The 52,817-nt window shown below is 67.0% G+C and carries 60 protein-coding genes and 1 pseudogene (1 of these 61 running past the window's edge); 23 read left to right on the forward strand and 38 right to left on the reverse strand.

What is annotated here, in order from left to right:
- Positions 1-81 precede the first annotated feature (81 nt).
- The 5 genes from pyrF (at position 82) to L1088_RS09200 (ending at position 3,992) form a co-directional block, all read left to right on the forward strand.
- Positions 82-855 carry an orotidine-5'-phosphate decarboxylase gene (pyrF, locus tag L1088_RS09180; RefSeq protein ID WP_234554687.1) on the forward strand — a complete coding sequence of 258 codons (774 nt, stop codon included), beginning with the start codon at positions 82-84 and terminating at the stop codon, positions 853-855.
- 5 nt (positions 856-860) lie between these two features.
- Positions 861-1,412 carry an orotate phosphoribosyltransferase gene (gene pyrE / locus L1088_RS09185; protein ID WP_234554688.1) on the forward strand — a complete coding sequence of 184 codons (552 nt, stop codon included), beginning with the start codon at positions 861-863 and terminating at the stop codon, positions 1,410-1,412.
- 3 nt (positions 1,413-1,415) lie between these two features.
- The gene (locus L1088_RS09190) at positions 1,416-2,429 is read left to right on the forward strand and encodes a hypothetical protein (RefSeq protein ID WP_234554689.1); all 1,014 of its coding nucleotides are present in this window, start codon (positions 1,416-1,418) and stop codon (positions 2,427-2,429) included.
- Complete coding sequence (locus L1088_RS09195) at positions 2,426-3,394, forward strand: NAD(P)H-dependent glycerol-3-phosphate dehydrogenase (protein WP_234554690.1); 969 nt, start codon at positions 2,426-2,428, stop codon at positions 3,392-3,394. The genes L1088_RS09190 and L1088_RS09195 overlap by 4 nt, the downstream gene beginning before the upstream one ends.
- A 67-nt stretch (positions 3,395-3,461) precedes the next feature.
- Positions 3,462-3,992 carry a Uma2 family endonuclease gene (locus tag L1088_RS09200; RefSeq protein ID WP_234554691.1) on the forward strand — a complete coding sequence of 177 codons (531 nt, stop codon included), beginning with the start codon at positions 3,462-3,464 and terminating at the stop codon, positions 3,990-3,992.
- On the opposite strand, the gene L1088_RS09205 is transcribed toward L1088_RS09200, so the two are convergent.
- The 9 genes and pseudogenes from L1088_RS09205 to L1088_RS09250 form a co-directional block, all read right to left on the reverse strand.
- Entirely contained in the window at positions 3,989-4,702 is a 714-nt protein-coding gene (locus L1088_RS09205) for an alpha/beta fold hydrolase (RefSeq protein ID WP_234554692.1), read from the reverse strand. The genes L1088_RS09200 and L1088_RS09205 overlap by 4 nt on opposite strands.
- Positions 4,699-4,902, reverse strand: coding sequence for a hypothetical protein (locus L1088_RS09210; RefSeq protein WP_038049159.1), 204 nt, complete (start codon positions 4,900-4,902; stop codon positions 4,699-4,701). The genes L1088_RS09205 and L1088_RS09210 overlap by 4 nt, the downstream gene beginning before the upstream one ends.
- Positions 4,899-5,315, reverse strand: coding sequence for a Fe-S cluster assembly sulfur transfer protein SufU (gene sufU / locus L1088_RS09215; RefSeq protein WP_234554694.1), 417 nt, complete (start codon positions 5,313-5,315; stop codon positions 4,899-4,901). Before sufU ends, L1088_RS09210 begins: the two co-directional genes overlap by 4 nt.
- Positions 5,316-5,326: 11 nt before the next feature.
- Positions 5,327-6,541, reverse strand: a complete 1,215-nt coding sequence (locus L1088_RS09220) for an aminotransferase class V-fold PLP-dependent enzyme (RefSeq protein ID WP_234554696.1) — start codon at positions 6,539-6,541, stop codon at positions 5,327-5,329.
- A 15-nt stretch (positions 6,542-6,556) separates the two neighbouring features.
- A complete protein-coding gene (locus L1088_RS09225) occupies positions 6,557-8,593 on the reverse strand; it encodes a heavy metal translocating P-type ATPase (RefSeq protein WP_234554697.1) in 2,037 nt (678 codons plus the stop codon).
- Positions 8,593-9,997: pseudogene (locus L1088_RS09235) on the reverse strand (multicopper oxidase family protein). The gene L1088_RS09225 and the pseudogene L1088_RS09235 overlap by 1 nt, the downstream one beginning before the upstream one ends.
- A 57-nt stretch (positions 9,998-10,054) precedes the next feature.
- Entirely contained in the window at positions 10,055-10,444 is a 390-nt protein-coding gene (locus tag L1088_RS09240) for a DUF302 domain-containing protein (protein ID WP_234554703.1), read from the reverse strand.
- Between the two features lie 141 nt (positions 10,445-10,585).
- On the reverse strand, positions 10,586-11,239 hold the full coding sequence (locus L1088_RS09245; RefSeq protein WP_234554706.1) for a peptidase M4: 654 nt from the start codon (positions 11,237-11,239) through the stop codon (positions 10,586-10,588).
- A complete protein-coding gene (locus tag L1088_RS09250; RefSeq protein WP_135257568.1) occupies positions 11,236-11,475 on the reverse strand; it encodes an SHOCT domain-containing protein in 240 nt (79 codons plus the stop codon). Before L1088_RS09250 ends, L1088_RS09245 begins: the two co-directional genes overlap by 4 nt.
- A 99-nt stretch (positions 11,476-11,574) precedes the next feature.
- Between L1088_RS09250 and L1088_RS09255 the strand changes: the two genes are divergently transcribed.
- Positions 11,575-12,399 (forward strand): urease accessory protein UreH domain-containing protein, encoded by an 825-nt coding sequence (locus tag L1088_RS09255; RefSeq protein ID WP_234554707.1) that lies wholly within the window; start codon positions 11,575-11,577, stop codon positions 12,397-12,399.
- A gap of 1 nt (position 12,400) precedes the next feature.
- Positions 12,401-13,036: a class I SAM-dependent methyltransferase gene (locus L1088_RS09260; RefSeq protein WP_234554708.1), complete on the forward strand. Its 636-nt coding sequence runs from the start codon at positions 12,401-12,403 to the stop codon at positions 13,034-13,036.
- Positions 13,037-13,039: 3 nt separating this feature from the next.
- Here L1088_RS09260 and L1088_RS09265 read toward each other — a convergent pair whose 3' ends face one another.
- The 17 genes from L1088_RS09265 to L1088_RS09345 all read right to left on the reverse strand — a co-directional run bounded on the left by L1088_RS09265 (position 13,040) and on the right by L1088_RS09345 (position 29,595).
- Positions 13,040-13,372 carry a hypothetical protein gene (locus L1088_RS09265; RefSeq protein WP_234554709.1) on the reverse strand — a complete coding sequence of 111 codons (333 nt, stop codon included), beginning with the start codon at positions 13,370-13,372 and terminating at the stop codon, positions 13,040-13,042.
- A 164-nt stretch (positions 13,373-13,536) separates the two neighbouring features.
- Entirely contained in the window at positions 13,537-13,776 is a 240-nt protein-coding gene (locus L1088_RS09270) for a hypothetical protein (protein ID WP_234554710.1), read from the reverse strand.
- A gap of 6 nt (positions 13,777-13,782) precedes the next feature.
- Entirely contained in the window at positions 13,783-14,298 is a 516-nt protein-coding gene (locus L1088_RS09275; protein WP_234554711.1) for a CueP family metal-binding protein, read from the reverse strand.
- A gap of 10 nt (positions 14,299-14,308) precedes the next feature.
- Positions 14,309-15,448, reverse strand: coding sequence for a sensor histidine kinase (locus L1088_RS09280; protein ID WP_234554712.1), 1,140 nt, complete (start codon positions 15,446-15,448; stop codon positions 14,309-14,311).
- Positions 15,414-16,109, reverse strand: coding sequence for a response regulator (locus L1088_RS09285; protein WP_234554713.1), 696 nt, complete (start codon positions 16,107-16,109; stop codon positions 15,414-15,416). Before L1088_RS09285 ends, L1088_RS09280 begins: the two co-directional genes overlap by 35 nt.
- Complete coding sequence (locus L1088_RS09290; RefSeq protein ID WP_234554714.1) at positions 16,106-16,318, reverse strand: SHOCT domain-containing protein; 213 nt, start codon at positions 16,316-16,318, stop codon at positions 16,106-16,108. The genes L1088_RS09285 and L1088_RS09290 overlap by 4 nt, the downstream gene beginning before the upstream one ends.
- Positions 16,319-16,354: 36 nt before the next feature.
- Positions 16,355-18,730 carry a heavy metal translocating P-type ATPase gene (locus L1088_RS09295; protein ID WP_234554716.1) on the reverse strand — a complete coding sequence of 792 codons (2,376 nt, stop codon included), beginning with the start codon at positions 18,728-18,730 and terminating at the stop codon, positions 16,355-16,357.
- Positions 18,709-19,215: a DUF305 domain-containing protein gene (locus L1088_RS09300; protein ID WP_038040327.1), complete on the reverse strand. Its 507-nt coding sequence runs from the start codon at positions 19,213-19,215 to the stop codon at positions 18,709-18,711. The genes L1088_RS09295 and L1088_RS09300 overlap by 22 nt, the downstream gene beginning before the upstream one ends.
- A 10-nt stretch (positions 19,216-19,225) precedes the next feature.
- Positions 19,226-19,510, reverse strand: a complete 285-nt coding sequence (csoR, locus tag L1088_RS09305; protein WP_038049169.1) for a metal-sensitive transcriptional regulator CsoR — start codon at positions 19,508-19,510, stop codon at positions 19,226-19,228.
- Positions 19,511-19,514: 4 nt separating this feature from the next.
- On the reverse strand, positions 19,515-19,715 hold the full coding sequence (locus L1088_RS09310) for a CopZ family metallochaperone (RefSeq protein ID WP_038040323.1): 201 nt from the start codon (positions 19,713-19,715) through the stop codon (positions 19,515-19,517).
- A gap of 255 nt (positions 19,716-19,970) precedes the next feature.
- A complete protein-coding gene (locus L1088_RS09315; RefSeq protein ID WP_234554717.1) occupies positions 19,971-20,273 on the reverse strand; it encodes a Rieske (2Fe-2S) protein in 303 nt (100 codons plus the stop codon).
- A gap of 3 nt (positions 20,274-20,276) precedes the next feature.
- Complete coding sequence (sufD, locus tag L1088_RS09320; protein ID WP_234554718.1) at positions 20,277-21,569, reverse strand: Fe-S cluster assembly protein SufD; 1,293 nt, start codon at positions 21,567-21,569, stop codon at positions 20,277-20,279.
- Between the two features lie 60 nt (positions 21,570-21,629).
- The gene (gene sufB / locus L1088_RS09325; RefSeq protein WP_234554720.1) at positions 21,630-23,036 is read right to left on the reverse strand and encodes a Fe-S cluster assembly protein SufB; all 1,407 of its coding nucleotides are present in this window, start codon (positions 23,034-23,036) and stop codon (positions 21,630-21,632) included.
- Complete coding sequence (sufC, locus tag L1088_RS09330) at positions 23,033-23,785, reverse strand: Fe-S cluster assembly ATPase SufC (RefSeq protein WP_234554722.1); 753 nt, start codon at positions 23,783-23,785, stop codon at positions 23,033-23,035. Before sufC ends, sufB begins: the two co-directional genes overlap by 4 nt.
- Before the next feature lie 85 nt (positions 23,786-23,870).
- Complete coding sequence (locus L1088_RS09335) at positions 23,871-26,633, reverse strand: hypothetical protein (protein WP_234554724.1); 2,763 nt, start codon at positions 26,631-26,633, stop codon at positions 23,871-23,873.
- A 102-nt stretch (positions 26,634-26,735) separates the two neighbouring features.
- A complete protein-coding gene (aceA, locus tag L1088_RS09340; protein WP_234554760.1) occupies positions 26,736-28,043 on the reverse strand; it encodes an isocitrate lyase in 1,308 nt (435 codons plus the stop codon).
- Between the two features lie 220 nt (positions 28,044-28,263).
- Positions 28,264-29,595 (reverse strand): FAD-dependent oxidoreductase, encoded by a 1,332-nt coding sequence (locus L1088_RS09345; protein WP_234554726.1) that lies wholly within the window; start codon positions 29,593-29,595, stop codon positions 28,264-28,266.
- 56 nt (positions 29,596-29,651) lie between these two features.
- On the opposite strand from L1088_RS09345, the gene L1088_RS09350 reads away from it, so the two are divergent.
- Both L1088_RS09350 and L1088_RS09355 read left to right on the forward strand, forming a co-directional pair.
- Positions 29,652-30,062, forward strand: a complete 411-nt coding sequence (locus L1088_RS09350) for a PD-(D/E)XK nuclease superfamily protein (protein WP_234554728.1) — start codon at positions 29,652-29,654, stop codon at positions 30,060-30,062.
- Entirely contained in the window at positions 30,059-30,892 is an 834-nt protein-coding gene (locus L1088_RS09355) for a DNA adenine methylase (protein WP_234554730.1), read from the forward strand. Before L1088_RS09350 ends, L1088_RS09355 begins: the two co-directional genes overlap by 4 nt.
- Here the strand turns inward: L1088_RS09355 and L1088_RS09360 are convergent.
- From L1088_RS09360 to L1088_RS09380, 5 genes are all read right to left on the reverse strand, one after another.
- A complete protein-coding gene (locus tag L1088_RS09360) occupies positions 30,878-31,555 on the reverse strand; it encodes an ABC transporter ATP-binding protein (RefSeq protein ID WP_234554731.1) in 678 nt (225 codons plus the stop codon). The genes L1088_RS09355 and L1088_RS09360 overlap by 15 nt on opposite strands.
- A gap of 9 nt (positions 31,556-31,564) precedes the next feature.
- Positions 31,565-32,707 carry an ABC transporter permease gene (locus tag L1088_RS09365; protein ID WP_234554732.1) on the reverse strand — a complete coding sequence of 381 codons (1,143 nt, stop codon included), beginning with the start codon at positions 32,705-32,707 and terminating at the stop codon, positions 31,565-31,567.
- Positions 32,708-32,863: 156 nt separating this feature from the next.
- Complete coding sequence (locus tag L1088_RS09370; RefSeq protein WP_038040303.1) at positions 32,864-33,139, reverse strand: NIPSNAP family protein; 276 nt, start codon at positions 33,137-33,139, stop codon at positions 32,864-32,866.
- A gap of 7 nt (positions 33,140-33,146) precedes the next feature.
- Positions 33,147-33,575: a putative toxin-antitoxin system toxin component, PIN family gene (locus L1088_RS09375; RefSeq protein ID WP_234554733.1), complete on the reverse strand. Its 429-nt coding sequence runs from the start codon at positions 33,573-33,575 to the stop codon at positions 33,147-33,149.
- Positions 33,572-33,790, reverse strand: a complete 219-nt coding sequence (locus L1088_RS09380) for a hypothetical protein (RefSeq protein ID WP_038040299.1) — start codon at positions 33,788-33,790, stop codon at positions 33,572-33,574. Before L1088_RS09380 ends, L1088_RS09375 begins: the two co-directional genes overlap by 4 nt.
- 76 nt (positions 33,791-33,866) lie before the next feature.
- Here L1088_RS09380 and alaS point away from each other — a divergent pair, with 76 nt between their 5' ends.
- From alaS to mltG, 4 genes are read left to right on the forward strand one after another with little or no spacing between them, the layout of a single operon-like run.
- The gene (alaS, locus tag L1088_RS09385) at positions 33,867-36,515 is read left to right on the forward strand and encodes an alanine--tRNA ligase (protein WP_234554734.1); all 2,649 of its coding nucleotides are present in this window, start codon (positions 33,867-33,869) and stop codon (positions 36,513-36,515) included.
- A gap of 47 nt (positions 36,516-36,562) precedes the next feature.
- Positions 36,563-37,246, forward strand: coding sequence for a hypothetical protein (locus L1088_RS09390; protein WP_234554762.1), 684 nt, complete (start codon positions 36,563-36,565; stop codon positions 37,244-37,246).
- A complete protein-coding gene (gene ruvX / locus L1088_RS09395) occupies positions 37,227-37,634 on the forward strand; it encodes a Holliday junction resolvase RuvX (RefSeq protein ID WP_234554735.1) in 408 nt (135 codons plus the stop codon). Before L1088_RS09390 ends, ruvX begins: the two co-directional genes overlap by 20 nt.
- A complete protein-coding gene (mltG, locus tag L1088_RS09400) occupies positions 37,618-38,631 on the forward strand; it encodes an endolytic transglycosylase MltG (RefSeq protein ID WP_234554736.1) in 1,014 nt (337 codons plus the stop codon). The genes ruvX and mltG overlap by 17 nt, the downstream gene beginning before the upstream one ends.
- Here mltG and L1088_RS09405 read toward each other — a convergent pair.
- The 3 genes from L1088_RS09405 to L1088_RS09415 form a co-directional block, all read right to left on the reverse strand.
- A complete protein-coding gene (locus tag L1088_RS09405) occupies positions 38,616-39,452 on the reverse strand; it encodes a carbohydrate ABC transporter permease (RefSeq protein ID WP_234554737.1) in 837 nt (278 codons plus the stop codon). The genes mltG and L1088_RS09405 overlap by 16 nt on opposite strands.
- 3 nt (positions 39,453-39,455) lie before the next feature.
- Positions 39,456-39,947 (reverse strand): bioflim formation protein, encoded by a 492-nt coding sequence (locus L1088_RS09410; protein ID WP_135260370.1) that lies wholly within the window; start codon positions 39,945-39,947, stop codon positions 39,456-39,458.
- A 61-nt stretch (positions 39,948-40,008) separates the two neighbouring features.
- A complete protein-coding gene (locus L1088_RS09415; protein WP_234554740.1) occupies positions 40,009-41,115 on the reverse strand; it encodes a hypothetical protein in 1,107 nt (368 codons plus the stop codon).
- Positions 41,116-41,222: 107 nt separating this feature from the next.
- Here L1088_RS09415 and L1088_RS09420 point away from each other — a divergent pair, with 107 nt between their 5' ends.
- Together L1088_RS09420 and L1088_RS09425 are read left to right on the forward strand one after the other, a co-directional pair.
- Positions 41,223-41,933, forward strand: coding sequence for a DEAD/DEAH box helicase family protein (locus L1088_RS09420; protein WP_234554741.1), 711 nt, complete (start codon positions 41,223-41,225; stop codon positions 41,931-41,933).
- A gap of 45 nt (positions 41,934-41,978) precedes the next feature.
- The gene (locus L1088_RS09425; protein WP_234554742.1) at positions 41,979-43,058 is read left to right on the forward strand and encodes an enolase C-terminal domain-like protein; all 1,080 of its coding nucleotides are present in this window, start codon (positions 41,979-41,981) and stop codon (positions 43,056-43,058) included.
- On the opposite strand, the gene L1088_RS09430 is transcribed toward L1088_RS09425, so the two are convergent.
- Together L1088_RS09430 and L1088_RS09435 are read right to left on the reverse strand one after the other, a co-directional pair.
- Positions 43,050-43,676 (reverse strand): HAD family hydrolase, encoded by a 627-nt coding sequence (locus L1088_RS09430; RefSeq protein WP_234554743.1) that lies wholly within the window; start codon positions 43,674-43,676, stop codon positions 43,050-43,052. The genes L1088_RS09425 and L1088_RS09430 overlap by 9 nt on opposite strands.
- Positions 43,654-44,718, reverse strand: coding sequence for an MFS transporter (locus L1088_RS09435; protein WP_234554744.1), 1,065 nt, complete (start codon positions 44,716-44,718; stop codon positions 43,654-43,656). Before L1088_RS09435 ends, L1088_RS09430 begins: the two co-directional genes overlap by 23 nt.
- Positions 44,719-44,756: 38 nt before the next feature.
- Between L1088_RS09435 and L1088_RS09440 the strand changes: the two genes are divergently transcribed.
- From L1088_RS09440 to fabZ, 7 genes are read left to right on the forward strand one after another with little or no spacing between them, the layout of a single operon-like run.
- Complete coding sequence (locus L1088_RS09440; protein WP_234554745.1) at positions 44,757-45,536, forward strand: YgfZ family protein; 780 nt, start codon at positions 44,757-44,759, stop codon at positions 45,534-45,536.
- Positions 45,509-46,693, forward strand: a complete 1,185-nt coding sequence (locus L1088_RS09445) for a CinA family nicotinamide mononucleotide deamidase-related protein (RefSeq protein WP_234554746.1) — start codon at positions 45,509-45,511, stop codon at positions 46,691-46,693. Before L1088_RS09440 ends, L1088_RS09445 begins: the two co-directional genes overlap by 28 nt.
- Positions 46,690-47,283 carry an RNA 2',3'-cyclic phosphodiesterase gene (gene thpR, locus L1088_RS09450; RefSeq protein ID WP_234554747.1) on the forward strand — a complete coding sequence of 198 codons (594 nt, stop codon included), beginning with the start codon at positions 46,690-46,692 and terminating at the stop codon, positions 47,281-47,283. The genes L1088_RS09445 and thpR overlap by 4 nt, the downstream gene beginning before the upstream one ends.
- Complete coding sequence (recA, locus tag L1088_RS09455; RefSeq protein ID WP_267961183.1) at positions 47,234-48,256, forward strand: recombinase RecA; 1,023 nt, start codon at positions 47,234-47,236, stop codon at positions 48,254-48,256. Before thpR ends, recA begins: the two co-directional genes overlap by 50 nt.
- A complete protein-coding gene (rny, locus tag L1088_RS09460) occupies positions 48,257-49,981 on the forward strand; it encodes a ribonuclease Y (RefSeq protein ID WP_234554750.1) in 1,725 nt (574 codons plus the stop codon).
- Between the two features lie 16 nt (positions 49,982-49,997).
- Positions 49,998-51,029 carry a rod shape-determining protein gene (locus L1088_RS09465; protein ID WP_038049238.1) on the forward strand — a complete coding sequence of 344 codons (1,032 nt, stop codon included), beginning with the start codon at positions 49,998-50,000 and terminating at the stop codon, positions 51,027-51,029.
- Between the two features lie 4 nt (positions 51,030-51,033).
- Positions 51,034-51,465, forward strand: a complete 432-nt coding sequence (fabZ, locus tag L1088_RS09470; protein WP_234554752.1) for a 3-hydroxyacyl-ACP dehydratase FabZ — start codon at positions 51,034-51,036, stop codon at positions 51,463-51,465.
- On the opposite strand, the gene hepT is transcribed toward fabZ, so the two are convergent.
- Complete coding sequence (gene hepT, locus L1088_RS09475; RefSeq protein ID WP_438948065.1) at positions 51,433-51,855, reverse strand: type VII toxin-antitoxin system HepT family RNase toxin; 423 nt, start codon at positions 51,853-51,855, stop codon at positions 51,433-51,435. The genes fabZ and hepT overlap by 33 nt on opposite strands.
- On the reverse strand, positions 51,848-52,240 hold the full coding sequence (gene mntA / locus L1088_RS09480; protein ID WP_234554756.1) for a type VII toxin-antitoxin system MntA family adenylyltransferase antitoxin: 393 nt from the start codon (positions 52,238-52,240) through the stop codon (positions 51,848-51,850). The genes hepT and mntA overlap by 8 nt, the downstream gene beginning before the upstream one ends.
- A 25-nt stretch (positions 52,241-52,265) precedes the next feature.
- Between mntA and L1088_RS09485 the strand changes: the two genes are divergently transcribed.
- Positions 52,266-52,817 carry the 5' portion of an RNA-binding protein gene (locus tag L1088_RS09485; RefSeq protein WP_234554758.1) on the forward strand. 87 nt of this gene lie beyond the right edge of the window, so only the first 552 of its 639 coding nucleotides appear in the window; its start codon is at positions 52,266-52,268; its stop codon lies off the right edge, out of view.

Genomic DNA, 52,817 nt, shown 5'->3' on the forward strand with positions numbered 1-52,817 from the left:
GTACCAGATACGGGCTGCGCCCGCAAGGGGAGATTTACCACGAAACGGAGATGTGGGTAAAGTCCTGCTATAGTGGAAGGCGTGGACTTTCTGGAGGCGCTTTCCCGACCCCCCCTTGTCCTGGGGGTGGACCCGAGGCCAAGCCTTCACGGCCGGGAGCCCGTCCCTCACCTCAGGCGCTACGCCCTCGAGGTTTTTGAGGCGTTGGCGCCCTCCCTGGCCGCGGTCAAGTTCCAGCTGGCGTTTTTTGAGGCCCTGGGCCTCGAGGGGATGGCCCTCCTCCTGGAGCTGGCCAGCGGGGCCCGGGTGATGGGCCTGCCGGTGATCTTTGACGGCAAGCGGGGGGATATCGGCTCCACCGCCGAGGCCTATGCGGAAGCGTACCTGCGGCGCTTTCCCGGAAGCGCCCTCACCGTGAACCCCTACCTGGGTTTGGAGGCTTTGCAGCCCTTCTTCCAGGCCGCCTGGGAAAGCCGGGGGGCGGTCTTCGTCCTGGCCAAAACCTCCAACCCGGGTTCAGGGTTCCTGCAGGACCTCCCCGTGGGGGGGAAGCCCCTTTACCTGCACCTGGCGGAGGCCTTGGCGGAAGCAGGGAAGGAGCTTATGGAAGGCCCCTGGAGCCGGGTAGGGCTGGTGGTAGGGGCCACCTATCCAGAGGCTGTCCAGGAAGTGCGGGAGGTGGCTCCCCAGGCGCCCCTCCTCCTCCCCGGGGTGGGGGCGCAAGGGGGGAAGCCCCTGAAGGGCTCTGGCCTCCTCAACGCCGCCAGCCGCGCCCTCTTCTACCCTGGGGGCAGGCCGGACCTGGAGGAGGCTAAGAAGGCAGCGGAGGACCTCCTAAGGGCTTTGGTAGAGTAGGAGGGATGGACGTTCTTGAGCTTTACCGCAGGACGGGGGCCCTCCTGGAGGGCCACTTCCTTCTGCGCTCGGGGTTGCACTCCCCCCTCTTTTTGCAATCTGCGGCCCTCCTCCAGCACCCCCTATACGCGGAGGCGGTGGGGGAGGCCCTGGGCAAGCTTTTTGAGGACGAAGGGGTGGACTTCGTCATCGGTCCGGCCCTGGGGGGGGTGGTGCTCTCCTTCGTGGTGGCCAAGGCCTTGGGGGCCCGGGCCCTCTTCGCCGAGAAGGACGGGCAAGGGGGCATGACCCTGCGCCGGGGCCTCACCGTGAACCCGGGGGAGCGCTTTTTGGCGGTGGAGGATGTGGTGACCACGGGGGAAAGCGTCAGGAAGGCCATCCGGGCGGCAGAGGCCCGCGGGGGCGTGCTGGTGGGGGTGGGGGCCATCGTGGACCGGAGCGGGGGCGAGGCGGCTTTTGGCGTCCCCTTCCGGGCCCTGGTCCGGCTGGAGGTACCCCAGTACCCCCAGGAAGCCTGCCCCCTCTGCCGGGAGGGCCTGCCCTTGGAGGAGGTCTGAGGGGTGGGGCGCTGGGCGGCGCTTTGGGGGTTTGGCCTCGTCCTCCTGGTCTGGGGACAGGGGGCTCCGGAGGAGGTGGCGCGGCGGGCGGTGGAGGGCTGGCTTAGGGGGGAGCTTTCCCCAAGGCTGGAGGAAGTCCTAAGGGCTTCCCCAGAGGAGGCTCCCAGGCTCCTGGAACGCTATGCTTTCTTCCCCCCGCCGCCCAAGGGACTTTCCCTGAACCTGGAAAGCCCTAGGGTGGAGGGCAACCGGGTCTTTTTCCCCGCGGCCAGGGGGGAGGAGGTGGGGGAAGTGGTGGTGGTCCTGCAGGAGGGAGAGGCCAGGCGGATCTACTTCCGGCCCGAGGGAATGGCCCTGCCCCCGTACCTCCTCAGCCCCGCGGCGGGCCTGGGGTTTCTCCTCCTTACCCTTTTTTGGCTTTTCCTCCTCTTTCAGCCCTCGCCCTTCAGGGCTTGGCTTCTGGAGGCCCTGGCCCTGATTAGGGCCCACCGGGGGCTTTACCTCTTCACCAACCTCCTCCTCTACGGCCTCTTCGCCTTGGGGGCCTTCCTGGCCTACGGGATGCCGGAGATGGCCCAGGCGCTGCAGGCCCTGTTTGGAGGGGCCCTCGAGGCCATCGGGCTTGAAGAGGCAGTGGGGAAGGGGATCCTGGTCCTCGCCGGGGTCATCTTCCAGTGGAACTTCACCCAGGGCCTCTTCCTCACCGGGCTTCTGCCCGCCCTGTTCTTTGGGGTGCCTGTGCTTCTCCTGAACGCCCTCCGCTACTTCGTCTTCGGCTTCGCCCTCTCCCCGGCCCTCCTGGGGCAGGCCTTCCTCGCCCACCTTCCCACCCTCCTCCTGGAGCTCCAGGCCTACATCCTGGTGACCTTTGGCGGCCTCGTGCTCCTGGCCAAGACCGCGGGGGGGGAGGGGTACCGCAAGGGGCTTAGGGGCCTCCTCCTCGCCTTCTACTTGGGGGCGCTCTTCCTGCTCCTGGCCGCCTGGTACGAGGCCTGGGAGGTGAGCTTCCTCCTATGAAGGTGGCCATCCTGGGGGCGGGGGCCTGGGGGACGGCCTTGGGGGTGCTCCTGGCGAGCCGGGGCGTGCCCACTGCCCTCCTCGTCCGGCGCAAGGAGCAGGCGGAGGCCCTTAGGGCCATGCGGGAGAACCGGGACTACCTGCCGGGGGTGGCCTTGCCCGCCTACCTCTACCCCACCGCCGACCCCGAGGAGGCCCTCATGGGAGCGGAGCTGGCCGTGGTAGCCCTGCCCTCCAAGGCCTTGGAGGAGACCCTGAAGGTTTTCCCCTTGGCCCCCTGGTACCTCTCGGCCACCAAGGGCCTTTTCTTCCGGGAGGGAGGGCTTTGGACGGCGAGCCAGGTCATCGCCGCCCTCACGGGCCGCCCCGTGGCCGCCCTTTCCGGGCCCAACCACGCGGAGGAGGTGGCCCGCTTTCTCCCCACCGCCAGCGTGGCGGCGGGGCCCTTGGAGCTGGCCAAAAGGGTGCAGGAGCTCTTTTCCGGCCCCACCTTCCGGGTGTACACCAGCTCCGACCTCCGGGGCGTGGAGCTGGGCGGGGCCCTCAAGAACGTCCTGGCCCTGGCGGCGGGGATGGTGGACGGGCTCCGCCTGGGGGATAACGCCAAGGCAGCCCTCCTCACTCGAGGCCTGAGGGAGATGGTGCGCTTCGGTACCGCCCTGGGGGGGGAGGAGGCCACCTTCTACGGGCTTTCCGGCCTGGGGGACCTCCTGGCCACCGCCTACAGCCTCCACTCCCGCAACCGGGGGGCGGGGGAGAGGCTGGTGCGGGGGGAGGCCCTGGAGCGCCTCGAGGACCGGGGGGTGGTGGAGGGGCTCTACGCGGTCAAGGCCCTCATGGCCTGGAAGGAGAAGGCCGGGGTGGAGCTCCCCATCGCCGAGGCGGTCTACCGGGTGGCCTACGAAGGGCTGGACCCCCTAAAGGCCCTCTCTGCCCTCATGGCCCGGGAGCCCAAGCCGGAGTGAGGGCCCTCGGGGGATGGGGTTTTTCCAGGGCTTGCTCGCAGGCCGAACCCTCGGCCATCATGGGGGTATGCTGGCCCGGAAGCTCCCCCTAAGCCTGGAGGCCTACCTGGAGGAGGAGGCCCGTTCCCCGGTGAAGCGGGAGTACCTGCGGGGCCGCCTCTACGCCATGGCCGGGGCCAGCGCCCTGCACAACCGGGTGGCCCTCAACATCGCCGCCCGCCTCCTGGAGGCGGCCAGGGCCAAGGGGTGCCGGGTGTACATGAGCGACATGAAGCTTAGGATCCGGGATGAGGCGGTCTACTACCCGGACGTGATGGTGGTCTGCGCCCCAGGGCCGCCCCACCCCTACTATGAGGAAGCCCCGTGCTTGGTGGTGGAGGTCCTTTCCACCGCCACCGAAGCCCAGGACCGCCGGGAGAAGCGGGCCCTTTACGAAACCCTGTCTAGCCTAGAGGTGTACCTCCTGGTGGACCTCGAGGCCCGCCGCTTCACCCTCTACCGCAGGACCCCCGAGGGCTTTGCGGAGGAGGAAGGGGAAGAGGCCTTAATCCCCTGTCTGGACCTCGTGTTGCGGGCCGAGGAGGCCTTCCGCCTTTAGAGCACCTCGGCCAAAAAGCCGAGAAGGGCCGTGCGGAAGGCCTTGGGGTTTTCCAGGTTGGCCAGGTGCCCGGCCTCAGGGAGGATGAGCAACCGGGCGTCGGGCAGGGCCCTGGCCATGCGCTTGGCCTCCTCGGGCGGGGTGAGGGTATCTTCCTCCCCCACCAGGACCAGGGCCGGACGGCGCATCCCGGGGAGCAGGGGGGTGGAGTCGGGCCGTTCCGCCAGGGCCAGGAGGCTACCGGCCACCGCCTCGGGGGTGGCCTCGAGGATGAGGGCCCTGGCCCTTGCCACCACCTCGGGCTTCTCCTCCTGTGTGGTCTTGCCCAGGTGGCTTGGGAGAAGGGCCTCGGGGAGGAAATCCACCCCTTCCTGCAGCACCCGCTCCCTAAGGGCCAAGCGGTTTTTTTTGCCCTCCTCCGTGTCCGCTCCTGCGCGGGTGTCCGCCAGGACGAGGCCCAAAAAGCGCTCGGGGGCCTTCCGCCAGAGCTCAAAGATGAGGTAGCCCCCCATGGAAAGCCCCACGAAGACCGCCTCCTCCATCCCCGCCTCGTCCATCTCCCCTAGGACTTTCTCCGCCGCCTCGGAGAGGGGAAGGCCCAGGTAGTGGGGGGCAAGGACCGGAAGCCTCCCCCGGAAGTAGGCCACCTCCTTCTCCCACATGCGGGGGTTGTAGGGAAAGGCGTGCAGGAAGACCAGGCCGCGGGTCATACCTCCTCCACGGGCTCGCCCTCCACGCCCAGGGCCTTGAGCCGGGCGATGAGGCTTGGGTCTTTCACCACCACGTAGTTTTTCCCATCCCGGGTTTCCGCCCGCAAGAGCTCCGCCTGGGCGGCTTCCTTCCAGACCTCCATCAGGTCCGGGTACTGCACCAGAAGGGGCGTGACCTTGTGGGCGGGGTAGCGCTTCACCTTAGGGCCTCCTCGAGGGCGTGCCAGGCCAGGGTGGCGCACTTCACCCGGGCGGGGAGCTTGGCCACCCCTTGGAGGGCCAAGAGGTCCCCCAGGGCGGGGTCCGGGGGGGCGCCCTCCACCACCATGGCCTGGAACTTCTTGGAAAGCTCCAGGGCCTCCGCCACCTTCTTCCCCTTCACCAGCTCGGTCATCATGGAGGCGCTGGCGGTGCTGATGGCGCACCCCTGGCCCTGGAAGCGGATGTCGGCGATGGTATCCCCTTCCAGCCGCACCATCACCTCCACCTGGTCCCCGCAGGAGGGGTTCATGCCTCCCGCCACCTTGGTGGCCTGGGGCAGGACCCCAAAGTTCTTGGGGCTTTGGTAGTGCTTAAGGATGATCTCCCGGTAGAGCTCGTCAAGGACGCTCATGGATTCCCCCATTATAGCCAGGCCCGGTACCGGGTATGGATGCGGAGGAGGGCTTCCACGAAGCGGTCCACCTCCTCGAAGGTGTTGTAGAGGTAGAAGCTCGCCCGGGCCGTGGCGGCCAGGCCCAGCTTGCGGTGCAGGGGCTGGGCGCAGTGGTGCCCGGCCCGCACTGCAATCCCCTCCCCGTCCAGGAGGGTGGCCAGGTCGTGGGCGTGAAGCCGCCCTAAGGTGAAGGGGATGACCCCGCCCCGGTCCGGCCCCATAGGTCCGTAGACCTTCAGGTCCGGCACCTCCGCAAGGCGCTTCAGGGCGTAGTCCAAAAGGGCCCGGTCGTGGGCGAACACCCGCTCCATGCCGATTTCCATCAGGTACTGGGCCGCTTCCCCCAGGGCGATGGCCTCGGCGATGGGTGGGGTGCCGGCTTCAAAGCGCTGGGGCGGGGGGGCGTAGGTGGAGCGGTCCACGTGGACCTCTCGGATCATCTCTCCCCCGCCCAGGAAAGGCATCATCCCCTCCAGCACCTCGTACCGCCCAAAGAGCACCCCGGCCCCCGTGGGCCCCAGCATCTTGTGCCCCGAGAGGGCAAAGAAGTCGGCCCCCAGGGCCTTCACGTCCACGGGGAGGTGGGGGGCGCTTTGGGCCCCATCCACCACCACCAGGGCCCCGGCCGCCTTGGCCCTCCTGGCGATCTCCGCCACGGGGTTGATGGTGCCGAGCACATTGGACATGTGCACCAGGGAAACCACCTTCACCCTATCCGTGAGGAGGGCGTCCAGGGCGCTTAGGTCCAGCCGCCCTTCCTCGGTGAGGGGGATGGCCTTGACCTTTGCCCCCGTAAGCCCCGCCACCAGGTGCCAGGGCACGAGCCCCGCATGGTGCTCCATCTCCGTGACCAGGATCTCGTCCCCTTCCTTCAGGTTCCTCAGCCCCCAGGCGTAGGCCACCAGGTTCATGGCCTCGGTGGTGTTGCGCACGAAGATGATCTCCCGCTCTTCGGCATTGAGGAAGCGGGCCAGGCGGCGCCGGGCCTCCTCGTAGGCCTCGGTGGCGGCCACGGAGAGGCGGTAGGCCCCGCGGTGGACGTTGGCGTTGAGTTCCTTGTAGTAGCGGTCCAGGGCTTCCAGGACCCGCTTGGGCTTTTGGCTGGTGGCGGCGGAGTCCAGGTAGACCAGATCCGGCCGCCCCGCAATCAAGGGGAAGTCCTCCCTTAAGGTGGTGAAGTCCATGCCTCCAGTCTAGCCCTAGGCATCCAGGTGTGCCCGCCTTAGGAGAAGGGCGTTGAAGGCCACCACCACGGTGGAGAGGCTCATGAAGAGGGCTCCGAGGGCCGGCGGGAAGAGGAGACCCAAGGGGTAGGCCACGCCCGCAGCCAGGGGCAGGGCGATGGCGTTGTACCCCGTGGCCCAGAAGAGGTTTTGGAGCATTTTCCTACGGGTGGCCTGGGCCAGATGGAGGAGGCGGACCACGTCCAGGGGGTCGCTTTTGACCAGCACCACATCGGCGGATTCCATGGCCACGTGGGTGCCCGCCCCGATGGCCACCCCGAGGTCCGCCTCCAGGAGGGCAGGGGCATCGTTGATGCCGTCTCCCACGAAGGCCGTGGGGCCTTGGGACTTTAGCTCCCGCACGATCCGGGCCTTGTCCTGGGGCAGGACCCGGGCGTGGTAGAGGGCGATACCCAGCTCTGCAGCCAGGGTTTCCGCCACCGCCTCGGCGTCCCCGGTGACCATCACAGGGGTGAGGCCCAGGGCCTTTAAGCGCTTTATCGCCTCCCGGGCCGAAGGGCGCGGGCGGTCGCGGAGAGCGAAAAGGGCGAGGAGGCGGGTTTCGTTCATGAGTGCTACCGCGCTTTCCCCCCGGGCCTCTATTTCCCCCAGGGCCTGGGCAAGATAGGGGGAGGGGGAAAGGCCCAGCTCCTTGGCCCACTCTGGCCGGCCCACCCGGTACAGCCGTCCATCCAGGTATCCCTCCACCCCTTTGCCCGGCACGGCCTGTACCCCGGTGGGGGAAGGAAGGGGGGTTTCAGGGCCCAGGTGGGCCTTGGCGTGCTCGCGGATGGCCTCGGCCAGGGGATGTTCGGAGAAGGCCTCGAGGGCCGCGGCCAAGGCCAGGGCCCTCTCCTCCTCGAGGCCCTCCGCGTACACCCCCCGCACCTCGAACCGCCCTTCGGTGAGGGTCCCGGTCTTGTCCAGGGCCACGTACTGCAGGCCCGTGGCCCTTTCAAAGGCCTCCCGGTTGCGGATGAGGATCCCTCTTTGGGCGGCCATGGCTGTGGCGTTAACCACCACCAAGGGTATGGCCAGGCCCAAGGCGTGGGGGCAGGCGATGACCACCACGGTCACCGCCCGCTCCAGGGCAAAGGACAAGGAAGCGTTGGCCGCAAGCCAAAGAAGGAGGGTGGCGCTTCCCCCCAGCACCGCCAGGTAGAAAAGCCACCCCGCTGCCCGGTCGCCCAGGTCCTGGAAGCGGCTTCGGGAGGCCTGGGCTTCCTCCACCAGGCGCATGATCTGGCCTAAGGTGGTGGAGGTTCCGGTGCGGGTTACCCGGACCTGGATGGCGCCCTCCCCGTTTAACGCCCCGGCCAGGACCTCGTCCCCTACCCCCTTGGCCACGGGCCGGGACTCCCCGGTGAGGAAGGCCTCGTTCATGCTGGTGGCCCCTTCCACCACCACCCCGTCTGCGGGCACCTGCTCCCCCGGGCGGATGAGGATGAGGTTCCCCTCCCGAAGGGCGCTGGTGGGTACATCCTCGATCCGGCCGTCCCGCAGGCGATGGGCCGTCTGGGGCATCAGTTTGGCCAAGGCTTTTAAAGCCTCCCCCGCTCCCAGGATGGCCTTCATCTCCAGGAAGTGGCCGAGGAGCATCACGTCCACCAGGGTGGCCAGTTCCCACCAGAAGGGCTTCCCCTCGGTCAGCAGAGCTACCTTGGGGCCCAGCTCCACGGACAGGCTGTAGACATAGGCCACGCTGATCCCCAGGGCCACCAGGGTCATCATCCCCGGCCGCCTGCCCCTAAGCTCCCGAATAGCTCCCTGGAGGAAGACGACCCCGCCATAGAGGTAGATCAGGGTTCCCAGGAGGAGGGGGATCCAGGAGGCTCCCTTCCAAGGGGGAAAGCCGAGGAGACCCCGCACCTCCTCGGAGGTGTAGAGGACCGGCAGGGTGAGGAGAAGCGAGACCAGGAAGCGGTCTCGGAACATCTCCGGGGTGTGGCCCGCATGCCGGTCCTGGGCCTGGGAGGAGGCAGGGGGAGGCTGGGGATGGGGGTGGGGATGCATTAGACCACCTCCAATACCCCCATCATGCCCCGGTCCTCGTGCTCCACGATGTGGCAGTGGAAGACGGTCTTCCCGGGCAGGTTCCTAAGGGGAACCAGAAGGCGCACCACTTCCTTGGCCTTGAGGTTGACCACGTCCTTGAGGGCGCGGTAAGGAAGAGCTTTGCCGTTCACCGAGAGGACCTGGAAGGGGTGGGTGTGCAGGTGGAAGGGGTGGTCCATGTCCCCTTGGTTTTCCACCTCCCACACCTCGAGGTCCCCCGCCCGTCCCTGGAAGTCCACGCGGAGGTGATCAAAGGTTTGGCCGTTGATGAAGAACTTCCCGGCCCTCATGTCCTCCGTGAGGGTGAGGCGCCGGGTCACCCTGGCCTGGTTGGGGTTGGGGGCGGGCAGTTTGGCCAAGGCCTTGGGCAGGGGGAGGGGTTTGGGGCGGGGCGGGGGCCCGCGGGGGAGGGGGGGGNGGGCCGCTGGGGCTTGCCCCCATGGACATCCCCCCGTGGCCCATGTGCTCCATCCCGCCCATCATGTGGGCCCCTCGGTCGTAGGGCAGGGCGAGGAGGCGGAAGGCCCCTTCCTTCTGGAAGCGCACCAGGACCTCTGCCCGTTCCCCGGGGGCCAAGAGAAGTTCGGGGACCTCATAGGGTTCCTCCAGGAAGCCTCCGTCGCTGGCGATGAGGTAAAGGGGATGCCCTTCCAACCCGAGGCGGTAGTAGCGGGCGTTGCTGGCGTTCAGGAGGCGGAGGCGCAAGGTGGCCTTGCCGGCCCGCAAGGTGGGGCGGGAAGCCCCGTTGACCAGGAGGAGGTTCCCTTCCTTGCCGTTGATCCAGTCCATGGGGGAATAGGGGGCGGGGCGGCCTCCCACAAGCTCCAGGTCCTTTAAAACCAAAAGGTGCTCCTCGGCTTCCCGGAGCTCAGGGATTCCGTCCAGCGGGCTTTCCACCACCATGGCCCCCGCCAGCCCAGCGAAGAGCTGGGGGGCTACCCGCCCGTGCAGGTGGGGATGGTACCAGAAGGTGCCCGCCAGGTCCTGAGGGACGGTGAAGGCGTAACTCCAGATCTCCTTGGGCGGGATTTCCAATAAGGGGTCGTCCACCCTAGGGGAGATGGGAAGCCCGTGCCAGTGTAGGTTCGTGGGCTCGGGAAGGAGGTTTTCCAGCTCGAGGCGAACCGTGTCCCCAGGGCGTACCCGAAGGGTAGGCCCCGGGAAGCTGCCCCCGTAGGTCCAAAGCTGGGCTTCCCGCCCGGCTACGGCAACGGAAGTGGGGGCCACCTTCAACCGCACCTGTAACACCCCTTCCCGGCTTTTGATAACCGGGGGCTCGGGAAAGGAGGCCTGGCCCCTGGCCAGGGGGGAGAGGAGGAGGCCTGCGGTGAGCTTTAAAAGGGTTCGGCGATCCGCATTCATACCTCCACAGGGTAGGGGAGGTTTGTAAAGGAAGTATAAAGGTCCCTTCGAAACCCTCTAGAGCCGAGTCAAGACTTTTTCCAGACGATTTCTGGCCTCTTCCACCACCGGTTTGAGCGCCGCCTGCTTTTCCTGAGAAAGGACCTGGAACATGTTCCTGGGGTCTTGGAGGAGGATTTCCACCCCTTCCTCGCCTTCCTTTAGCACCGCATTGCAGGGAAGGAGGAGGCCGATATCGGGTTCGGCCTCGAGGGCCTTGGCGGCGAGGCTCGGGTTGCAGGCTCCCAGGATCAGGTAAGGGGGCCTTTCCAGGCCCAACCGGGCCTTCAGGGTGGCGGAAACGTCGATCTCCGTGAGGATGCCGAACCCCTCTTCCTTCAAGGCGGCTTCCAGGCGGGCCCGGGCCTCGGCCAGGCTGGTCTTCAGGGTTTTCCTTAAGTCCGTCATGGTACCCTCCCTACCCAAAGTGTAGCCGAGCTTGAGAGAAAGGCATTTCGTGAAAGCGGCAGTGAACGGTTTAGAGGGGGTATAGGAAGGATTCCGAGCCCCTACCTGGGGTAGCTGCCCCAGGTAGGGGCCTTACTGGGGTCACTCCCCTAAGAAGAAGCCGTGCCAGGTGTGGAGCCAGACCTCCCCCGTGTAGGCGTTGACCGAGAGCATACCCTCCACCTCCTTGCGGCCGAAGTCAAAGGTATAGTAGCCGGGGAAGGTGCTCCCCTCCAGCACCCGGGCCCCCGGGAGGTAGCCGGCAAGGAACTCCTCGGCCAGCTTCCGGGCCGCCTCCAGATTGTAGCGCGGCGGGGCCGGGGTGAAATAGGTCATCATACCGAAACGGGCGTTCCACATCATGTTGGGGCCGGGCTCTAGGGAAACCACCCCAGTGTAGCGGTCGGCGATGAGTTCAAAGAGCCCCTGCCCCTTCTCGTCCACCACTTGGGCGTAGTAGTTTTGGCTGAAGGCCATGAAGTCCTGAAGGCGTGCCCCCGGGTAGATGCGCTTGGCGTAGGCTTCCACCCGCGCCTTGACCTCTTTCTGGGGAAGGGGCTGGGCTTCCGGGGGATAGACCGCCATCATGCCCATCATCCCGTGGCCGCCCATCATGCCGTAGCCCATCATCCCCGGACCGTACTGCGGGCCGTAACCCATCATCCCCGGACCAAAACCCCCCATCATGCCCTGGGTGAGGGCAAGGCCTAAAAGCATAAGGGCCAGAACTCCTAAAGTTAAACCGTAGCGTTTCATGCTCCACCTCCCTTTTCCAGTTCCTTGCGTAACCTTTTGTAGGTTTCCTCGTCCAGCTCGCCCCTGGCGTACCGGAGGCGCAGGGCTTCCAGAGCCGCATCCTTTCTCGGCTCCCCGCTTCCCCGTTCCCAGGCCCGAAGGCCCAGGTACAGGAGAAGCCCCAAGAGAGCCAGCACCAGGAGCATGTTGAGAAGCCCGAAGAACCACCCGAAACCCATGCTGCCCCAACCCATCATGCCCACGATCCACCTCCACCTGTACCCTAGGCCGGTATTGTTAAGCTGGCATAAAGGGGTTTTACCGGCGCTTAACGTTTGGCCCTTAAGCTGGTGGGCATGCGAAGAGGGCTGCTGGCGCTTGGTCTTGTTGTCCTAGGCCTGGTGGGATTGGCCCTGGGAAGCGGGCTGCTGGAGGAGGTTTCCCGAAGCCTTTACCGAACGGCCAACACCCTGTACGCTCTCTTGGCTCCCTGGGTGGATGGCCTGAGGCGGGAGGTGGGGGTTCCTTGGCTTTCCGCTTTTCTCCTGGGGGTCCTAGCAGCCTTCGTCCCCTGCCAGATCACCACCGGGGCCAGCGCCCTGACCTACTTGGTTTCAGCCGCCCTCGAGGGAAGGGTCTGGCTCAGGTTTCTGGCCTTTCTTCTGGGGAAGGCCTTCACCTACCTGGTGCTCGCCGGGGTGGTTCTCTTCGTTTTGGGCGGGACCCTGGACAACCCCGGGGCCATCTTCCGCCCGGTGCGGCTGGCCCTGGGGCCCTTTATGGTCCTGGTGGGCCTGGGCCTTTTGGGAGTGATGCGCTGGCCCCTGGCTTGGACGGGACCAGAGCGCTGGGCGGCCCGGGTGGGGGCGTGGGGTGGGCTTCTTGGGCCCCTGGCCCTGGGAGGGGTTTACGGCCTGGCCTTCTGCCCCACCCTCTTCTGGCTCTTCTTCGGGCTTCTCCTTCCCTTGGCCCTGGCCTCGCCCTTTGGGTTTCTCTTTCCCCTTCTTTTCGCTTTGGGGACGGGCTTTCCCCTGGGTTTGCTTCTCCTCCTCTTCGCCCGCATGGGCCGGGGCCAGGCCCTTAAGGGAATGCGGCGTGTGGGAAGCCGCCTTCTAAGGGGCGCAGGAGCCGTCTTTGTGGCTTTGGGGATTTTGGACACGGTTCTTTACTGGAACCTCTAGCATGGGAGTCATGGGGACTAAGAGGGGCTTAAGGGCTCGGTTATTCGCTGCCCTCCTTCCCGCCCTTTCCCGTGGGCACCTGGGCTTGAGCGAACCCTGGCGGAAGAAACTCCTGGGAGGCCTGGCGGGGAAGGTTTTGGAGATCGGCCCGGGGACGGGGGTTAACCTGGCCTATCTGCCGGACGGCGTTTACTGGATTGGCCTCGAGCCCAACCCCTACCTTCACCCCCACCTGGAGCGGGCCCTGAGGCTTAGGGGGCTTTCCGGGGAGGTCCTTTGGGGCCAGGCGGAGGCCCTTCCCCTGCCCGAGGAAAGCGTGGAGGCGGTGGTGGCCACCTTGGTCCTCTGCTCGGTGGCGGATCCCAGGGCGGCTTTGGCGGAGATCCTCAGGGTGTTGAAGCCCGGGGGGCGGTTTGTCTTCCTGGAGCACGTGGCCGCTCCCCGGGGCTCTTCCCTGCGCCGGGCCCAGGACCTCCTCTGCCCCTTATGGGGGTTTTTGGGGGACGGCTGCCACCCCAACCGGGAAACCTTGAGCCTCATCCGGGAAGCCGGCTTTGCCCAGGTGGAGGCAGAAGCCTTCGTCCTGCCCCTTCCCCTGGTGGCCCCCCACGTGGCCGGGGTGGCCTGGAAGGGATAGCTCTCAGCACCCCTGCCAGAGGGTGCCCCTTTCGTCCACCCAGGCCAGCAAACCCTCCTCTTGGGGATGGGCGGCCAGGGCCAAGACCGCTCCCTGCCAGATCCTGCGCCACCCCGCTTCCGTCCGCCGCCAGAGGCTGAGCTTTCCTCCCAGGTACAGGGTGTCCGAAGGAGAGAGGGCCAGGGGTCCCGGGGCGGGGTCAGGGGAGGGAATGGGGCGGAAGCTTTCGCCCCCATCCTTGCTCCCATAAGGGAAGCCCAGAGGCGGCCCTTTTGGTCCTCCAGGAAGAAGGCCATCCTCGCTTTGGGCAGGCCTCGGGCGGGGAGCTTTGCCCAAGTCTGCCCGCCGTCCCGGTTGCGGAAGTGGGCGTAGGCGGCCTCTAGAGTGTAGTGGACCTCAGGCTTCCTGGGATCGATGGCATAGGCGTGGAGGTCCAGGGCGGGAAGGCCCTTAGGTCTTAGGTCGCGGAAGCGCTTGAGATCACGGCTTTCCGCAAGGATTCAGTGCCCGGACGCGATAAGGCGTTCGCCTCCCCAGGCCAGGTTCATGGCGTCCCAGTCCCGCCGCACCAGGTCCTGGGGAGTGGCGTTGTACCAGGCAACGATGCCGTCGTGATGGCCCAGGAGCAAGGCTCCCGAGGAGTGCCACAAAAGGGCGTGAACATCCCGGGTGGGCACCGGACCCAAGGGAGTTTGGGCCAGGGCCATGCCGAGGAAGAGGGCGAAGGTTAAGAGGCGCATGGCGTTCTACCGTGAGGCCAGGCGGAGGCTGGTAAGGCAGGTGGGGCTTTGGCTGAAGGTGGCCACGGAGCCGGTGGCTGCCAGGTTCCCCCAGCGGATCTCTAGGGTGTAGCGGCGGTTTCGGGGAAGCCAGAGCTCAAAGAACCCGTCCTTCCCCGTTTTGACCTGGGTCTTGAGCACCTCCTTTTCCCCCTCCAGCACCCGGACCTCAAAGACTTCCTCCTGGAGTTCCCCGGTGCAGCTGGAGAAGTAGTGGACCTGGCAGGGGTGGGTGCGGCTGACGTAAGGGGCCACCGCCAGAAGGAAGCGGTCCTTAAGGGCCACCTGGGCCTTGCGGCCGTCCGGGAACTCGAAAAAAAAGGCCTCGGGGGTCACGTAGCTCACCACCCTTTGCCCTTCCTGCCGCCACCGCTTGGCCAGGGCTAGAGCCTCTTCGGGCTTCAGGCCTTTGAGGGCCTCGGGGGAGGGAGTCTGGGCCAGGCCTAAAGCCACGCCTAGGGCAAGCGCCAGAAGCTTCTTCATGGCTCCCACCCTAAGCCTTTCCCGTTAAGCCTGTGTAAAGGGGCAGGGTGAAGCGGAAAACGCTTCCCCGGCCCAGCTGGCTTTCCACCCAGATCCTCCCCCCCATGGCTTCTACCAGGCTCTTGGCGATGGTGAGGCCCACTCCGGTTCCCCCGTCTTGACGGCTGCGGGAGGGGTCGATGCGGTAGAAGCGCTCAAAGATGCGGGGAAGGTGATCCTCGGGGATGCCGGGCCCTGTGTCCTCCACGCTGAAGACCACTGCCTGGCCTGTCCTTTCCGCCCCAAGCCTCACCCTTCCCCCCTCTGGAGTGTGGCGAAGGGCGTTGGAAAGCAGGTTGGCGAGCACCTGGAGGGTCCGTTCCGCATCGGCCCAGACCCGGGGGAGAAAGGAGGGGGCCGCCACTTCCAGGGCCACTCCCTTGGCCTGGAAGGCGGGGCGGAAGCGTTCCGCCGCCTGTTCCAGGAGGCCTTTGGGATCCAGGGGCTCGGGGTGAAGCTCCACAGCCCCCGATTCCACCTGGGAAACCAGGGAGAGATCCCGGATCAGCCGGCTCATGGCCCGCACTTCCTGCTGGATCCTTTCCGCTGCTTTTTCGGGCTCCATGACCCCGTCCGCCAGGGCCTCGGCGTAGGCTTGCAGGGCAGATAGGGGGGTCCTGAGCTCGTGGGCCACGGTGCCGATGAGCTCCACCCGGCTTTGTTCCACCCGTTCCAGGGCCTCGGCCAGGCGGTTGAAGTGAAGGGCCACCTCGCCGAGCTCGTCCCGTTCCAGAGGGGGAAGGCGGACCCGGTACTCCCCTTGGGCCATGCGGCGGCTTCCCTCGGCCAGAAGCCTGGCGGTGCGGGAGAAGCGCAGGCTGGCGAAGGAGGCGGAGAGGGCAGCCCCGGCCACGGAGAGGGGAAGGGCAGCGAGGAGGGCGGTGGTGAGGGTGGAGCGGAGGCCTTCCTCGAGGTCCCGCCTTAAGGCTTCGCCCATCATGAGCCCGCCCATCATGGATAGGGCGTGGTACATGCGCTCCACATGCCCCCGGTAGAAGGAGGGGGCCAGGGCCTCCGCCAGGAGGAAGAAGAGGAACAGGGCCAGGAGGGCCACCAGAAGGTGGCTGAGGAAGAGCTTAGCGAAGATCAGCGAAGCTATCTTGGGGCGCATCGGTTTCCCGGAAGCGGTACCCCACTCCCCGTACCGTTTCGATGAAGCGGGGGTTTTCCGGATCGTCCATGAGCTTCTTTCTCAAAGCGGCGATGTGCACGTCCACCACCCGGTCTATGCCCGGGAAGTCCGGTCCCCACACCTTTTCCAAGAGCCTTTCCCGGGTGAAGACCATGCCCGGGTGCTGGGCCAGGGTGAGGAGGAGGTCGAACTCCAGCTGGGAAAGGGGAAGGGGCTTGCCCTTCAGGTAGGCCTGCCGCTCCTTGGGAAAAAGGCGCAAGGGGCCATAGCTGAGCTCCTCCTTGAGGCCGGCTCGCCTTAGGAGGGCCTTGACCCGGGCCACCACCTCCTTGGGGCTGAAGGGCTTGACCACGTAGTCATCGGCTCCTAGCTCCAGCCCCTTCACCCTTTCCTCCTCCTCCCCCCTGGCGGTCAACATGAGGATGGGAAGCTCGGGCCTTTCCCGGCGCACCTCCTCCAGGACCTTGAAGCCATCCAACTTGGGCAGCATGAGGTCCAGGACGACGAGATCGGCCCGGGGAAAAAGCTCCAGGGCCTTTTCCCCATCCTGTGCCTCCAGCACCTCAAACCCAGCCCCCCTCAGGTAGGCCCCCAGGACCTCGAGGAGGGCTGGGTCGTCGTCCACCAGGAGAACCCTCATGCGAGCTCGCGCTTCATGCGCTCAAAGGTTTCCTTGTCGATCTCCCCCCGGGCGTACCGCTCCTTGAGGATCTCCAGGGCCCTGTCCCGACGTTCCGGCACCAGGCTCCGGACCAGCCAGTAGACGAAGAGGCCCAGGAGGACGAACCAGAGAAGCCCGAAAAAGGGCCCCCACCAACCCATGTACCCCCAGTTGCCGCACCACCACATACCCATCACCTCCCGTTTCACCTTAGCCGGAGCCGGTTAAGCTCCAGTTAAGCTCTTCGGTTGGAATCCCCTCAGCCTCAAGGAGTTGGTGAGCACGAAGAGGCTGGAAAGGCTCATGGCCCCGGCCGCCAGCATGGGGTTCAGAAGAAGCCCAGTGAAGGGGTAGAGAGCCCCAGCCGCCACGGGGATGAGGAGGAGGTTGTAGGCGTAGGCCCAGAAGAAGTTGAGGTAGATGGTCCTTAAGGTGCGCCGGGAGAGGAGGATGGCGTGCACCAACCCTTCCAAGCTGGGCGAAAGCAGGATCACATCCCCGGCCTCCACCGCGATGTCCGTGCCCGAGGCCAGGGCGACGCCCGCATCGGCCTGGGCCAAGGCGGCGGCGTCGTTGAGGCCGTCCCCCACGAAGATTACCTTCCGCCCCTCCGCTTGGAGGCGCCTTATGGCCTCCACCTTCCCCTCAGGGCGCACCCCGGCCAGCACCTCCCCTATGCCCAAGGCCTCGGCCACCCGCCTGGCCGGGATGGGGTGGTCCCCGGTGAGGAGGACGGGCTTGAGGCCCAGACGCTTCAGGGCCGCCACCACCTCCCCCGCCTCGGGCTTGGGGGGGTCAAAGACCCCAAAGGCGGCCAAAAGCCTCTCCCCATCCGCCAGGTAAAGGGGAGTGTAGCCCTTCTGGGAAAGCGCCTGGGCCTCCCGGGGAAGGGGTACCCCGAGCCGCTCCATGAGGGCTGGACCCCCCAGGTAAAGCCTCCGGCCCTCCACCACCCCCTCGAGGCCCTCCCCGGGCAGGGCCCGCACCCCTTCGGCCTCGGGTAGGGGGAGGTGCTGAGCCGCTTCCAAAACCGCCTTGGCGAGGGGGTGCTCGCTTTCCCTTTCCAAGGCGGCGGCGAGCCGCAGGGCCTCCTTGGGGTCCAGGGCAAACCCAAGGGTTTCCGTGAGGGTGGGCTTCCCCTGGGTCAGGGTCCCGGTTTTGTCCAGGACCACGGTGTCCGCCCGGGCGAGGCTTTCCAGGGCCTGGCCCTTGCGGAAGAGGAGGCCCATCTGCGCCGCCCGCCCCGTGGCCACGGCGATGGCCGCCGGGGTGGCCAGGCCCATGGCGCAGGGGCAGGCGATGAGGAGCACGGAAAGAAGGGCCACGAAGGCGTAGGAGAGGCCAGGCCCCAAAAGGAGCCAGAGGCCGAAGGTGAAAAGGCCGATGAGGAGCACGATGGGCACGAAGATGCCCGCGATGCGGTCCGCCACCTCCTGCACCCGGGGCTTGTAGGCCTGGGCCTCCTCCACCAGGCGGGCCATCTGGGCCAGGACCGTGGCCTCGCCCACCCGGCTTACCCGGATGAGGAGGGGACCTTCCCCGTTCACCGTGCCCCCCACCACCTCATCCCCCGGCCCCTTGGCCTTGGGGATGGGCTCCCCGGTGAGCATGGCCTCGTCCACGTGGCTGAAGCCCTCCACCACCACCCCATCGGCGGGGATGCGCTCGCCAGGGAGGACCCGCACCAGATCCCCAGGGATAAGGGCCTCAGCGGGGATCTCCCTTTCCTCCCCCTCCTGGACCACCCGGGCGGTCTTGGGCCGTAAGGAAAGGAGCTTGCGGATGGCCTCTGAGGCCTTCCCCTTGGCCTTTTCCTCCAGGTGCTTGCCCAAAAGGATCAGGGCCAGGATCACCGCCCCCGCCTCGAGGTAGAGATGGCGGGCCTCCTCCGGGAAAAGGGTGGGAAAGAGCAGGACCAAAAAGGAGTAGAGGTAGGCGCTTCCTGCCCCCAGGGCCACCAGGGTGCTCATGCCCAGAGAACGGTGCCGGATCTCCGCCAGGGCCTGGCGGAAGAAGCGCCGGCCCGCGTAGAGGACGGGGAGGGCGGTGAGGACCTGGAGGAGTGGGGGAACGTGGGGAAGGGGAAGGAGCATGGGCCCCATGGCGAGGAGAAGGGTGAGGAAGGCAAAGGGCAGGGCGATGAGGAGATCCAAGGGGTAAGCGGGGGCCTTCCTCTCCTCTTGGGCTACCTCCAGGGGCTCGTACCCCGCCTCCCGGATGGCCTGGTGCAGGCGGGGGAGGGTCACGGTGTCCGGGAGGTACTCCAAGGAGACCTTCTCCGTGGCCAGGTTCACGTGGGCGGCAAGCACCCCGGGTAGCCCCTTCAGGGCCCTTTCCACCCGGGCCGCGCAGGCGGCGCAGGTCATGCCCCGGATGGGGATCTCCGCCCGGGCCACCACGGGCTCGTAGCCCGCCTCCTCCACCTGCTTCAGTACCTCTTTGAGGTCCACGCCTTCCTGGAGGCGCAAAAAGGCTTCCTCGGTGGCGAGGTTGACCCGGGCCTCCTCCACCCCAGGGGCGCGCTGGAGCGCCCTTTCCACCCGCGCCACGCACGAGGCGCAGGTCATGCCCCTGACTTTTACCTTTGCCTCAAGAGCCATAGCCTAAAGGCGTGCATCTCCTTGGCCTGGGCCAGGATGATATCCCGGGCCAGGTCCAAGACCCGCCGATCCTTGGCGGTGGGGAGCACGGCGAGGGCCATCTCCACCGCGCCCTTGTGGTGCAGGAGCATGAGCTCCACGAAGGCCCGGTCAGGGTCCTTGGCCCTCTTGAGCTCTTGGAGCATGGCCGCCATCTCCTTCCCCATGGCGGCGTAGGCGGCTTGGTCCAGCCCGCCCAGGCTGGGGAGCCAGCTCCGCATGAGGGCGATTTCCCGCTCCTGTTCCTTGAGGATGGCCTCGGCCCAGGCCCGCACCTCCCGGTCCTTAGCCTTTTCCAGGGCGTAGCGGGCCATCTCCAGGGCCCCCTCGTGGTGGGCGATCATGCCCGAGAGGAAAGCCCTTTCTCCGGCATCCCCCACCGGGGTATGGACGTGCTGGGCCAAGGCGGGCAGGAAAAGGGCTACCAGCAGGGTAAAAAGGCGCATGGTTTACCTCCTAACGGTACTTGAGGGCTTCCATCAGCTCCTCCACGATCTCCTCCACGTCCCCCCGCTCGTGGGCGGTGGCCACGTGGTCCCGGAGGTGGGCCCTTAGGACCATCTCCCCCACCCGGTCCAAAGCGCCCTCCACCGCCTTCAGCTGCTTCAGCACGTCCACGCAGTAGACGTGGGGGTCTTCCAGCATGCGCAGGATGCCCTCCAGGTGGCCTTTGGCGGAGAGAAGGCGCCTTTTGGCCTCTTCCCGCACCTTGGGGTCCAGGTGAAGGTGGTCGTGGGGCATGGACCTAACCCGCCAGGGCAGCCCGGTAGCCTTCTTCCTCCACCGCCCGGATCAGGGCCTCGAGGTCCGCCTGGCCCTCCACCAGGGCCTCGGCCCGCTCCAGGCTCACCTCGGCCTTCTCCACGCCGGGCACCTTCTGGAGGGCCTTCTTCACCGCCATGGCGCAGTGGTTGCAGGTCATGCCTTCCACTCTCAGCTTTACCATTCTGACCTCCACCCACCCCAGGGGGGGTGGGTACTCCTACCCTAACCCCTGAGGGGATCCGTGTCAAGGGTAAAAGGCAACCGCAGGCCTCGAGGCCTGCGGTTGCCTTCAACTACCCCTCGCTGTTGAACCCTTCCCTCCCCTCACCTGGCGGGGGCTTTGGATGCCCTTTCACCGAGGCCCCCGCGCGGACAAAGTCCGCGTGGGGTGGTATCACTGGGGCCCCCACGGGGACTTCGCCCACGTGGGGTGGTATTAGAGGTCCAGAAGGACCGTGTCCCCTTCCAGCTTGGCGGGGAAGACCCGGATGGGTCTGGGGGCAGGGAGGGTCTGGCGGCCTGTCTTCAGGTCAAAGCGGGCCCCGTGCCGGGGGCAGACGATCTTGCCGTCTTCCAGTTCTCCCTCGTGCAGGGGGCCGTCGTCGTGGGTGCAGACGTCCTCCAGGGCGAAGACCTCCTCCCCCGTAAAGAGGAGGAGGATGGGCTTTTTGTGCTCCGGGCGCCGCACCACCAGGCGGCCATTTTGGAACTCGCCGAGCTGGGCTACCGGGGTCCACATGGCCTAGATGCGCACCTTCTCCTCGATCACCGCCTCGATGTGGGCCCGGAGGGCCTTTAGGGGGATGCGGCCGAGGACGTCCGCCAGGTGGGCCTTGACCAAAAGCTCCTGGGCCAGGGTGCGGGGCAGGCCCCGGGACTGCAGGTAGAAGAGTTGCATCTCGTCCACGGGGGCGGTGGTGCTTCCGTGGGTGCAGCGCACGTCGTTGGCCCCGATCTCCAGCTGGGGGATGGAGTCCACCCGGGCGGTGGGGGAGAGGATGAGGTTGCGGTTGGCCTGGTAGGCGTCGGTCTTCTGGGCCCCCCGCTCCAGCCGGATGAGGCCGGAGAAGACCGCCCGGGCCTCGTCCTTCACCGCCCCCTTGTAGAGGAGGTCGCTTCGGGTGTGGTGCTCCACGTGGTGCTGCAGGGTGTAGTGGTCAAAGTGCTGCCGCCCGTGGCCGAAGTAGAGGCCCAGCATCTCGCTTTCCGCCCCTGGGCCCAGGAGCTCCGAGGCCACCTCGCTCCGGGCATAGCGCCCGCCCAGGTTCACCACCAGGTCGTTGAGGCCCGCGTCCCGCTCCAGAAGGGCCCGTTGCCGGTGGAAGTGCCACACCCCCTCGCCGAAGGTCTGCACGTGGGCGTGGCGCAGGTGGGCTCCCGGCCTTAGGACCATCTCCGTGGCGGAGAGGTGGAGGGTGGGGGGGAGATCTGCGGAGAGGTACTCCTCGATGTAGGCGGCCTTGGCGTTGTCTTCCAGGAAAAGGAGGCTCCGCCCTGCCGAAGCCCTACCCCCTTCCACCACCTTGAAGACCCCCAGGGGCTTTTCCACCTCTAGCCCCGCGGGCACGTAGAGGAAGGCCCCATGGGTGAAGAAGGCGGAGTTTTCCGCGGCGAACTTGTCCTCGGTGTACACCCCTTGGAAGAGGGCGGCTTCCACCTGGCTGGGGTGGGTCTTGAGGGCCTCGGCCAGGCTGGTGAAGACCAGGCCCTTCTGCCGGAGCTCCTCGGGCACCTCGGCGTAAACCAAATCCGGGCCCACGAAGACCAGAAAGCCGGAAACATCGGTCTTCTCCAGGCGGCGCTTCACCAGCTCGGGAAGCTCATCCCGGGAGAGGCTAAGCCCCTTGGGGGTTTCCACCCCTTGTTCCAAGGGGGCTTCGGAGAGATCCGTGTAGCGCCAAGCCTCGTCCTTCTTGCTGGGATAGGGGAGGCGGGCGAAGGCCTCGAGGGCCTTCAGCCTTTTCTCCAACACCCAGGCGGGCTCGCCCAAGGCCTGGGAGAGGGCCTCCACCTGCGTTTTGTCCAGTACTTGCATCCTGCCTCCTTGCGTGGGAAGGGGGGAGGCCTTAAGGCCCCGCCCCCAGAGGGACGCCCCTTAGCCTACGGAGCCCTCCATCTCCAGCTCGATGAGCCGGTTGAGCTCCACCGCGTACTCCAGAGGGAGCTCCTTGGCGATGGGCTCGATAAACCCCCGCACGATGAGGGCCGCGGCCTCGTCCTCCTTGAGCCCCCGGGTCTGCAGGTAGAAGATCTGCTCGTCGTTGATCTTGGAAACCGTGGCCTCGTGGCCCACGTGGGCGGTGTCCTCCTCGATCTCGATGTAGGGGTAGGTGTCGGTGCGGCTTTCCGGGTCGATGAGGAGGGCGTCGCACTCCACGTTGGCCTTGGCCCCCCTGGCCCCTTCCAGCACCTTGACCAGGCCCCGGTAGCTGGCCCGCCCCTCCCCCTTGGAGATGCTCTTGGAGACGATGGTCCCCGAGGTGTGGGGGGCACCCAGGATGATTTTGGCCCCGGTGTCCTGGTGCTGCCCCGTCTTGGCGAAGGCGATGGAGAGGATCTCCGTGCGGGCCCCCGGTTCCAGGAGGTAGCTGGAGGGGTACTTCATGGTGACCTTGGAGCCCAGGTTGCCGTCCAGCCACTCGTGGAAGGCGTCCCCGTAGACCAGGGCCCTTTGCGTCACCAGGTTGTACATGTTGGTGGACCAGTTCTGGATGGTGGTGTAGCGGCTCCGGGCTCCCCGCTTCACCACGATCTCGATGACCCCAGTGTGCAAGGACTCCGTGGAGTACATGGGGGCGGTGCAGCCCTCGATGTAGTGCACCTCCGCCCCCTCGTCCACGATGATCAGGGTGCGCTCAAACTGCCCGAACTCGGGGGTGTTCACCCGGAAGTAAGCCTGCAGGGGAAGCTCCACCTTGACCCCGGGGGGGATGTAGACGAAGGAACCCCCGGACCAGGCGGCGGAGTTCAGGGCGGCGAACTTGTTGTCCTCCGGGGGGACCACCTTGGCGAAGTATTCCTTGAAGAGGTCCTCGTACTTCTTCATCCCCTCCTCGATGGCCACGAAGATGACCCCCTGCCGCTCCAGCTCCTCCCTCACCCGGTGGTAGACCATCTCCGAGTCGTACTGGGCCCCCACCCCGGCGAGTACCTTGCGCTCGGCCTCGGGAATGCCCAGGCGCTCGTAGGTCCGGCGGATCTCCTCGGGGATCTCCTCCCAGCTCTTGGCGTCCCGGGTCTCCGCCGGCTTCACGTAGTAGACCAGGTTGTCCAGGTCCAGGCCCGAGAGGTCGGGGCCCCAGGTGGGCATGGGCTTCTTCTGGAAGATCTCCAGGGCCCGCAGGCGGAACTTCAGCATCCACTCGGGCTCGCCCTTGTGGTAGCTGATGGCCTCGATCACCCTCCGGGTAAGGCCCCGCTCGGCCACGAAGACCGGCTTGACCTCGTCCACGAAGTGGTACTTGTACTCCTCCCCCAGAGTCTTCAGGTCCACCTCGCTCATGCCCCCTCCTTTACCTGTTCCCGGAGCCACTCGTAGCCCTTAGCTTCCAGTTCCAGGGCCAGCTCGGGACCTCCCTCCGCCACCACCTTCCCGTCCATCATCACATGGACCCGGTCGGGGACGATGTAGTTCAAGAGGCGCTGGTAGTGGGTGATGACCAGGGCGCCGAAGCTCGGGCCCCGCATGGCGTTCACCCCCCGGGCCACCACCTTGAGGGCGTCGATGTCCAGGCCGGAGTCGGTCTCGTCCAAGACGGCGTAGGTGGGCTCGAGGACCAGAAGCTGGAGGATCTCGTTGCGCTTCTTCTCCCCGCCGGAAAAGCCCTCGTTGAGGTAGCGGGAGAGGTAGGCCTCGTCCCAGTCCAGAAGCTCCAGCGCCTTTTTCACCTTGGCCCAGAACTCCGCCACACCCACCTCCCGGCCCAGCCGGGCCTGCAGGGCCATGCGCAGGAAGTTGGCGATGGTTACGCCGGGCACCTCCACCGGGTACTGGAAGGCCAGGAAGAGGCCCTTCCTCGCCCGCTCGTCCGGGGAAAGCTCCAGGATGTTTTCCCCGTCCAGGAGGATATCCCCCCGCTCCACGGTGTACTCGGGGTCCCCCGCCAGGATCTTGCCCAAGGTGCTTTTGCCGGCCCCGTTGGGGCCCATGAGGGCGTGGACCTGGCCCTTGGGGACCACCAGGTTGACGCCCTTGAGGATGGTCTCTCCGTCGATGGAAGCCCAGAGGTCGCGGATTTCCAGCTGGTTCATCATGCCTCCTGATGCCGGGTCAGGGCCTTACTGCGACCCGTTCGCAGTAAGAGTATAGCCTCTTCCCCTCCAAAAGTATAGTGATTTAGTCGGGATTTGCCAGGAGGAAGCCCAGGGCCTCGGGGAGGGCCAGGGGAGAAGGGGGAAGGCGCCTTTGCAGCTCGGGGCAGAAGCGCCCCAGGGCGCGGCCCAGCTGGAAGCGGAAGGGTGGGGGCAAAGGGCCTCGCCGGGCCTCCTCCAGCTTGGCCCAGGCGGCTTCCTTTTCTCCCAAGCCCAGAAGGGCCAGCACCTCCACCGCCCGGGCCTGGACCAGGAGGCCGGGGTCCTCTAGGGGGGGCAGGGCCACCACCTGGGCCAGGGCCTCCCCCAGGCTTCCCTCGCGGGCCAGGACCTCGGCGTAGCCCAGGCGGGCCTGGGCCCGGAGGTAGGGATTTTCTAGGTCCAGGAGGGGCTTGAGGAGGGCTTTGCCCTCGGCGGGGGGTAGGAGGAGGGCTAGGAGGTTTGCGGTGTCCAGCCTTAAGGCGGTGTAGCGGTCGGTGCCCTCCAAGGGGATTTCCGCCAGGAGGCCTTCCAAGAGGCCTCGGGCGGTGGGGGCGTGGAGCCCTCCCAGGAAGGGAGCCCGGTAGGGTTGTCCTGCCTCCAGGAGGAGGTAAGCCGCCCCCAGGCGGAAGAGGGTGCGCAGGTGGCGGTAGCGGGCCTCCTTGGGCCGTTCCCCCGTGGTGCGGAAATAGGCTTCAGCCCCTTGCAACAGCGCAAGGGCCTCAAAGGGGCGGCCCCGGGCCACCTCTAGGATGCCGGCCTCGCTCTGCACCCGGGCCAGGGTGAAGGGGTCCTCGGCCTCGGTAAGGGCCTTGGCGATGGCGCTTCCTGCCTCTTCGTAAAGCCCTAGGCGCCTCAGGAGGGTGGCGTAGCGGGCCCGCACCCGGGCCACTTCGTCCCTGGGGGCTCCGGCCTCCTCCAGGGCCTTGAGGCCTTCTTCCATGCGCTCCTTGGCCTCGAGGCGCCCCAAACGCATGAGGAGGTCCCCCATCTGGTAGCGGGCCCTTCCCAGGAGGAGGGGGTCGTGGCCCACCTGGGCCAGGGCCTCCAGGGCCTCGGGGTAGCGGCCCAGATCCTTGGCCACCAGGCCCCGCCAGAGCTGGACCCTATCCCGCAGGAAGGGGGCCACGGGGAGCTTTTGCGCCTCCTCCACGAAGCGGGCCGCCCGTTCGTAGTCCCCTTTCCAGCGCTCCACCGCCGCCATCACCAAAAGCCCCTCTGCCTGGGCGGTCTCGTCCAGGAGGGTGAGGTCCTCCTTGGGGGGGAGGAGCTCCTCCGCCTCCCGGTAGAGGGCGGCGTCGGCCTTGGCCTCCGCCCCCTTGATGCGGGCCCAGGTGCGCAAGGAGGAGTCTTCCGCCTGGGAGAGGACCAGGAGGGCTTCTTCCGCCTCGGGGTGGGCGTACTGGCCCAAGACCGCCCGGTAGCGCACCACCACCGCCGCCAGGGCCTCGAGGTCCTGCCGGGGCCAGGCTTTGGCCTCCTCCCAAAGGCCGGGGAGGAGGGCTAGGCGGGCGGGGTCTTCCTGGAGGAGAGCCAGGAGCACCCTGGTCTCCCCTGCCTTCCGGGCGTGGTAGAGCTTGCGGAAGAGGTTTTCCTTGGGAAAGAACCCCAGGGCGAGGCGGTGGAGTTCCTTGGGGGCCTCCTCGGGGAGAAGGCTTCGGAGGGAGGGGCGCACCAGGCCTTCCCCTACCCAGTCCAAAAGGGCCCGCTCGGCTTGGGAAAGCCTCTCCAAGGGCCTGCCCAGCGCCTTTTCCAGGAGTTCCAGGGGGAAGGCGGGGTCGGCTTCAGGGCTGAAGGCAGAGAGGGCCAGGACCAAGGGCCTCAAGGCGGGGTCGTCCTGGAGAGGGGTTTTGGGGTCGTGTTTGGCGGCTTCCAGGAGGACCAGACGGGAAAGCTCCCCGAAGTTGCGCCCCGCCTGGTTCACCAGGGCCTCCAGCCTTTCCGGGGGCAGGTGGGGGAGCCTCTCCCGCACGAAGCGCCGGGCCTCCTCGCGGCTTGGGGGGGAGAGGGGCTGGTAGGGCAGGGTGGGGGGTGGCTCGCTCAAAGCGGCCAGGTAGGGGATGCTGAGCCCCTTCAAAAAAGGCTCCAGCCAGGCGGCGAGGCCCTTGTGCGTGCCGTCCGGACCCCTTAAGAGGAGGCCCTCGAGGGTTCCCTCCACCTCGGCCCGGAGGAGGAGGGGGCGGCCTTCCCGGTTCAGGGCCTTGGCCAGGAGGGTGAGCACCTCTCCTTCCAAGGCTCCCTGCAGGATGTAGGGCTGGGTGGGGGAAAGCTGGGCCAAAAGCGCCCGCACCTCCTCCGCCACCCCTAGGGCCTCCGCCAGGGGGATGAGGGCCTGGGCCAGTTCCCCTCCCAGGTTGAGGAGGAAGGGCTCCTTGCCCGGCAGGGCGGAGAGGGCCCGGGAGAGGGCGGAGAGGAGGACCCCCTTCCCTGTGGCGGGCCCCCCCACCACCACCATCCGGGGGCGTCCCCCGCTTTCCAGCTCTTTGAGGAAGCGGCGGAAGATGCGGCGCTTGTCCCGGCCCAGAGCTTTACGGGCGCTCTCTAGGAAAAGCTCCGCCGGCGGGGGCGGGGGCGTGAGCCCCGCTTCCCGGTAAAGGTCGGCGATGACCCCGTAAAGCCGCTCCTTCTCCTCGGGGCTTCCCAGGTCCTTGTAGAGGATGTTGCGCACCGTGCCCGCACGCCCGCCCCGCTCGGCCATGAGGGCTTCCAGCCAGCGCAGCGAGCCCCGCTTGCCCCGGTGGTCCCGTCCCCGCAGGTGGGGCCGGAGGCCCTCCAGGTAGCGAAGCCAGGGTGTAGCGCTTTCGGACATATGTACTACACTATATCGCTTTGGTGTGGGATATGTCTACATAGAAAAAACAGGGCAAATGGAAAACCGCCCCCGGTTTCCGGGGGCGGCGGGGGAGGAGGCTCAGTGCACAGGCTCGTTGAACTGGGCCTCCTCGGTGGAGCCCTTGAGGGCCAGGGTGGAGGCCTCCCCTTGGGTCAGGGCCAGGACCACCTCGTCGAAGTAGCCCGCCCCCACCTCCCGCTGGTGCTTCACCGCGGTGAAGCCCTGGGCCTGGGCCAGGAACTCCTTTTCTTGGAGCTCCACGAAGGCGGGCATGCCCCGGGCCTTGTAGCCCTTGGCCAGCTCCCAGGTGTAGTAGTTGAGGGTGTGCCAGCCCGCCAGGGTGATGAACTGGAACTTGTAGCCCATCTCCCCCAGCTCCCGGTTGAACTTGGCGATGGTCTCGTCGTCCAGGAACTTCTTCCAGTTGAAGGAAGGGGAGAGGTTGTAAGCGAGGAGCTTATCGGGGAACTCCCGCTTCACCGCCTCGGCGAACTTCCGGGCCTCCTCCAGGTCGGGCTTGGAGGTCTCCATCCAGATCACGTCGGCGTAAGGGGCGTAGGCCAAAGCCCGGGCGATGCCCGCCTCAATCCCGTTCCGGACCCGGTAGAAGCCCTCAGGGGTGCGCTCCCCGGGCAGGATGAAGGGCCGATCCCGCTCGTCGATGTCGCTGGTGATCAGGGTGGCGGCCTCGGCGTCCGTGCGAGCGATGATCACCGTGGGCACCCCCATGATGTCCGCCGCCAGGCGGGCGGCCTGCAGGGTGCGGATGTGCTGGGCGGTGGGCACCAAGACCTTGCCCCCCAGGTGGCCGCACTTCTTCTCCGAGGCCAGCTGGTCCTCGTAGTGGATGCCGGCAGCCCCCGCCTCGATCATGGCCTTGGTGAGCTCAAAGACGTTCAAGGCTCCGCCGAAGCCCGCCTCGGCGTCGGCCACGATGGGCACGTACCAGTCCCGGCTCACCTTGCCCTCGGAGCGCTCGATCTGATCGGCCCGCATCAGGGCGTTGTTGATGCGCTTCACGATCTGGGGCACGGAGTTATAGGGGTAGAGGGACTGGTCGGGGTAGGTCTGCCAGGCCAGGTTGGCGTCGGCAGCCACCTGCCAGCCGGAGAGGTAGATGGCCTCGAGGCCAGCCCGCACCATCTCCACCGCCATGGCCCCGGTGTAGGCCCCGAAGGTGTGCACGTAGGGGCGCTCATGGAGGAGCCGCCAGAGTTTCTCCGCTCCTCGCTTGGCCAGGGTGTGCTCCACCATCACGCTGGGACGGAGCCGCACCACGTCCTCGGGGCGGTAGTCCCGCCTGACCCCTTTCCAGCGGGGGTTGGTCTCCCACTCGCGCCGCAGGGCCTCCGCCTCTTGCCGCATCTCCGGGGTGAGCATGCTCAAGGGTTCCACCTTGCACCTCCCAGGTGCTAGTCTGGAGGCGGGAAGGCTTCCAGTGTAGTGTGTAAGGCCAAGAGGTTCACACCCAAAGGCGGTGTGTCCCGGTCTTGGCTACACCAAGTTGAGGATTCCCCCGCGTAGGCGACCCCACGGGCAGGAGCGGAGGCAGCTTGCCCATACCCCGTTTGGCGCCCTCGCCGGGGCCCAAACCCCGGCGAGGTGTCTAGCGCACTTGCTGGGCGGCGATGAGGAGGGGGTCCCAGACGGGGCTGTAGGGTGGGGCGTAGGCCAGGTCCAGGGCCAGAAGGTCCTCCACCGTGCCTCCCCGGTGGAGGAGGGCGGCCAGGGCGTCGATGCGCAGGGCCCCGTGGCCTTTGGCCACCACCGCTCCGCCCAGAAGCCTTCCTGTCCCTTCCTCGTAGACCAGCTCCACCCAGAGGGGCTGGCTTCCCGGGTAGTAGTGGGCCCCGTCGCGGCTTTGGATGAAGGCCTTCTTGGCGCGGAAGCCCTCCTTCAGGGCCGCCTCCAGGGAGAGCCCGGTGGTGGCCACCGCCAGGCCGAAGGCCTTGAAGATGGCCGTGCCCACCACCCCGTGGAAGCGGGCCTTCTTGCCGGCGATGACCGCTCCCGCGGTGCGCCCGTGCTTGTTGGCCACGTCTCCAAGCGGCAACCAGTAGGGTCGCCCAAGCACCCGGTGGAAGCTTTCCGCCACATCCCCGGCGGCGTAGACCCCTTCCAGGTTGGTGCGCATCTCCTCGTCCGTGGCGATGGCCCCCGTGGGGCCCAGGGCCACCCCCATGGCCTGGGCCAGGAGGGTGTTGGGCCGGATGCCCGTGGCCACTAGCACCAGGTCGGCAGACACCACGCCTTCCGAGGTCTCCACCGCCTCCACCCGGCCCTGGCCGCGGAGGGCCTCCACCTTCACCCCGGTCCAGACCTCCACCCCGTGCCGCTCCAGCTCCTCCTTGAGGAGGTTCCCCACCTCCTCGTCCCAGTGGGGGAGAGGGCGGTCCTTGAGCTCCAAAAGGGTTACCTCCAGGCCCCGCTTGCGGAAGGCCTCGGCCACCTCGAGGCCGATGTACCCCGCCCCCAGGATGGCGGCCCTCTTGGCCCCTTCCAGGGCCCTTAGGAGGGCCTCCCCGTCCTCCATGCTCCTTAAGGTGTAGACCCCCGCCTGCTCCGTGCCTGGGATGGGGAGAAGGGTGGGCTTGGCCCCCGTGGCCAGGACCAGGTAGTCGTAGCGGTCCTGGAAGGTGCGCCCCTCCACGTGGTCAAAGACCGTGAGGGTTTTCAGCTCCGGGTCCACGTCCACCACCTCGTGGCGGGTGTGGACCTCTACCCCTCCTTTGCGGAACTCCTCCGGGGTGCGGGCCACGAGCCGCTCCAGGCGGGGGATTTCCCCGGAGAGCACGTAGGGAAGGCCGCAGGCCCCGTAGGAAACCCACCCGGATTTCTCGTAGACCACCACCTCGAGGTCTGGGTTCTCCCGCTTCGCCTTGGCGGCGGCGGAGGCCCCGCCTGCCACGCCGCCCACAACCACCATGCGCTTGCCCATGGGGGGTATTTTGCCACGGGAGGGGTGGGCGGGATGTCCCGGGGTAATATGAGGCCATGCCTTCTCCGGGCGACCGGTTTCGTGACGATGTCAAAGCCTTGGTTGAGCGCGTTATCCGCGAGCTTGGCTTGGAGGAGAGGTTTCGCGTGGTCACAGAATACCCCTCGCCCCATGGGAGTGTGATTCGCGAGCAAGGCCGGAAGGTGGATGTTGCGGTTTTGGAGAGAGAGGAGGGTCGGCCGTATCTCTTTTTGGAGTGCAAATGGCAATCGGGCTCAGGTAGTGCGGAGGATAAGCTTTTTCGCGCAGCCGAGGAGGCGAAGCGTGATCGCCTTTTTGGCGTTCACTCCGTGGTCGTTCTTGGAGGTGAGGGTTTCGGAGCCAAGATGCGCCGTTGGGCGTTAACGGAAGGCTTTGTTCACGAGGCTTTTTTGGAGGCTTGGTTGCGTAAGTTTTTTGGGGGATGATTCAGCCCTTGCTTTTCCCTGAACAGGCCGGCCCTCCTTCGGGGAAGGAGCCGAAAAGTTTGCCGCCCCTGCTGAAGTGGGCTGGCGGTAAGCGCTGGCTGGTCCCGCAGTTGGCCCTCGTTTACCGGTCCCACCGGTCCCTTAGGTTTGTTGAATTGTTTGCGGGCGGGTTGGCAATAGCTTTAGGCCTTAGACCTGAACGTGCTTTGCTCAACGATGTGAACCCCCATCTCATCAACTTTTATCGCTGGGTGCAACGTGGGCTAAGGATCAGCCTTCCCATGGCTTACGACCGCGAACTCTACTATGCCTACCGAGAGAGGTTCAACGAGCTAATCCGGAAGGGTCTCTGGGAAACGGAGGAGGCAGCCCAGCTGTTCTATTATTTAAACCGCACCGGATACAACGGGCTGTGCCGTTTTAACCGGAAGGGGGAGTTCAACGTTCCTTTTGGGAAGTACACGTCTGTGAGCTACCGCACGGACTTCTCCTTGTACCAGGAGGCTTTCCGGGAATGGGTTTTCACGAATGAGGATTTTCGGCGAGTGCCCTTGTCGCCTGAGGATTTCGTCTATGCGGATCCACCCTATGACGTGGAGTTTACAGAGTATAGCCCCGGAGGATTCTCCTGGCAAGACCAGGTGGATTTGGCCGAGCTCTTAGCCCAATACCCTGGGCCTGTGGTGATCTCTAACCAGGCCACGTCCCGAGTGGTTGACCTTTATAGGAGCTTGGGGTACGAGCTTCGTTTTGTTCCTGCTCCCCGACGGATAAGTTGCGATGGAAATAGACAAAGCGCTCTAGAGGTGTTGGCTTTAAGAAACCTTTGAAACTTCTTCCCACACCAGCTTTCCCCCCTTAAGATGCAGGATGCGCTCCGCCCGGGCCGCCAGCTCCAGGTCGTGGGTGACGAGGATTAAGGTCCGCTCCCGCCCCGCCTCAAAGAGGAGGGAGGCCACCTGCTCTCGGGACTCCGCGTCCAGGTTGCCCGTGGGCTCGTCGGCGAAGAGGATGGGGGGGTCCAGGGCCAGGGCCCGGGCCAGGGCCACCCGCTGCTGCTCCCCGCCGGAAAGGCGGCTCGGCAGGTGGGAGGCCCGGGCTTCCAGGCCCACCCTCTCCAGAAGCTCTAAAGCCCGTTCTCGCCTGGTCTTGGGGGGTATCCCGGCGAGGAGCAGGGGGAAGGCCACGTTCTCCCAGGCGGTGAGGGTGGGGATCAGGTTCCACTGCTGGAAGACGAAGCCCATCCGCTTCAGGCGCACCTCGGCCCGCGCGTCCTCGGGAAGGCGGTGGAGGGGCGTTTCCTCCAGAAAGACTCCCCCCTCGCTGGGGAGGTCAAAGCCCGCCAGCAGGTTCAACAGGGTGGTCTTGCCGCTTCCCGAAGGGCCCACCACCGCGGTGGCCCCCAGGGGGAAGGCGTAGGTGAAGCCCGCTAGGGCCACCACTTCCTTCTCCCCTTGGCGGTAGCGCTTGGTGAGGTTCTCTGCTCGCAGCATGGGCACCCCTTACACCCTCCCCAGGGCTTCCACCACCGGGATGCGGCTGGCGTTGTAGGCGGGCAGGAGGCCGGCGAAAAGGCCCAGGCTCAAGGCCACCAGGAGGGCGAAGAAGGCGAGGCGCAGGGTGATGGCGGAGAGGGCCAGACCCACCTGGGAAAAGGTATAGAGGTTGATGGCGTAGGAAACCATGCCCCCCAGGGCCAGGCCCAGGGTCCCGCCCAGGAGGGCCAGGAAGAGGGCCTCGAGGACCACCAGCCGGAAGATGAAGCCCCGCCTGGCTCCCAAAGCCCGCATGACCCCGAACTCCCGGGTGCGCTCGTACACGGACATCATCACCGTGTTGGCCACCAGAAGCCCGCCCACGATCAAGGCCACCAGGCTGATGCCGAAGCGCACCAGGTCGCTGATGCGCAAAGCGCGCTCGGCAAAGCGCATCACGTCCCCCGTGGTCTGGGCTTTGAGGCCTGGGACCGCCTTTTCCAGGTTTCTCGCCACTTCCTCCGCCCTTTGTCCCGGTGAGAGGGCTACCAAGACCGCGCTGAAGTTCTGGGTGCCCAGCACCCTCTGCAAGGCCTCCAGGGGCACGAAGATCAGGTTGTCCGCCAGGCCCCCGCTTTCCTCCAGGATGCCCTCCACCCTAAGGGTCACCTGGGGGGAAAGGCGCAAGGGGCTTTCCAGGGCGAGCTGGCTCCGTTTGGCCACCTTCCCCCCCACCACCGCACCTTCCGCCTTGGGCACCAGAAGCCCTTCCTTGGCCCTTACCCCGGGGTAGAGGAGGTCCGGCCCCACCCCTGGGGGCAGGCCCTGGAAGAAGAAGGAGGTCTGGGGGTCAAACCCGCCCCGGCTCAGGAAGAGGGTGGGCACCAAGGCCCTTACCCCTAGGGCCCGGCCCGCCTCCTCCAGGGCCTGGAGCTGCGCGGGGGTGATCTCCGGGTAAGCGCCGAAACCCAGGCCCTCCGTGCCTTCCGGCACCACCTGGATGGCGGGGCCCACCCGGGAAAGCTCCTGGAAGAGGGAGCGCCTTAAGCCCTCCCCGAAGGAGAGAAAGAGGACCATGCTGCTGGTGGCGATGAGGACCCCGAGGAGGGTGAGGAGGCTCCGCACAGGGCGGGCCAGGAGGTTGCGTAGGACCAGGTGGAAGATCTCCACAGGGCCAAGCTTACCCCTTGGGAGCGGGCCGGGTGTGGGGGGGAGCACAGGTCCTACCACCCCACGGAGACGAAGTCCCCGTGGGGGTCCCGGTGATACCACCCCACGCGGACTTTGTCCGCGTGGGGGCCCCGGTGAAAGGGTAACGGGTAGAGGTTAGAGGAGCCTCTCCACGAAGCGGGTTTCCATCTCTTCCAGGAACACCCGGGGGTCCACCTTCTTCCGTTCGGGGTGCTCGTAGTAAGCCTTCTCCGCCTCGGCGAAGTTCTCGTGCCCCACGAACCAGAGGAAGTCCCGGTCCGAGAGCCAGTAGGCCCCAAGCACCCTGAAGCCCATGGCCTGGCGCAGGGGGACGATGACCTCTAGGAAAACCTTTTGGAAAGCTTCTCGGGTGCCCTCCTTAAGCCGGTAGCGGCGCATCTGGACGGTCATGGCCCCATTATGCCTGAGGCCCGAGGGATTCCAGAAGCTCCAGAAAGGCCCTGGGGGTGAGCACAGGGGGTTCGGGATGGGAAAGCCCCAACAGGTGCCGATCCCCCGATACCAGGACCCTGGCCCTCGAGGCCCGCGCCAAGGCCACCAGGTAGTCGTCCCCGGGGTCGGGGCATAGGCCCGGGCTTTCCGGAGGGTCGGGGACCAGCTCTCCCCAGCGGACCAAGAAGGCCAGATAGTCCTGGACCTCCTCGAGGTTCACGTGGTCTCGGAACTTGGGTCTTTTTAGGACCTGCTCGGTTTCCTCGAGAAGCTTGGGGGAAAGGACGAGCTGGAAACGCCCTTTCACCAAGAGGCGCACAAGTTGCGCCGGGGCCCCCTGGGAGGAAAGAAGGGCCGCCACCAGCACCCCCGGGTCAAGGACCGCGCGGATCATCCCCGGGAGGCGTGGAGCTCCTGATAGGCCAGCTTCAGGGCCTCTTCCTCGGAGAGGGGGCCTTTGAGAAGGGCCTCGAGGCGTTCCAGGCCCAGGTAGTGGCGCAAGGCCCGCTCCACCAGCTCCGACTCCCTTAGGCCCAGGCTTGCTGCCCGCACTTTGGCGGCCCGGAGCACCTCTTCCTCCAGGTAAAGGGTAGTCTTGCGCCTGGCCATGCCACCATTTTGACGGTATGAGGGTTTGACGTCAAAGGGGTGAAGACCGGCGCGTTGAGCCCCTATAATCAGAGGCATGCGCACCGCCGAGATCCGCGAGAAGTACCTCGCCTTCTTTGAGGGCAAGGGGCACCTGCGCCTGCCCTCCTTCAGCCTCATCCCCGAGAACGACCCTTCCTTGCTCTTCACCTCCGCGGGCATGGCCCCCTTAAAGCCCTACTTCCTAGGGGCCAAGCCCATCTTCGGGGGCAAGGAGTGGCGGCGGGTCACCACCTGCCAGAAGTGCCTGCGGGTGGGGGACATTGAGAACGTGGGCCGTACGGGGCGGCACAACACCTTCTTCGAGATGCTGGGCAACTTCTCCTTTGGGGATTACTTCAAGAAGGAGGCCATCCTCTGGGCCTGGGAGTTCCTCACCGATCCCAAGTGGCTGGGCCTGGACCCGGAGAGGCTCTGGGTCACGGTCTATGAGGACGACGACGAGGCCTACGCCATCTGGCGGGACCTGGTGGGGGTGCCCGAGGAAAGGATCGGCCGCTTCGGCGAGGAGGAGAACTACTGGCCGGGCGGGGCCATCACCCACGGGCCCAACGGGCCTTCCGGCCCCTGCTCGGAGATCTTCTACGACCGGGGGCCTGCCTTCGGCACCCCGGATGAGACCGGGCCCAACACGGGAAGCGGGGACCGCTTCGTGGAGATCTGGAACCTGGTCTTCACCCAGTACGACCGCCAAGGCCCCATCCCTGGCCCCGGCATCCTCAAGCCCCTGCCCCAGAAGAACATCGACACCGGCATGGGCCTCTACCGGGTGGCGGCCATCCTGCAGGATGTGGAGGACTTCTACCGCACGGACACCTTCTACCCCATCATCGAGCGGGTGGCCCTCTATAGCGGCAAGCCCTACCAGGGGAAGGCCTCGGTGAGCCACCGGGTGATCGCCGACCACATCCGGGCGGTGGTGGCGGCCCTCTCCGACGGGGTGGTCTTCGCCAACACCGGGCGGGGCTACGTGATCCGCCGCCTCCTCAGGCGCGCCCTGAGGCACGGCTACCTCCTGGGCCTCCAGGAGCCCTTCCTCCACCGCCTGGCCCCGGTGGTGGCCGAGGTCCTGGGGGACTTCTACCCGGAGATGCGGGAGAACCTGCCCGCGGTGGAAAGGCAGATCCGCCTCGAGGAGGAGCGCTTCCTGGAGACCCTGGAGGGGGGCCTTAAGCGGCTGGACGCCCTTCTTTCGGGCCTCAAGCCGGGGGAGGCCCTGCCGGGGGGGGAGGCCTTTCGCCTCTACGACACCTACGGTTTCCCCCTGGACCTCACGGTGGAGATCGCCGCGGAGCGGGGGTTTGGGGTGGACACCGAGGGCTTTCAGAAGGCCATGGAGGAGCAGCAAGAGCGTTCCCGGGCGGCCATGGCCTTCGAGCGGGAGATCTTCAAGAAGAGCGCCCAGGTGCTGGAGGAGCTCTACGCCGAGAAGGGGGCCACGGAGTTTCTGGGCTACGGGGCCCTCGAGGCCGAGGGCACCGTCCTCGCCCTCCTGGCGGGGGACCAGAGCCTTCCCGAGGCCGGGCCCGGCACCGAGGTGCAGGTGGTGTTGGACCGGACCCCCTTCTACGCGGAAGGGGGCGGGCAGATCGGGGACTTTGGCCACTTGGAGTGGCCGGGCGGGCGGGCCAAGGTGGAGACCACCCAGAAGACCGAGCGGGGCCTTTTCCTGCACAAGGCCAAGGTGGAGGAGGGGGTCTTGCGGGTGGGGGAGCGGGTGCGGGCGGTGGTGGACCCTGCCCGCCGGGACACCGAGCGCCACCACACCGCCACCCACCTCCTTCACGCTGCCTTGCGGGCCGTCTTGGGCCCCCACGTGCGCCAGGCGGGGAGCCTGGTGGCCCCCGACCGCCTGCGCTTTGACTTCACCCACCCCGAGGCCCTCACCCCGGAGGAGTTGGAGCGCATTGAGCTTTTGGTGAACCGCTGGATCGTGGCCGATTTCCCCGTCACCTGGCGCTACATGCCCCTGGAGGAGGCCAAGCGGGAAGGGGCCATGGCCCTCTTCGGGGAGAAGTACGGGGAGGTGGTCCGGGTGGTGCGGGTGGAGGGAAGCCCCCTGCCGGGGGTGGAGTCCAAGGAGCTCTGCGGGGGCACCCACGTGCGGCGCACGGGGGAGATCGGGGCCTTCCTCATCCAGAAGGAGGAGGCGGTCTCCGCCGGGGTGCGGCGGTTGGAGGCGGTGGCCGGGGAGGCGGCCATCCGCTTTGCCCGGGGGGGCTTGAACCGCCTGAAGGCCTTGGCGGAGAGGCTTTCCGTGGGGGAGGCCGCCCTGGAGGAGCGGCTGGAGAAACTTCTGCATGAGCTCCGCCAGAAGGAGAAGGAGGTGGAAAGCCTCAAGGCCCGGCTGGTGCAGGCGGAGCTCAAGAAGGAGGTGGCCCTGGCGGAAAAGGGCGGCCTGCGCTACGGGGTGGTGGAGCTTTCCGGGGTGGACGTGGCCGCTTTGCGCCAGGCGGCAGACGACCTGGTGCAAAGGGGGGCAGACGTGGCCCTGGTCCTGGGCGGGGGTCAGGCGGTGCTGAAGCTTTCCCCAAGGGCCCAGGAAGGGGGCCTCGAGGCGGGCGCCCTCTTCCGCGCCCTCACCGAGCGGGCCGGGGGCCGGGGGGGTGGCCGGGGGGCCTTGGCCCAGGGGGCGGGTCTGGACCCGGAAAAGGCCCGCCAGGCCCTTCCCGAACTCCTCCCCTAAAGGACACCCATCCCGGGTACCCCTGAGGGTAAAATGGCCGCATGACCCTGTTCTTGAGCCTGATAGCGGTGGCCCTCTCCTGGGCCCTTTTCGGCCTCACCTTCGCCCGGTACCGCAGGCGGCCCGCCCTCCACAACGCCCTCTACGCCCTGGGCCTCCTCCTCTTCGCCCTGGCAGTCTCCGCGGAGCTAATGGCCAAGCTCCTCGGGGCCTGGGACCCCTTCCTCTACCGCCTCTGGTACCTGGCCGGGGCCATGCACGGGGTGACCTTCCTGGGCCTGGGAAGCCTGGCCCTCCTGAACCCCAAGGCGGCCCGTGCCCTGCTTTTGGGGCTTGTCCCCTTCATCCTCTACGGGCTTTTCCTGGTGGCCTCCGCCCCCCTGGACTTCGCCCGCCTACCCGCCCCCTACACCCCTTCGGGGGCGGCCTTCCCCGAGCCCAGCCTCACCTCCCCCCGCCTCTGGACCATCCCCTTCAACCTCCTGGGCACCCTCCTCATGGCGGGGGGGGCCCTCTATACCACCCTGCTCTTCTGGCGCAAGAACCCCCTTAGGGCCCAGGGCACGGCCCTCATCTTCCTGGCCGCTTTGGTGCTGGCCTCCACCAGCACCCTGAACCGCTTCGGGGTGGTGGGCCTCGAGGAGGCGGGAAGGGCCCTAGGGGTCTTCCTCCTCTACCTGGGGGTGGCCTTGGCGGACCGCAGCGTGCAGTATGCGGGTGGGCGCGCTTGACGTGGGGGAGGCCCGGATCGGCCTGGCGGTGGGGGAGGAGGGGAGCCCCTTCGCCTTTGGCCGGGGGTATCTGGTGCGGAGGAGCCTGGAAGAGGATGTGGCGGCCCTCCTGGACTTCGTGCGCCGGGAGGGATTAGGGAAGCTCGTGGTGGGCCTTCCCCTGCGCACCGACCTCAAGGAAAGCGCCCAGGCCAAGCGGGTCCTTCCCCTGGTGGAGGCGCTTAGGGCCAAGGGGGTGGAGGTGGAGCTTGTGGACGAGCGCTACACCACCCAGGCAGCAGCCCGGCGCCTGAAACATGCCCCCAAACGGATCCGCCGGGAGAAGGGCCGGTTGGACGAGATGAGCGCGGTGATCCTCTTGGAGGGCTATCTTGCGGGAAGGCTCTAGGACCTGGCTTTGGCGGGGGGTGGTGGTCCTCTTCCTCACCTTCGCCCTTCTCCTCCTCTACGCCCTCTGGCTTTTGGGTCCCACGGGAAAGGAGGCCACCGTGCGCATCCCCAAGGGGGCCACGGGCCAGGAGGTGGCCAGGATTCTGGAAGAGGCCGGGCTTTTGCGCTCCGGGTACCTCTTTTCCGCCTACCTGCGTTTTTCTGGCCGGGCCAAGAGGCTGGTTCCGGGGGTTTACCGCCTCGAGGGGGAAGGGGCCTTCCGCCTGGCCCGGGCCCTCACCGGGGGGGAGCGCCCCCTCACGGTAACCCTCACCTTCCCCGAGGGGGAGAGGGGGGTGGACTACGCCCGAAGGCTTTCCCAGGCGGGCTTGGACGGGGAGGGGTTTTTGCGCCTCGTCCGGGAGCCGGGGGCGGTCAGGCCCTCCTTTGTGGAGGGGCCCACCCTCGAGGGCTACCTCTTCCCCGCCACCTACACCTTTGACCTCTTGGTGGGTCCCGAAGAGGTGGTGCGGGCCATGCTCGGCCGCTTTGCCGCCGAGCTCACCCCCCCGGTGCGGCGCCTGCTCGAGGAGCAAGGCCTTTCCGTGCACGCTTGGGTGACCCTAGCCTCCATCGTGCAGGCGGAGGCGGGAAGCCCAGAGGAGATGCCCAAGATCGCTGGAGTCTTCCTGAACCGTTTGGAACGGGGCATGCCCCTCCAGGCGGACCCCACCGTGGCCTACGCCCTGGGCAAGCGCCTTCCTGAGCTTTCCCGCAGGGCGGGGGACTTCGGGGTGGACTCCCCCTACAACACCTACCGCTACCCTGGCCTCCCCCCAGGGCCCATCGGCAACCCCGGACGGGCGGCCCTCCTGGCGGTGCTCAACCCGGTGCGCACCGATCCCAAAGGGCGCCCGTACCTCTACTTCTTCCACGCCAGGGGCAGGCTTTTCCTGAACGCCGACTTTGAGGGGCACCTGCAGGACCTGGCCCGCTACCGCTACTCTTCCCCGTGACGCAGAAGCCTTAGCTGGGCGTAGGCGAAGAGGAGAGTGAGGAGGAGGATCACCACGGTGACGGCGGCGGCGTAGCCCAGGCGGAAGTTCTCAAACCCCGATTCGTAAAGGTAGTAGCCCAGCACCCGGGTGGCCCCGTAGGGCCCGCCACGGGTGAGGAGGAAGACCGCAGCGTAAGACTGCAGGGAGAGGATGGTGCCCACTACCACCAAAAACGTCACCGCCGGGCGCATGAGAGGAAGGACCACGTGGCGGAAGGCTTCCCAAGGTCCGGCCCCATCCACATATGCGGCTTCCAAAAGCGTTTTGGGGATGGCCTTGAGCCGGGCTGAGGCCACCAGAACCCCGTACCCCAGGTGCCGCCACAGGGTGAAGAGGACCACCATCGCCAAGGCCCAAAACCCCTCCCGGTCCCAGGGGGGAATGGGCAGGAACTGGGCCAGGGCCCCGTATTCCGGGGTGAAGAGGGTGTACCAGCTTAGGGTGGCCCCGCCCAAGGTGACGAGGCCCGGGAGGAAGAGGAGGCTCTTGGCGAAGCGCTCGTAGGGGGCCCCCTCCAGGGCCACCGCTAGGCCAACGGAAAGCCCCACGAAGAGGGGTAGGGCCAGGAGCATGAATTTAAGGGTCACCCAGAGGCTTCCCCAGAAGGCAGGGTCTTGAAGGAGGTCCTGGTAGTTCTTCAGGCCCACGGGCCGGGGCTCGGAAAGCCCCGACCACTCCCAGGTGGAGAAGCGGAGGACGTCCAGGAAGGGGTAGAGGACGAAAAGGCCCAGGGTGAGGAGGGCGGGGAGGGAGAAAAGGACGAGGGGCAGGCGGCGCACGGGTTACCAAAGGTAGAGGAGGCTTAAGAGGAAGGGATACCGGTCAGAGGCGGAAACCTCCAGGGCTAGGGGCTCCAGATAGAGCCTAAACCCCGCTCCCCAGGCCAAGTGGAACCCACTTTGGTAGCCGAGTCCCCCGTAGGCGGAAAGGGCTCCTCCCGGCACCTCGAGGCTCACCACCGGCCCTAGGTGCACCCCGAAGGGGTAGCGCAGGTCCAGCCCGAGCCCCACCGAGGTGTAGAGGTCCATGAGGACCAGGCCGGGGAAGAGGTTGGCCTTGAAGAGGGCAAAGACCTCAGGGTTTTGCGAAAGAAGGGCTTGCATATCCAGCCCCGTGTCGATTCCCAAGGGACTGAAGGGCAAAAGGGCGCTTCCTTGCAGGTAGATGCCCTTATCGGGGGCGTACCCAATCCCCAGGGTGTTCTCCGGATAAGCGGGCATCTGGGCCAGGGCCAGGCTGAGGACCAGGAGGAAAGGGGCGACTAGGCGCTTCATATCCCCCCTATCCTAGCAAAAGCCCCCGGCTTCAAGCCGAGGGCGTCGGGGCAGTAAAGGCTTAGGGTTGATTGCAGGGCTGGGCACCCATGTATTGGATGAGGAACTCCTCGAGGGTCATGTTCTGCCCGCCTGCGAAGTGGAGCACCAGGTTCTCCCCGGGCACGCAGTTGTCGTTCTGGTCGTCCAGGATGCCCTCAAAGGTGACCACTTTGCTGTCTACCTGCAGGTAGCCGTCTTTCAGGTGGATGCGGAAGGGCTCCTCTTCCACCTGGGTGATCTTGAAGGCGAGCCGCAGGGAGCTGTGGGCGGTGGAGAGCTCCAGGTTCACATCACCGGTGGAGGCGTCGAAGTTCTCCAAGAGGCTTCCGCACGTGCCCGGCGTGGTGGTTCCGTTGACGCCCAGGGTGCCCTTGGTGGTCATGGCGCTACGGCCGCCCTCTGTCAGGGTGCTGAGGTCCCACTCCAAGGCCAGCCGGGTGCTGGAGGAGGTAAAGGCCAGCTTCCTTAGGTCCACCAGTCGGCCCGCGGTGCTGGGGTGGTTCAGGTGGCCGCTAAGGGAGAAGTTTTCAGGCTCAAAGAGGTACTTGCCGATGAGGCAGGTGCTTGGCCGCCACTGGGCTTGCAGGGTGGCTTCGCCCTCTTTAGCCCCGTCTTCCCGCAGGTCTAAGAAGAAGTACGCCTTGGTGGGCATCTCCTGGGTGTCGGTGGTGTTGGAGGGGGTGTGGACCCACACGGTGGAAGAGGGGGACCCCAGCCGGGAGGCGTTCCAATCCGCTAGGGCGAGGTTCCAGGGATCTGTGGCCTGTTCTTTGAAGCGCACCTCGAGGTCGTCCGAGGAACCGGTTTGGTTGCAGATACCCCCCACGCATTCCAGCTTGCCCCTTGGGAGATCGCTCGTAGCCAGGGGTTCTAGGCCCAGGGATTGGAGGGAGGGGAGGCGGGAAAGGGTTTCCAGGGAGGCCTTGAGCTCCTGGAGGCTCTGAACCCGAAGGGGGAGGATGCCCTGCAGGGCGGTTTGTAGGTCTTGGAGGACCTGCTGGATGTCCTGGGCCACGGTCTGCAGGTAGGAAGAGGTTTCCTCGGGGGTGGTGTTGGCCTGGGGGGCTTGCTGTGGACAGGCCGACAGAACCAGGGCTAAACCCATCCAAAGCCACTTCTTCCGCATACCCTTCACCTCCTTTAGCTTCCCGTCGTCAGGGCAATGAAGGGGGCTATAACCGGTGATTATCAAGCTTATCGTACTCCGTGGCCGCGGCGCCTACAATCAGAACCATGGTCCGCTTCGCCCTTGACCCTGCCCCCGGGCTTCAGCCCCTTGGGTCCATGCCCCTTCTCATCCTGGTGGGCCTCACCGGGGTGGGGAAGAGCACGCTGGTGGAGGCCCTGGGCCTACCCCGCCTTCCCGATCGCCGGGAACTGGTGGACCTTTACGTCCTCCCCCGCTACGGGGCCAAGCCCCCCATCCCCCGGGAGGAGCGCTTCCGCCTCACCCGGCGCTTCCGGGAGGAGTTCCCGGGAGGGGTGGCGGAGGTGCTGGCCCGGGGGTATGCGGAACCCCACCCCCTCCTCCTCTTTGACGGCCTGAGGGGGGAGGCGGAGGTGGCCTACGCCTTGGAGCACCTGCCCAAGGCCCTTTTCGTGGTCCTCCACGCCCGGGAGGCCACTAGGCTCAAGAGGCTCCTCTCCCGCCGGGATGCCTTTGACCGGGTGGAGCTTCGCCCAGAGGAAAGGGCGGAGCTAAGGGCCTTGGCCGAGGGGGTGCTCTCGCCCGAAGAGTTGGAGGAGGCCCTGGCCCTGGCGCCCTTGGAAGAGGTCTTGGCCAAGCTCAAGATCGTGGCCGAGGAGAAGCGCAACTACGATCCCCTAGGCCCTTTGCGCCTTTTGGAGGGCCATCCCCAGGCCCTTGTCCTAGATACCGAAAGGCTTTCGCCGGAGGAGGAGGTCTTGGCGGTGCGGGCCTTTTTGCGGGAGCGGGGCTTCTAAGTACCCCGTCGTGGCNCTTTGCGTGTGGGTGCTTAGAATGGCCTTATGGCGACCATTAAGGACCTTCGTCTTATCCCTTTCCGCATCCCCCTGAAGGCCCCCTTGCGCTGGGGGAAGGCCTCGGAGATGGCCGCCCTGGAGCACGCCCTTTTGGAGGTGGAGCTTTCCGACAGCGCCCTGGGCCGGGCGGAGGTGGCCATACGGCCCACCATCTACGGGGAGACCCTGGGGAGCGTGCGGGCGGGGCTAGAGTATCTGAGGCCCAGGCTCTTGGGCCTCGAGGCCGATGACCAGGAGGCCATCCGCGCGGTTTTGGAAGGCTTCCCCTGCAACTATGCCCTTAAGGGGGCCCTGGACACCGCCCTCTGGGAGGCTTGGGCCAGGAGCGAGGGGGAGGAGCTTCACCAGGTCCTGAAGCCCGCCAAGCACCGGGTGCGGGTGGCCTACCTCCTGGGCATGGCCTCGGAAGAGGAGATGCTCGCCGATGCCCGCATGGCCTACGGGGCGGGGGTGCGGGTCTTCAAGGTGAAGGTGGGCCGGGACCTCGAGGGGGACTCCCGGCGGATCGCCCGCCTTAAGGAGGCTTTTCCGGACGCCGAGCTCTATGCCGACGCCAACGAGACCTTATCCCCCAAGGACGCCGAGCGCTACCTCCTGGCCTGGAAGGAGCTCGGCCTCCTCTACGTGGAGGAGCCCTTGCCCATCGAGGAGGTGGAGGCCAGAAGGAAGCTTAAGGAGAAGAACATCCTCCCCCTCATCGCCGACGACTCGGCCATGACCCCCAAGGACCTCCGCCGGGAGCTCACCTTGGACACCTTTGACGTCCTGAACCTCAAGCCCGCCCGCACTGGGGTGACTTGGACCCTGGAGATGCTTTCCCTGGCCCGGGAAAAGGGCAAGCGGGCCATGGTGGGCAGCCAGGCGCAGAGCTCCTTTGGCGCCTACCAGTCCGCCCTCCTAGCCTTCCAGCAAGGGGTTACCGAGCCCAACGAGCTGGCCTTCCACCTGAAGGCGGAAGGGGGCTTTTTCTCCTTCCCCCCCTTCCGCGAGGGCTGGCTCTACTTTGAGGATCTGGTGGAGGGCCGTTTTGACGAAGAGTCCTTCCGGCGGTACGCCCTAGAGTAAATCCAGGGCTTGGTGGAAGTGGCGGAGGACTCCTTTAGCCCCCGCCTCGAGGAGGGTTTTCTCCTCGTGCCCCGTGAGGAGGGCATAGGTGGGGATCCCCGCCCCCACGGCGCTCCTCACCCCGGAAGGGGAGTCCTCAAAGGCCAAGGCCTCCTCCGGGGGGATCCCCAGCCGCTCCAAGGCCACCCGGTAGGGCAGGGGGTCGGGCTTGCCCCGGCCCACCTCCTCCGCCAGGACCAGGAGGGGCGGATGGAGGCCCAAGGCCCTAAGCACGTGGTGGGCGTTGGCCCTGGGGGCGTTGGTCACCACCCCCCAGGCGAGGCCCTGGGCCTCGGCCTCGGCCAGGAGCTCGTGGAGCCCCGGGGTGGGTTTTAGATCCTGGGCCAGCTCCCGGAAGCGGGCTTCCTTGGCCTCGATGAGCCGCCAGGCCGCCTCCCCTTCCAGCCCAAGGAGGTCCCGAACAATCTCCGGATTCAGCCTGCCCGAGATGCGCTTGCGGTAGAACTCTTCGTCTACCTGAAGGCCCAAGGGGGCCAGGACCTCCTGCCAGGCCAGGCGGTGCAGGGGGTCGGTGTCGGCCAGGGTGCCGTCCAGGTCAAAGAGGAGGGTCTTCAGCATGCGCTTTTCTCCCTTCCAAACCGGCCACCAGCAGGAAGAGCCCCAGGGCCAGGGCGAAGAGGCCCACGGGGATGCCCCCCGTGGGTAGGAGGGCGAAGAGAGCGGGGATGAGGGTGCTTCCCGTGGCCCCGGCGTAGAGGAGGCCCCCTAAGGCCCGGTGGCCGAAGCGGGCCTGGACCAGGGCGAAAAGGGTGGAGAAGAGGGGGCCCAGGAAGAAGCCCACCAGGGGAAAGAGGAGGGCGGTGGGGGGGAGGAGGTTGAGGAGGAGGAGCCCCAGAACCCCCACGAGGAGGCCCCTTAAGGCGGCCAGGGGGCTTTGCGCCACCCGCTCCGCCAAAAGAAGCCGCCCAAGGGCCAGGAAGAGCCAGTAGAGGGAAAGGAGCACGCCCCCCGTGGCGGTGGCGTGGCCCAGGCGTTCCAGCCAGACCCGGTTCCAGGTGGCCAAGGAGCCCTCGAGGCCCGTGTACAGGGCCACCGCCAAGAGAAAGGGCCAAAGCCCCCGCCCCCGCTCCTGGGGGATGTGGGCCACCGCCGGGGCCTTCCAAAGCAAGAGGGCTCCTGCCCCAGCCAGAAGGCCCGCCAGCAGGAGCACCACGGTGTAGGGCAGGAGGGTGAGGGCGAAGGGGGTGAAAACCGCTCCCAGGCCGAAGGCCACGTTCACCCGGTTGAGGAGGGCCACCCGCCTTTCCGGGAAAAGCTCGCCCACCAGGCTGTTGCCGTGGACATTCATCACCCCCTCCCCCAGGCCCAGGAAAAAGGCCAGGGCCCCCACCAGGGCAAAGCTGGGGGCGAAGGCTAGTCCCAAGAGGGCCAGGCCCGTCAGGAGGAGAGCTCCCGGCAGAAGGGGGTGGCGCCTTTCCCCTTGGGCCAGGCGCACCCCCAGGAGGAGGCCCAGGAGGAGGGCGGTGAAAAACCAGGACACCTCGTCCTCCACCCCGTACCGGGCCCGCCAATGGGGGAGGGCCGCCCCGGGCAGGGCCACGATCACCCCCACCAGAAAGAGCGCCACGAAGGAGCCCCAGAAAAAGCGCACGTCCGCCATTCTCCCCCTTCCTGACCCTTTGGTCAATAATGGGAGGCATGGAGCAGGCCCTGGAAAAGGCCTTGGCGGGCGAGGGGTATTTCGCCTTGCCAGGCGTGTTGCTGGTGCGGGGGCCCGATGCCTTCTCCTTCCTCCAGGGCCAGGCCACCCGGGACCTGAGGCGGCTTTCGGGCCCGGCGGGGACCCTCTTCCTCAACCACCGGGGCCAGATCGAGGAGGCGGCCACCCTCTTGCCCCACCCCGAGGGCTTCCTCCTGGCCCCCTGGGGGAGCCTCGAGGGGCTCAAGTCCCGCCTGGAGCGCTACATTGTCTTTGACCAGGTGGAGCTGGTGGAGCTTCCCCTCTACCGCCTCTTCCGCGCCGATGGGCGGGAGGAGGTGGGGGAAAGCGGCGAGGGGGCCTACCCCTTGGAGCTTTACCCCCTCTACACCCTTCTAAAGGGCCTCCCCCTCCTTTCCGACATCCGGGGGGAGCTGCCCCAGAGCGTGGGGCTTCTCCACCTGGTGGACTCCGGCAAGGGGTGCTACGTGGGCCAGGAGATCATGGCCCGCACGGAGGGGAAGGAGGTCCACCACCACCTGGTGGGCCTCCGGGCCTTGGGCCCAGGGACGGAAGTTCCCCTAGAGCTTTACTGGCAAGGCCGCAAGGTGGGGGAGGCGAAGCGGCTTTTGCAAACCCCCTTTGGCTTCCTGGGCCTGGCGGTGGTGCGCAAGGAGGTGCCCTTCGGGGCGGAACTGGAGGGGAAAGGGGGCCGCTTTCTTCTGGAGCCCCTTCCCTTCAAGGAGGCAACATGGAGCGGGCGGAGATCATCGGCGTAGGCACGGAGCTCATCTTTGGGGAAACCCTGGACACCAACACCGCGGAGATCGCAAGAAGCCTCAAGCCCTACGCCCTCAAGGTGGAGAGGACCCTAAGGGTGGTGGATGAGCCCAGGCCCCTGGTGCGGGAGGTGCGGGCCGCCTGGGAGCGGGCCAGATTGGTGGTGCTTTCCGGGGGCCTTGGCCCCACCCCGGACGACGTGACCCGGGAGGCGGTGGCCGAGGCCTTGGGGGAGCCTTTGGAGCTGGACGAGGCGGTGCTTTCCGAGATCGAAGCCCTTTTCCTGGCCCGGGGCCGAAGCATGCCTGGGGTCAACCGCAAACAGGCCCTGAAGATCCCCTCGGCCACCTGGCTCAAAAACCCCCGGGGCACCGCCCCCGGCTGGTGGGTGCGGAAGGAGGGCAAGGACCTGATCCTCCTTCCCGGGCCTCCGCCGGAGTGGCGGCCCATGTGGCAGGAGGTGCTCCCCCGGCTGGACCTGCCCCGCCGCCCCTACGCGGAGAGGGTGCTGAAGACCTGGGGCATCGGGGAGTCGGACATCGTGGAGCGCCTGGGGGAGCTTTTCAAGCGGGAGGAGGAGGTGGAGGTGGGCACCTACCCCAAGCTCCAGGGGGTGGAGGTGGTGGTGCGGGGCCGGGAGGATTTGGTGGCCGACCTTTCGGAGAAGATCAAGAAGCGCCTTCTGAAGGAGGTCTGGGGCGAGGGGGAGCTCACCCTGGCGGAGGCGGTGAAGCGCCGTTTGGAGCTGGAGGGGGCCACCCTCGCCACCATGGAAAGCCTCACCGGGGGGCTTTTGGGGGCGGAGATCACCCGGGTGCCGGGGGCGAGCCGCTTTTACCTGGGCGGCGTGGTATCCTATTCCGTAGGGGCCAAGGCCCGCTTCGGTGTGCCGGAGGCACTCCTCGCCAAGACGGTCTCCGCCGAGACGGCCAAGGCCATGGCGGAGGCCGCCCGGGCGCTTTTCGGGTCCACCTATGCCCTGGCCACCACCGGGGTGGCGGGGCCGGATCCTTTGGAAGGCGAACCCGTGGGCACGGTCTATGTGGCCCTGGCGGGGCCTAGGGGAACGGAAGCCCGCCGCTACCGCTTTCCCGGCGATCGGGAGGCCGTAAGGCTTCGGAGCGTGTACGCCGCATTGGCCCTCTTGCTGACATGAGGCTTTTCTACGCCATCTTTCTTCCCGAAGAGGTTCGGCGCACCCTGGTGGAGGCGCAGGGCCAAGTGGCCCGCTACAAGGGGTGGAAGGAGGTGGCGCCCCACCAGCTCCACCTCACCCTGCTCTTTCTGGGAGAAAGGCCCGAGGAGGACCTGTCGGACCTCCTGGCCCTGGGGCACCGGTTGGGTCGGCGTTTTCCCCCCTTCACCGCCCGCATCCGCGGCACCGGCTACTTCCCCAACGAGGGCACCCCACGGGTCTGGTTCGCCAAGGCGGAAGGGGAAGGGTTTACCCCTCTGGCCGAGGCCCTGAGGGAGGGGGTGGCCGAAGCCTTGGGGGAGGAGGCCCTCTTGGCCGGAGGCGACAAACCCTTCAAGCCCCACATCACCTTGGCCCGGCGCAAGGCCCCGGCTCCCCGGGTGCCCCCGGTGGTCTTCGGCCTGGAGTGGCCGGTTTCCGAGTTCGCCCTGGTGCGTTCGGAGCTTAGGCCCAAGGGGCCGGTGTACACCATTTTGGAGAAATTCCCCCTTAGAGGTGAGCATGGACGAGAACAAGAGGAAGGCGCTGGAAAACACGCTCAAGACCATTGAGAAGGAGTTCGGCAAGGGCGCGGTGATGCGCCTGGGGGAGATGCCCAGGCTCCAGGTGGACGTGATCCCTACGGGCTCTTTGGGCCTGGACCTGGCCTTGGGGATTGGGGGCATTCCCCGGGGAAGGGTTATCGAGATCTACGGCCCAGAGTCCGGGGGCAAGACCACCTTGGCCCTTACCATCATCGCCCAGGCCCAGAAGCAGGGGGGCGTGGCCGCCTTCGTGGATGCGGAGCACGCCCTGGACCCGCTCTACGCCCAGAAGCTCGGGGTGAAGGTGGAAGACCTCCTGGTGTCCCAGCCGGATACCGGGGAGCAGGCCCTGGAGATCGTGGAGCTTCTGGCCCGCTCGGGGGCGGTGGACGTGATCGTGGTGGACTCGGTGGCCGCCCTGGTCCCCAAGGCGGAGATCGAGGGGGAGATGGGGGACCAGCACGTGGGCCTCCAGGCCCGGCTCATGAGCCAGGCTCTGAGGAAGCTCACGGCGGTGCTCTCCAAGAGCAATACCGCCGCCATCTTCATCAACCAAGTGCGGGAGAAGGTGGGGGTCATGTACGGCAACCCCGAGACCACCCCCGGGGGCCGGGCCCTCAAGTTCTACTCCAGCGTGCGCCTGGACGTGCGCAAGAGCGGCCAGCCCATCAAGGTGGGCAACGAGGCCGTGGGCATCAAGGTGAAGGTGAAGGTGGTGAAGAACAAGCTGGCCCCGCCCTTCCGGGAAGCGGAGCTGGAGATCTACTTCGGCAAGGGCCTGGATCCGGTGATGGACCTGGTGAACGTGGCCGTGGCCGCGAACGTCATCGAGAAGGCGGGGAGCTGGTTCTCCTACGGGGAGGCCCGCCTGGGCCAGGGCAAGGAGAAGGCGGCGGAGCACCTCAGGGAGCACCCCGAGCTTCTGGAGGAGATCCGGGCCAGGGTGCTGGAGCGGGCCGGGGAAGTGGTGCTGGCCGCCAGCGAGGAAGAGGGGGAGTAGATGAGCCTGCTGGACCTGGTGCTGTTGCTCCTGGTCCTTCTTCTGGGGGCTGCCCTCTTCCTGAGGCGCAGGGGGGAGGACCGCTCCGGCGAGGAGGCCCAAAGGCTCCTGGAGGCGGCCAGGGGGGAGGCCAGGGAGGCCCTCGAGGCCGCCCGCAAGGAGGCCAAGGAGATCCTGGAGGCCGCCCGCCAGGAGGCCAAGGCCCTGCGGGAGGAGGCGGAGGAGAGGGCCAAGGCCCTCCGCCAGGAGCTGGAAGCGGAGCTCAAAAGGCGGGCTGAGGCCCAGGAAGCGGAGGCCCGCAAGCGCCTCGCCGACGCCGAGGAGCGCCTGAAGGCCGAGCGGGAGGAGCTAAGGGCCGAGCGGGAGCGCCTCAAGGCCCTGCAGGAGGAGCTAAGGGCCGAGCGGGACCGCCTCAAGGAGGAGCGGGAGGAGCTTCGCCGGGAGGCGGAAAGGCTTTCCAAGCGGGGCGAGGCCCTGGACGCCCGGGCCCTCAAGCTGGACGCCCTGGAGGAGGCCTTGGCCAAGCGGGAAGAAGCCATGAAGGAGCGGGAAGGCCTCCTGGCCGAGCGGGAAAAGGAGGTGGAGAAGCGCCTCCACGAGGTGGCGGGCCTTTCCCCGGAGGAGGCGAGGCGGCTCATTTTGGAAAGGCTGGATCGGGAGCTGGAGGAGGAGAAGGCCCAGAAGGTGCGGGCTGCTTTGGAAAGGGTGCGCCTCGAGGCCCGGCGGGAGGCGCAGAAGATCCTGGCCCAGGCCATGCAGCGCCAAGCCTCGGAGACCGCAGCCCAACTGGCAGTTTCCGTGGTGCCCATCCCCTCCGACGCCATGAAGGGGCGCATCATCGGGCGCGAGGGGCGGAACATCCGCACCTTTGAAGCCCTTACCGGGGTGGACCTCATCATCGACGACACCCCGGAGGCGGTCTTGCTTTCCTCCTTCAACCCCATCCGCCGGGAGATCGCCCGCATGGCCCTGGAGGAGCTCTTGAAGGACGGGCGCATCCACCCGAGCCGCATCGAGGAGGTGGTGGAGAAGGCCAAGCAGGAGATGAAGACCTTCATCTACGAAAGGGGGGAGGAGGCAGCTCTGGAAGCCGGGGTGGTCGGGCTGAAGCCCGGCCTCATCCAGCTCTTGGGGCGGCTCCACTTCCGCTCCAGCTACGGCCAGAACGTGCTGAAGCACTCGGTCCAGGTGGCCCACCTCACCGGGATCATGGCGGCGGAGCTGGGCCTGGACAGCGCCCTGGCCCGGCGGGCGGGGCTTTTGCACGACATCGGCAAGAGCGTGGACCGGGAGGTGGAGGGGAGCCACGTGGAGATCGGCATCGCCCTGGCCCGGCGCTTCGGGGAACCCGCGGAGGTCATAGACGGCATCGCCCACCACCACGACCCGGAAAACGCCGAGACCGTGTATGCGGTGTTGGTGGCGGCTGCCGACGCCCTTTCCGCCGCCCGGCCGGGGGCCAGGCGGGAGTCCTTGGAGGAGTACCTTCAGCGCTTGGAGGCCCTGGAGCGCGTGGCCCTTTCCTTCCCCGGGGTGGAGACGGCCTTCGCGGTGCAGGCGGGAAGGGAGGTGCGGGTCATCGTCAAGCCCGATAAGATCACCGACGCCAAGGCCACGCTGCTGGCCCGGGAGATCGCGGGCCGCATCGAGCGGGAGATGAACTACCCCGGCCAGGTCCAGGTGACCGTGGTCCGGGAGACCCGGGCGGTGGAGTACGCCCGGTAGGCTAGAATGGGGCGATATGCTGAGGGGCGAGGACATCGGGATTGATCTGGGGACGGCCAGCGTCCTCATCTACGTGCGGGGGAAGGGCATCGTCCTGCGCGAGCCCTCCGTGATCGCGGTGGTGCAGGGGAAGCGGGAGGTGAAGGCGGTGGGGGCCGAGGCCTACCGCATGCTGGGGCGCACCCCGGGGAACATCGTGGCGGTCAGGCCCCTCAAAGACGGGGTCATCGCCGACTACGCCCTCACGGAGCGCATGCTCCTCCTCTTTCTGCAGAAGGTGCTCTCCCCCATGAGCCGCTTCTTCAAGCCCCGGGTCATGGTGGGGGTGCCCTCGGGGGTCACGGATGTGGAAAGGCGGGCGGTGGTGCAGGCGGTTTCCGCCTTGGCCCAGAAGGTCTACCTCATCGAGGAGCCCCTGGCCGCGGCCATCGGGGCGGGCATCCAGGTGGCGGAGCCCACGGGGAGCATGGTGGTGGACATCGGGGGCGGTTCCACCGACATCGCCGTCATCTCCCTGGGGGGGATCGTGCGCTCGGAGAGCCTGCGCATCGCCGGGAACGAGATGGACCAGGCCATCATCCGCTACATCCGGCAGAAGTACAACCTGCTCATCGGGGAGCGCACCGCTGAGGAGCTCAAGATCCAGCTGGGCCGGGCCAAGCTCCTGCCGGGGGAGGAGCAGGAGGTGGCCGAGGTCCGGGGCCGGGACCTCATCTCGGGCCTCCCCCGCACTGCGGAGATCCCTGCCGAGGACGTGGCCGAGGCCCTCAAGGAGCCTCTGGAGAAGATCTTCCAGGGGGTGAAGGGGGTGCTGGAAACCACCCCGCCCGAGCTGGCCTCGGACATCTACGAGCGGGGCATCCTCCTCACCGGGGGCGGGGCCTTGCTTAAGAACCTGGACGTGGCCCTGCAGGAGGCCACGGGGGTGCCGGTGGTGGTGGCGGAGAACCCCATCGAGGCGGTGGCCCTGGGCACGGGGCGAGCCTTGGAGATGCTCCACGTGCTGGAGGACACCATCCTCTCCTCCGACGACGTCTTGAGGAGGTGATGGGGTGGAGATCGGGGAGATCCTCAAGGTCCTGCCCCACCGCTACCCCTTCCTCCTCATCGACCGGGTGCTCCACGCCGACGAGAAAACCTTCCGGGCCCTCAAAAACGTCACCTTCAACGAGCCTCACTTCCAGGGGCACTTTCCCGGCTACCCCATCATGCCGGGGGTGCTGATCCTCGAGGCCATGGCCCAGGCGGCGGTGGGGACCATCGCCAAACAGCCTGGGTTCCGGCCCGGGGGGCTGGTCTTTTTGGTGGGGGTGGAGGAGGCCCGCTTCAAAAAGCCCGTGGTGCCGGGGGACACCCTGATCCTAGAAGGCGAGCTCCTCCTCTTCCGCCGCGGCCTGGGGAAGGTGGCGGTGCGGGCCCTGGTGGAGGGGGAGGAAAGGGCCAGCGCCCAATTAAGCTTCGTGGTCCGGGAGGGTTCGGAGTAGCGTTTCGCTGAACTCTAAGAAGTCTCCAAGCCGCTCCTTGAGAATGTGGTGCAGGATAGGCAGGGAAAGGGCTTGGTAGTCGTGCACCGCCACGTTGCGGAAGCCCACCATGGCCTGCATCCGCTGGGAGAGGCTTGGGGAAAGGAGCCCAGCTTTTTCCAACAGGGCTAAGGCCTCCCGTGAGGTTTGCGGTAAACCCAGCCGCCTAAGCCGCACCACATGCATGGCCATGTCTATGGCCGCTTCGCAGGCCCGGAGCAGGTTGAGCACGATGGCGTCCTGGCGGGTGTAGTTGGTTTCCAACTCTTCCTCATGGCCTCGGTACTCCTCCTCTATGCGCTTCAAGCAGCGTTCTATGGTCGCGGCTTTATTAAGGAGGACGTCATCCATAGATCCGTCCCCGGGTGCGCACGTCCCGCAGGAGAGCAGCCCTTTCCTCGTTGAGGCGGGCGTAAGCCTTGAGCGCCAGGTCCAAAAAGCGCTCGGCTTCCGGCCCTGCCAGGTAGAGGGGTTGGCCGAAGGCGGCTACCTGGGCCTGAAGGGGCAGGGCGGCCTGCCGGAGGTCCACCAGGTCTACCTCCCGCCCCAGGAGGAGGCTCAAGGGCCCCCGCAGGGCAAAGAGCCGTTCGGGAGGGTATGGCTCTAAGCCCAAGACGGCCAGGTCCAAGTCGCTTTCTGGGGTCAGACGGCCTTGGGCTCCTGAGCCAAAGAGGTAGACCCCGAGGGGATTGAGCTCCTCCACCAGCAGGCGGACGGCTTCCTTAAGCCTTTCCACTCTCCTTAGGGTATCATCTTTCCTCGTGGCGGACCTCTCCTCCTACCTCAAACGGGCCCGGGGCGGGCGCGTGGTGCAGACCGGCTTCCTGGACCTCGAGGCCCAGGCCCTCCTGGAGGAGGCAGCCCGGGCCGAGGGGCTTAGGGTGGCCTTCTTCGGCGGCTTCCCCCTGGCGGAGCGGAAGGTGGCCGTACTCTACCCGGCGGAGATCCCCTCCGTCCACGACCCGGTGGAGGTGGTCTTCCTGGAGCGGGAGCCCCCGGACCTGGGGGAGGCCATGGGGGACCTCGAGGCGTGGGAGGGGGGCTTTCTGGTAGCCCTCCTGCCCCAAGGGAAGAAGGCCCTCCAGGAGGCGGGCTTTGCTCTCCTGCCCCCGCCGGAAGGGGCTTTGAAGGCCAAGAGCGAGCGGGTCCGCACCCTGGTGGTGCCCTCCTTAAGGGTGGATGCGGTGGGGGCCAAGGGCTTCGGGGTTTCCCGCACCTACTTCGCCCAGGGGGTGAAGGTGGGGAAGGTGCGCCTCAAAGGCCGGCCCGCCTCCCCCAAGGACGAGATGGCCCCGGGGGACACCCTCCTGGCG

It is taken from the genome of Thermus caliditerrae, from assembly GCF_021462525.1.
In the GTDB taxonomy this organism is placed as follows: Bacteria; Deinococcota; Deinococci; order Deinococcales; family Thermaceae; genus Thermus; species Thermus caliditerrae.

What these genes read in the sequence shown, in the direction of transcription:
- pyrE (WP_234554688.1), top strand. Translation starts at nt 861, where the DNA reads ATGGACGTTCTTGAGCTTTACCGCAGGACGGGGGCCCTCCTGGAGGGC.
- L1088_RS09195 (WP_234554690.1), top strand. Translation starts at nt 2,426, where the DNA reads ATGAAGGTGGCCATCCTGGGGGCGGGGGCCTGGGGGACGGCCTTGGGG.
- L1088_RS09200 (WP_234554691.1), top strand. Translation starts at nt 3,462, where the DNA reads ATGCTGGCCCGGAAGCTCCCCCTAAGCCTGGAGGCCTACCTGGAGGAG.
- L1088_RS09205 (WP_234554692.1), bottom strand. Translation starts at nt 4,702, where the DNA reads ATGACCCGCGGCCTGGTCTTCCTGCACGCCTTTCCCTACAACCCCCGC.
- sufU (WP_234554694.1), bottom strand. Translation starts at nt 5,315, where the DNA reads ATGAGCGTCCTTGACGAGCTCTACCGGGAGATCATCCTTAAGCACTAC.
- L1088_RS09220 (WP_234554696.1), bottom strand. Translation starts at nt 6,541, where the DNA reads ATGGACTTCACCACCTTAAGGGAGGACTTCCCCTTGATTGCGGGGCGG.
- L1088_RS09225 (WP_234554697.1), bottom strand. Translation starts at nt 8,593, where the DNA reads ATGCATCCCCACCCCCATCCCCAGCCTCCCCCTGCCTCCTCCCAGGCC.
- L1088_RS09240 (WP_234554703.1), bottom strand. Translation starts at nt 10,444, where the DNA reads ATGACGGACTTAAGGAAAACCCTGAAGACCAGCCTGGCCGAGGCCCGG.
- L1088_RS09245 (WP_234554706.1), bottom strand. Translation starts at nt 11,239, where the DNA reads ATGAAACGCTACGGTTTAACTTTAGGAGTTCTGGCCCTTATGCTTTTA.
- L1088_RS09250 (WP_135257568.1), bottom strand. Translation starts at nt 11,475, where the DNA reads ATGATGGGTTGGGGCAGCATGGGTTTCGGGTGGTTCTTCGGGCTTCTC.
- L1088_RS09255 (WP_234554707.1), top strand. Translation starts at nt 11,575, where the DNA reads ATGCGAAGAGGGCTGCTGGCGCTTGGTCTTGTTGTCCTAGGCCTGGTG.
- L1088_RS09260 (WP_234554708.1), top strand. Translation starts at nt 12,401, where the DNA reads ATGGGAGTCATGGGGACTAAGAGGGGCTTAAGGGCTCGGTTATTCGCT.
- L1088_RS09270 (WP_234554710.1), bottom strand. Translation starts at nt 13,776, where the DNA reads ATGCGCCTCTTAACCTTCGCCCTCTTCCTCGGCATGGCCCTGGCCCAA.
- L1088_RS09275 (WP_234554711.1), bottom strand. Translation starts at nt 14,298, where the DNA reads ATGAAGAAGCTTCTGGCGCTTGCCCTAGGCGTGGCTTTAGGCCTGGCC.
- L1088_RS09280 (WP_234554712.1), bottom strand. Translation starts at nt 15,448, where the DNA reads ATGCGCCCCAAGATAGCTTCGCTGATCTTCGCTAAGCTCTTCCTCAGC.
- L1088_RS09285 (WP_234554713.1), bottom strand. Translation starts at nt 16,109, where the DNA reads ATGAGGGTTCTCCTGGTGGACGACGACCCAGCCCTCCTCGAGGTCCTG.
- L1088_RS09290 (WP_234554714.1), bottom strand. Translation starts at nt 16,318, where the DNA reads ATGTGGTGGTGCGGCAACTGGGGGTACATGGGTTGGTGGGGGCCCTTT.
- L1088_RS09295 (WP_234554716.1), bottom strand. Translation starts at nt 18,730, where the DNA reads ATGGCTCTTGAGGCAAAGGTAAAAGTCAGGGGCATGACCTGCGCCTCG.
- L1088_RS09300 (WP_038040327.1), bottom strand. Translation starts at nt 19,215, where the DNA reads ATGCGCCTTTTTACCCTGCTGGTAGCCCTTTTCCTGCCCGCCTTGGCC.
- csoR (WP_038049169.1), bottom strand. Translation starts at nt 19,510, where the DNA reads ATGCCCCACGACCACCTTCACCTGGACCCCAAGGTGCGGGAAGAGGCC.
- L1088_RS09310 (WP_038040323.1), bottom strand. Translation starts at nt 19,715, where the DNA reads ATGGTAAAGCTGAGAGTGGAAGGCATGACCTGCAACCACTGCGCCATG.
- L1088_RS09315 (WP_234554717.1), bottom strand. Translation starts at nt 20,273, where the DNA reads ATGTGGACCCCGGTAGCCCAGCTCGGCGAGTTCCAAAATGGCCGCCTG.
- sufD (WP_234554718.1), bottom strand. Translation starts at nt 21,569, where the DNA reads ATGCAAGTACTGGACAAAACGCAGGTGGAGGCCCTCTCCCAGGCCTTG.
- sufB (WP_234554720.1), bottom strand. Translation starts at nt 23,036, where the DNA reads ATGAGCGAGGTGGACCTGAAGACTCTGGGGGAGGAGTACAAGTACCAC.
- sufC (WP_234554722.1), bottom strand. Translation starts at nt 23,785, where the DNA reads ATGAACCAGCTGGAAATCCGCGACCTCTGGGCTTCCATCGACGGAGAG.
- L1088_RS09335 (WP_234554724.1), bottom strand. Translation starts at nt 26,633, where the DNA reads ATGTCCGAAAGCGCTACACCCTGGCTTCGCTACCTGGAGGGCCTCCGG.
- L1088_RS09345 (WP_234554726.1), bottom strand. Translation starts at nt 29,595, where the DNA reads ATGGGCAAGCGCATGGTGGTTGTGGGCGGCGTGGCAGGCGGGGCCTCC.
- L1088_RS09350 (WP_234554728.1), top strand. Translation starts at nt 29,652, where the DNA reads ATGCCTTCTCCGGGCGACCGGTTTCGTGACGATGTCAAAGCCTTGGTT.
- L1088_RS09355 (WP_234554730.1), top strand. Translation starts at nt 30,059, where the DNA reads ATGATTCAGCCCTTGCTTTTCCCTGAACAGGCCGGCCCTCCTTCGGGG.
- L1088_RS09360 (WP_234554731.1), bottom strand. Translation starts at nt 31,555, where the DNA reads ATGCTGCGAGCAGAGAACCTCACCAAGCGCTACCGCCAAGGGGAGAAG.
- L1088_RS09370 (WP_038040303.1), bottom strand. Translation starts at nt 33,139, where the DNA reads ATGACCGTCCAGATGCGCCGCTACCGGCTTAAGGAGGGCACCCGAGAA.
- L1088_RS09375 (WP_234554733.1), bottom strand. Translation starts at nt 33,575, where the DNA reads ATGATCCGCGCGGTCCTTGACCCGGGGGTGCTGGTGGCGGCCCTTCTT.
- L1088_RS09380 (WP_038040299.1), bottom strand. Translation starts at nt 33,790, where the DNA reads ATGGCCAGGCGCAAGACTACCCTTTACCTGGAGGAAGAGGTGCTCCGG.
- alaS (WP_234554734.1), top strand. Translation starts at nt 33,867, where the DNA reads ATGCGCACCGCCGAGATCCGCGAGAAGTACCTCGCCTTCTTTGAGGGC.
- ruvX (WP_234554735.1), top strand. Translation starts at nt 37,227, where the DNA reads ATGCGGGTGGGCGCGCTTGACGTGGGGGAGGCCCGGATCGGCCTGGCG.
- L1088_RS09410 (WP_135260370.1), bottom strand. Translation starts at nt 39,947, where the DNA reads ATGAAGCGCCTAGTCGCCCCTTTCCTCCTGGTCCTCAGCCTGGCCCTG.
- L1088_RS09415 (WP_234554740.1), bottom strand. Translation starts at nt 41,115, where the DNA reads ATGCGGAAGAAGTGGCTTTGGATGGGTTTAGCCCTGGTTCTGTCGGCC.
- L1088_RS09420 (WP_234554741.1), top strand. Translation starts at nt 41,223, where the DNA reads ATGGTCCGCTTCGCCCTTGACCCTGCCCCCGGGCTTCAGCCCCTTGGG.
- L1088_RS09425 (WP_234554742.1), top strand. Translation starts at nt 41,979, where the DNA reads ATGGCGACCATTAAGGACCTTCGTCTTATCCCTTTCCGCATCCCCCTG.
- L1088_RS09430 (WP_234554743.1), bottom strand. Translation starts at nt 43,676, where the DNA reads ATGCTGAAGACCCTCCTCTTTGACCTGGACGGCACCCTGGCCGACACC.
- L1088_RS09435 (WP_234554744.1), bottom strand. Translation starts at nt 44,718, where the DNA reads ATGGCGGACGTGCGCTTTTTCTGGGGCTCCTTCGTGGCGCTCTTTCTG.
- L1088_RS09440 (WP_234554745.1), top strand. Translation starts at nt 44,757, where the DNA reads ATGGAGCAGGCCCTGGAAAAGGCCTTGGCGGGCGAGGGGTATTTCGCC.
- L1088_RS09445 (WP_234554746.1), top strand. Translation starts at nt 45,509, where the DNA reads ATGGAGCGGGCGGAGATCATCGGCGTAGGCACGGAGCTCATCTTTGGG.
- thpR (WP_234554747.1), top strand. Translation starts at nt 46,690, where the DNA reads ATGAGGCTTTTCTACGCCATCTTTCTTCCCGAAGAGGTTCGGCGCACC.
- recA (WP_267961183.1), top strand. Translation starts at nt 47,234, where the DNA reads ATGGACGAGAACAAGAGGAAGGCGCTGGAAAACACGCTCAAGACCATT.
- rny (WP_234554750.1), top strand. Translation starts at nt 48,257, where the DNA reads ATGAGCCTGCTGGACCTGGTGCTGTTGCTCCTGGTCCTTCTTCTGGGG.
- L1088_RS09465 (WP_038049238.1), top strand. Translation starts at nt 49,998, where the DNA reads ATGCTGAGGGGCGAGGACATCGGGATTGATCTGGGGACGGCCAGCGTC.
- hepT (WP_438948065.1), bottom strand. Translation starts at nt 51,855, where the DNA reads ATGGATGACGTCCTCCTTAATAAAGCCGCGACCATAGAACGCTGCTTG.